This is a genomic window from Rhodoferax sp., from assembly GCF_034519335.1.
In the GTDB taxonomy this organism is placed as follows: Bacteria; Pseudomonadota; Gammaproteobacteria; order Burkholderiales; family Burkholderiaceae_C; genus Allorhodoferax.
On sequence record NZ_JAXHOL010000035.1, the window covers coordinates 1 to 56132 of the forward strand.

General features: G+C 62.3%; 54 protein-coding genes, 2 pseudogenes and 1 riboswitch (1 of these 57 running past the window's edge). Of the genes and pseudogenes, 17 read left to right on the plus strand and 39 right to left on the minus strand.

The window, feature by feature from the left end:
- The first annotated feature begins 154 nt into the window (after nucleotides 1-154).
- A complete protein-coding gene (locus U5O12_RS15370; protein ID WP_322579484.1) occupies nucleotides 155-1276 on the plus strand; it encodes an NADH:flavin oxidoreductase/NADH oxidase in 1122 nt (373 codons plus the stop codon).
- 13 nt (nucleotides 1277-1289) lie between these two features.
- Nucleotides 1290-1673, plus strand: a complete 384-nt coding sequence (speD, locus tag U5O12_RS15375; protein WP_322579485.1) for an adenosylmethionine decarboxylase — start codon at nucleotides 1290-1292, stop codon at nucleotides 1671-1673.
- Between the two features lie 66 nt (nucleotides 1674-1739).
- On the opposite strand, the gene U5O12_RS15380 is transcribed toward speD, so the two are convergent.
- The 11 genes and pseudogenes from U5O12_RS15380 to U5O12_RS15430 form a co-directional block, all read right to left on the minus strand.
- Complete coding sequence (locus U5O12_RS15380; RefSeq protein WP_322579486.1) at nucleotides 1740-2369, minus strand: PEP-CTERM sorting domain-containing protein; 630 nt, start codon at nucleotides 2367-2369, stop codon at nucleotides 1740-1742.
- A 56-nt stretch (nucleotides 2370-2425) separates the two neighbouring features.
- Entirely contained in the window at nucleotides 2426-4807 is a 2382-nt protein-coding gene (locus U5O12_RS15385) for a PBP1A family penicillin-binding protein (RefSeq protein WP_322579487.1), read from the minus strand.
- Nucleotides 4808-4895: 88 nt separating this feature from the next.
- Nucleotides 4896-6524, minus strand: coding sequence for an NAD(P)-binding protein (locus U5O12_RS15390; protein WP_416221506.1), 1629 nt, complete (start codon nucleotides 6522-6524; stop codon nucleotides 4896-4898).
- A complete protein-coding gene (locus U5O12_RS15395; RefSeq protein ID WP_322579488.1) occupies nucleotides 6521-7072 on the minus strand; it encodes a DUF4166 domain-containing protein in 552 nt (183 codons plus the stop codon). The genes U5O12_RS15390 and U5O12_RS15395 overlap by 4 nt, the downstream gene beginning before the upstream one ends.
- A complete protein-coding gene (locus U5O12_RS15400; RefSeq protein WP_322579489.1) occupies nucleotides 7069-7542 on the minus strand; it encodes a thiol-disulfide oxidoreductase DCC family protein in 474 nt (157 codons plus the stop codon). Before U5O12_RS15400 ends, U5O12_RS15395 begins: the two co-directional genes overlap by 4 nt.
- A pseudogene (locus tag U5O12_RS15405) lies at nucleotides 7539-9102 on the minus strand (polyamine aminopropyltransferase). Before U5O12_RS15405 ends, U5O12_RS15400 begins: the two are co-directional and overlap by 4 nt.
- Nucleotides 9103-9222: 120 nt before the next feature.
- Nucleotides 9223-9441, minus strand: a complete 219-nt coding sequence (locus tag U5O12_RS15410; RefSeq protein WP_322579490.1) for a DUF350 domain-containing protein — start codon at nucleotides 9439-9441, stop codon at nucleotides 9223-9225.
- 39 nt (nucleotides 9442-9480) lie between these two features.
- Complete coding sequence (locus U5O12_RS15415) at nucleotides 9481-9675, minus strand: LysM peptidoglycan-binding domain-containing protein (protein WP_322579491.1); 195 nt, start codon at nucleotides 9673-9675, stop codon at nucleotides 9481-9483.
- A 1110-nt stretch (nucleotides 9676-10785) separates the two neighbouring features.
- Nucleotides 10786-10986 carry a hypothetical protein gene (locus U5O12_RS15420; protein ID WP_322579492.1) on the minus strand — a complete coding sequence of 67 codons (201 nt, stop codon included), beginning with the start codon at nucleotides 10984-10986 and terminating at the stop codon, nucleotides 10786-10788.
- 39 nt (nucleotides 10987-11025) lie between these two features.
- Nucleotides 11026-12555, minus strand: a complete 1530-nt coding sequence (locus tag U5O12_RS15425; protein WP_322579493.1) for a DUF4178 domain-containing protein — start codon at nucleotides 12553-12555, stop codon at nucleotides 11026-11028.
- A 100-nt stretch (nucleotides 12556-12655) separates the two neighbouring features.
- Nucleotides 12656-13696 (minus strand): SPFH domain-containing protein, encoded by a 1041-nt coding sequence (locus U5O12_RS15430; RefSeq protein ID WP_322579494.1) that lies wholly within the window; start codon nucleotides 13694-13696, stop codon nucleotides 12656-12658.
- 70 nt (nucleotides 13697-13766) lie between these two features.
- Between U5O12_RS15430 and U5O12_RS15435 the strand changes: the two genes are divergently transcribed.
- From U5O12_RS15435 to U5O12_RS15445, 3 genes are read left to right on the plus strand one after another with little or no spacing between them, the layout of a single operon-like run.
- Complete coding sequence (locus U5O12_RS15435) at nucleotides 13767-14570, plus strand: nucleotidyltransferase family protein (protein WP_322579495.1); 804 nt, start codon at nucleotides 13767-13769, stop codon at nucleotides 14568-14570.
- A complete protein-coding gene (locus U5O12_RS15440) occupies nucleotides 14567-15961 on the plus strand; it encodes an aminopeptidase P N-terminal domain-containing protein (RefSeq protein WP_322579496.1) in 1395 nt (464 codons plus the stop codon). Before U5O12_RS15435 ends, U5O12_RS15440 begins: the two co-directional genes overlap by 4 nt.
- Before the next feature lies 1 nt (nucleotide 15962).
- Complete coding sequence (locus U5O12_RS15445; RefSeq protein ID WP_322579497.1) at nucleotides 15963-16343, plus strand: hypothetical protein; 381 nt, start codon at nucleotides 15963-15965, stop codon at nucleotides 16341-16343.
- 3 nt (nucleotides 16344-16346) lie between these two features.
- Here U5O12_RS15445 and ypfH read toward each other — a convergent pair whose 3' ends face one another.
- Both ypfH and U5O12_RS15455 read right to left on the minus strand, forming a co-directional pair.
- Entirely contained in the window at nucleotides 16347-17033 is a 687-nt protein-coding gene (ypfH, locus tag U5O12_RS15450; RefSeq protein WP_322579498.1) for an esterase, read from the minus strand.
- Entirely contained in the window at nucleotides 17026-18231 is a 1206-nt protein-coding gene (locus tag U5O12_RS15455) for a multidrug effflux MFS transporter (RefSeq protein WP_322579499.1), read from the minus strand. The genes ypfH and U5O12_RS15455 overlap by 8 nt, the downstream gene beginning before the upstream one ends.
- A 133-nt stretch (nucleotides 18232-18364) precedes the next feature.
- On the opposite strand from U5O12_RS15455, the gene U5O12_RS15460 reads away from it, so the two are divergent.
- The 6 genes from U5O12_RS15460 to U5O12_RS15485 all read left to right on the plus strand — a co-directional run bounded on the left by U5O12_RS15460 (nucleotide 18365) and on the right by U5O12_RS15485 (nucleotide 25423).
- The gene (locus U5O12_RS15460; protein WP_322579500.1) at nucleotides 18365-19564 is read left to right on the plus strand and encodes an NAD(P)/FAD-dependent oxidoreductase; all 1200 of its coding nucleotides are present in this window, start codon (nucleotides 18365-18367) and stop codon (nucleotides 19562-19564) included.
- A gap of 136 nt (nucleotides 19565-19700) precedes the next feature.
- Nucleotides 19701-22061 (plus strand): NADP-dependent malic enzyme, encoded by a 2361-nt coding sequence (locus U5O12_RS15465; protein WP_322579501.1) that lies wholly within the window; start codon nucleotides 19701-19703, stop codon nucleotides 22059-22061.
- A 208-nt stretch (nucleotides 22062-22269) separates the two neighbouring features.
- Nucleotides 22270-22605 carry a ribonuclease domain-containing protein gene (locus tag U5O12_RS15470; RefSeq protein ID WP_416221507.1) on the plus strand — a complete coding sequence of 112 codons (336 nt, stop codon included), beginning with the start codon at nucleotides 22270-22272 and terminating at the stop codon, nucleotides 22603-22605.
- A gap of 34 nt (nucleotides 22606-22639) precedes the next feature.
- The gene (locus U5O12_RS15475; protein ID WP_094481228.1) at nucleotides 22640-23041 is read left to right on the plus strand and encodes a barstar family protein; all 402 of its coding nucleotides are present in this window, start codon (nucleotides 22640-22642) and stop codon (nucleotides 23039-23041) included.
- The gene (locus tag U5O12_RS15480; RefSeq protein ID WP_322579502.1) at nucleotides 23020-23238 is read left to right on the plus strand and encodes a hypothetical protein; all 219 of its coding nucleotides are present in this window, start codon (nucleotides 23020-23022) and stop codon (nucleotides 23236-23238) included. Before U5O12_RS15475 ends, U5O12_RS15480 begins: the two co-directional genes overlap by 22 nt.
- Before the next feature lie 112 nt (nucleotides 23239-23350).
- Complete coding sequence (locus tag U5O12_RS15485) at nucleotides 23351-25423, plus strand: PAS domain S-box protein (protein WP_322579503.1); 2073 nt, start codon at nucleotides 23351-23353, stop codon at nucleotides 25421-25423.
- A gap of 14 nt (nucleotides 25424-25437) precedes the next feature.
- Here U5O12_RS15485 and rsmA read toward each other — a convergent pair whose 3' ends face one another.
- Genes rsmA through U5O12_RS15500 form a run of 3 tightly spaced genes read right to left on the minus strand, consistent with a single transcriptional unit; the run spans nucleotide 25438 to nucleotide 29965 of the window.
- The gene (rsmA, locus tag U5O12_RS15490) at nucleotides 25438-26247 is read right to left on the minus strand and encodes a 16S rRNA (adenine(1518)-N(6)/adenine(1519)-N(6))-dimethyltransferase RsmA (protein WP_322579504.1); all 810 of its coding nucleotides are present in this window, start codon (nucleotides 26245-26247) and stop codon (nucleotides 25438-25440) included.
- Entirely contained in the window at nucleotides 26244-27551 is a 1308-nt protein-coding gene (locus U5O12_RS15495) for a peptidylprolyl isomerase (RefSeq protein ID WP_322579505.1), read from the minus strand. The genes rsmA and U5O12_RS15495 overlap by 4 nt, the downstream gene beginning before the upstream one ends.
- Before the next feature lie 5 nt (nucleotides 27552-27556).
- Complete coding sequence (locus U5O12_RS15500) at nucleotides 27557-29965, minus strand: LPS-assembly protein LptD (RefSeq protein ID WP_322579506.1); 2409 nt, start codon at nucleotides 29963-29965, stop codon at nucleotides 27557-27559.
- A gap of 105 nt (nucleotides 29966-30070) precedes the next feature.
- Here U5O12_RS15500 and U5O12_RS15505 point away from each other — a divergent pair, with 105 nt between their 5' ends.
- The 3 genes from U5O12_RS15505 to U5O12_RS15515 all read left to right on the plus strand — a co-directional run bounded on the left by U5O12_RS15505 (nucleotide 30071) and on the right by U5O12_RS15515 (nucleotide 33295).
- Nucleotides 30071-31291: an aminoglycoside phosphotransferase family protein gene (locus U5O12_RS15505; RefSeq protein ID WP_322579507.1), complete on the plus strand. Its 1221-nt coding sequence runs from the start codon at nucleotides 30071-30073 to the stop codon at nucleotides 31289-31291.
- Between the two features lie 83 nt (nucleotides 31292-31374).
- Nucleotides 31375-32100, plus strand: coding sequence for a 16S rRNA (uracil(1498)-N(3))-methyltransferase (locus U5O12_RS15510; RefSeq protein WP_322579508.1), 726 nt, complete (start codon nucleotides 31375-31377; stop codon nucleotides 32098-32100).
- Between the two features lie 25 nt (nucleotides 32101-32125).
- Entirely contained in the window at nucleotides 32126-33295 is a 1170-nt protein-coding gene (locus tag U5O12_RS15515) for an MFS transporter (RefSeq protein WP_322579509.1), read from the plus strand.
- Nucleotides 33296-33298: 3 nt separating this feature from the next.
- Here the strand turns inward: U5O12_RS15515 and U5O12_RS15520 are convergent, their stop codons facing one another.
- The 16 genes and pseudogenes from U5O12_RS15520 to U5O12_RS15585 form a co-directional block, all read right to left on the minus strand.
- On the minus strand, nucleotides 33299-33892 hold the full coding sequence (locus U5O12_RS15520; RefSeq protein ID WP_322579510.1) for a chalcone isomerase family protein: 594 nt from the start codon (nucleotides 33890-33892) through the stop codon (nucleotides 33299-33301).
- Complete coding sequence (locus U5O12_RS15525; RefSeq protein ID WP_322579511.1) at nucleotides 33889-35964, minus strand: putative bifunctional diguanylate cyclase/phosphodiesterase; 2076 nt, start codon at nucleotides 35962-35964, stop codon at nucleotides 33889-33891. The genes U5O12_RS15520 and U5O12_RS15525 overlap by 4 nt, the downstream gene beginning before the upstream one ends.
- A gap of 41 nt (nucleotides 35965-36005) precedes the next feature.
- Nucleotides 36006-36848 carry an alpha/beta hydrolase gene (locus U5O12_RS15530; protein ID WP_322579512.1) on the minus strand — a complete coding sequence of 281 codons (843 nt, stop codon included), beginning with the start codon at nucleotides 36846-36848 and terminating at the stop codon, nucleotides 36006-36008.
- Between the two features lie 16 nt (nucleotides 36849-36864).
- Nucleotides 36865-38325: a M20/M25/M40 family metallo-hydrolase gene (locus U5O12_RS15535; protein WP_322579513.1), complete on the minus strand. Its 1461-nt coding sequence runs from the start codon at nucleotides 38323-38325 to the stop codon at nucleotides 36865-36867.
- A 76-nt stretch (nucleotides 38326-38401) separates the two neighbouring features.
- Complete coding sequence (gene otnI, locus U5O12_RS15540; protein WP_322579514.1) at nucleotides 38402-39229, minus strand: 2-oxo-tetronate isomerase; 828 nt, start codon at nucleotides 39227-39229, stop codon at nucleotides 38402-38404.
- A 20-nt stretch (nucleotides 39230-39249) separates the two neighbouring features.
- Nucleotides 39250-39831, minus strand: a complete 582-nt coding sequence (gene metW / locus U5O12_RS15545) for a methionine biosynthesis protein MetW (protein ID WP_322579515.1) — start codon at nucleotides 39829-39831, stop codon at nucleotides 39250-39252.
- Nucleotides 39828-40976: a homoserine O-succinyltransferase MetX gene (gene metX, locus U5O12_RS15550; protein WP_322579676.1), complete on the minus strand. Its 1149-nt coding sequence runs from the start codon at nucleotides 40974-40976 to the stop codon at nucleotides 39828-39830. Before metX ends, metW begins: the two co-directional genes overlap by 4 nt.
- Nucleotides 40977-41122: 146 nt before the next feature.
- Nucleotides 41123-42955 (minus strand): type I restriction enzyme endonuclease domain-containing protein, encoded by a 1833-nt coding sequence (locus U5O12_RS15555; RefSeq protein ID WP_322579516.1) that lies wholly within the window; start codon nucleotides 42953-42955, stop codon nucleotides 41123-41125.
- Between the two features lie 13 nt (nucleotides 42956-42968).
- Entirely contained in the window at nucleotides 42969-43274 is a 306-nt protein-coding gene (locus U5O12_RS15560; RefSeq protein ID WP_322579517.1) for a DEAD/DEAH box helicase family protein, read from the minus strand.
- Nucleotides 43275-43302: 28 nt separating this feature from the next.
- Entirely contained in the window at nucleotides 43303-43485 is a 183-nt protein-coding gene (locus U5O12_RS15565) for a hypothetical protein (protein ID WP_322579518.1), read from the minus strand.
- Between the two features lie 261 nt (nucleotides 43486-43746).
- Nucleotides 43747-44091 carry a hypothetical protein gene (locus U5O12_RS15570; protein WP_322579519.1) on the minus strand — a complete coding sequence of 115 codons (345 nt, stop codon included), beginning with the start codon at nucleotides 44089-44091 and terminating at the stop codon, nucleotides 43747-43749.
- Between the two features lie 596 nt (nucleotides 44092-44687).
- Nucleotides 44688-44756 carry a Fic family protein gene (locus tag U5O12_RS21240; RefSeq protein WP_416221508.1) on the minus strand — a complete coding sequence of 23 codons (69 nt, stop codon included), beginning with the start codon at nucleotides 44754-44756 and terminating at the stop codon, nucleotides 44688-44690.
- Nucleotides 44757-46849: 2093 nt separating this feature from the next.
- Nucleotides 46850-47059, minus strand: coding sequence for a hypothetical protein (locus U5O12_RS15575; protein ID WP_322579520.1), 210 nt, complete (start codon nucleotides 47057-47059; stop codon nucleotides 46850-46852).
- Complete coding sequence (locus tag U5O12_RS21245; RefSeq protein WP_416221509.1) at nucleotides 47023-47286, minus strand: N-6 DNA methylase; 264 nt, start codon at nucleotides 47284-47286, stop codon at nucleotides 47023-47025. The genes U5O12_RS15575 and U5O12_RS21245 overlap by 37 nt, the downstream gene beginning before the upstream one ends.
- A gap of 62 nt (nucleotides 47287-47348) precedes the next feature.
- Nucleotides 47349-48311 (minus strand): annotated as a pseudogene (locus U5O12_RS15580) (type I restriction-modification system subunit M); the annotation flags it as partial.
- Nucleotides 48312-48353: 42 nt separating this feature from the next.
- On the minus strand, nucleotides 48354-48914 hold the full coding sequence (locus tag U5O12_RS15585) for a TMEM165/GDT1 family protein (RefSeq protein ID WP_322579522.1): 561 nt from the start codon (nucleotides 48912-48914) through the stop codon (nucleotides 48354-48356).
- A 4-nt stretch (nucleotides 48915-48918) separates the two neighbouring features.
- Nucleotides 48919-49111: riboswitch (yybP-ykoY riboswitch) on the minus strand.
- 127 nt (nucleotides 49112-49238) lie between these two features.
- Here U5O12_RS15585 and U5O12_RS15590 point away from each other — a divergent pair.
- Nucleotides 49239-50441: an ammonium transporter gene (locus U5O12_RS15590; protein ID WP_322579523.1), complete on the plus strand. Its 1203-nt coding sequence runs from the start codon at nucleotides 49239-49241 to the stop codon at nucleotides 50439-50441.
- Between the two features lie 50 nt (nucleotides 50442-50491).
- Here U5O12_RS15590 and U5O12_RS15595 read toward each other — a convergent pair whose 3' ends face one another.
- The 7 genes from U5O12_RS15595 to U5O12_RS15625 are packed head-to-tail and all read right to left on the minus strand — an operon-like array spanning nucleotide 50492 to nucleotide 55142.
- The gene (locus tag U5O12_RS15595; RefSeq protein ID WP_322579524.1) at nucleotides 50492-52114 is read right to left on the minus strand and encodes a putative bifunctional diguanylate cyclase/phosphodiesterase; all 1623 of its coding nucleotides are present in this window, start codon (nucleotides 52112-52114) and stop codon (nucleotides 50492-50494) included.
- Nucleotides 52086-52640, minus strand: a complete 555-nt coding sequence (locus U5O12_RS15600) for a hypothetical protein (RefSeq protein WP_322579525.1) — start codon at nucleotides 52638-52640, stop codon at nucleotides 52086-52088. Before U5O12_RS15600 ends, U5O12_RS15595 begins: the two co-directional genes overlap by 29 nt.
- Nucleotides 52641-52649: 9 nt before the next feature.
- Complete coding sequence (locus tag U5O12_RS15605; RefSeq protein ID WP_322579526.1) at nucleotides 52650-52868, minus strand: hypothetical protein; 219 nt, start codon at nucleotides 52866-52868, stop codon at nucleotides 52650-52652.
- A gap of 7 nt (nucleotides 52869-52875) precedes the next feature.
- Entirely contained in the window at nucleotides 52876-53130 is a 255-nt protein-coding gene (locus tag U5O12_RS15610; protein WP_322579527.1) for a DoxX family membrane protein, read from the minus strand.
- 37 nt (nucleotides 53131-53167) lie between these two features.
- A complete protein-coding gene (locus U5O12_RS15615) occupies nucleotides 53168-53938 on the minus strand; it encodes a putative DNA-binding domain-containing protein (protein WP_322579528.1) in 771 nt (256 codons plus the stop codon).
- Complete coding sequence (locus U5O12_RS15620; RefSeq protein ID WP_322579529.1) at nucleotides 53935-54861, minus strand: DUF692 domain-containing protein; 927 nt, start codon at nucleotides 54859-54861, stop codon at nucleotides 53935-53937. Before U5O12_RS15620 ends, U5O12_RS15615 begins: the two co-directional genes overlap by 4 nt.
- Before the next feature lie 11 nt (nucleotides 54862-54872).
- The gene (locus tag U5O12_RS15625) at nucleotides 54873-55142 is read right to left on the minus strand and encodes a DUF2282 domain-containing protein (protein WP_322579530.1); all 270 of its coding nucleotides are present in this window, start codon (nucleotides 55140-55142) and stop codon (nucleotides 54873-54875) included.
- 208 nt (nucleotides 55143-55350) lie between these two features.
- Here U5O12_RS15625 and U5O12_RS15630 point away from each other — a divergent pair, with 208 nt between their 5' ends.
- On the plus strand, nucleotides 55351-55914 hold the full coding sequence (locus U5O12_RS15630; RefSeq protein ID WP_322579531.1) for a sigma-70 family RNA polymerase sigma factor: 564 nt from the start codon (nucleotides 55351-55353) through the stop codon (nucleotides 55912-55914).
- Between the two features lie 2 nt (nucleotides 55915-55916).
- Nucleotides 55917-56132: the 5' portion of a zf-HC2 domain-containing protein gene (locus U5O12_RS15635; protein ID WP_322579532.1), read on the plus strand. It continues 18 nt past the right edge of the window; the window shows 216 of its 234 coding nt (coding positions 1-216); its start codon is at nucleotides 55917-55919; the stop codon falls past the right edge of the window.

Here is a 56132-nt window from a genome sequence, read left to right on the forward strand (position 1 = left end):
TGGTATGGGGGGTGGGGGCCATTGAGGGCAACTCCGGGGTAAGGTTGGAAAACGGTGGAAAGGGTGGGACTCCCCTGATTTTACCGGGCCGCGCCAACAGGACCTTTCATACCGGCGGTGCCCGGCGCCCATTCCATGGGCTATGCTTTTGTGCATGAGTCAACTCTTTACCCCTCTCACGCTGCCATCGCCCCGCGGTGGTCTCACCCTGCCCAACCGTATCGTTGTTGCGCCCATGTGCCAGTACCAGGCTATCAACGGGGAAGCCACCGACTGGCACCTGATGCACTGGGCCAATCTGCTCAACAGCGGCGCGGGGCTGTTCACCATTGAAGCCACCGGCGTGCTACCCGAGGGCCGCATCACCCCGGCCTGCCTGGGCTTGTGGGATGACCGCACCGAAGCCGCCCTGGCGGACAAGCTGAGCCGCGCACGCAAGCTGGCCCCCAAGGTGCCGGTATGCATCCAGCTGGCGCACGCGGGGCGCAAGGCCTCCAGCCACATTCCGTGGGAAGGCGGTCAACTGATGGCCAAAGAAGCGGGTGGCTGGGAAACCTTTGGCCCGTCGGCACTGCCGCAGCTACCCAGCGAAGCGCCGCCCACCGCGCTGGACGCGCAGGGCCTGGAGCGTATCAAGCAGGGTTTTGTGGAAGCGGCAAAGCGGGCCGACCGCCTGGGCATTGAGGCCATCGAAATCCATAGCGCCCACGGCTATTTGCTGCACGAGTTTTTGTCGCCGATTGCCAACCAGCGCGACGATGCCTATGGCGGTAATTTCGAGAACCGCATCCGTTTCCCGCTGGAAGTATTTGCCGCGGTGCGCGCGGTGTTTGATGGTGTGCTGGGCCTGCGCCTCTCCGCCAGCGATTGGGTGGACGGTGCCTGGGATGTGGAGCAGAGTGCCGAATTTGCCAAGCGCCTCAAGGCCCTGGGATGCGACTTCATCCACGTCTCTAGCGGCGGTGTGTCGCCCCAGCAAAAGATTGCGCTGGGCCCCAACTACCAAGTGGCTTTTGCGCAGCGCATCCGCGAGGTGAGCGGGCTGCTGACGATTGCCGTGGGCCTGATCACCGACCCGCACCAGGCCGAGGCTATTTTGCAAAACGGCGAGGCCGATCTGGTCGGACTGGCGCGCGCCTTTTTGTACCAGCCGCGCTGGGGCTGGCAGGCCGCTGCGGCGCTAGGTGGAGAGGTGCAGGCCAATCCGGTGTACTGGCGCAGTCTGCCGCGCGAAGCCCAGGCCATCTTTGGCAAAGTGGCGGTTGGCGGACGCTAGGCCTGCAGCCACCATGCAGGGACTCCATCTGACCGCTGATTTGCACGGCTGCCGCTGTGCCATGGAGTGGCTCACCGAGGCCGACCCGCTGGCCGAGTATTGCGTGCGCGCGGTGCACGCGGCCGGGTTGCAGGCCGTGGCCCGCGTGGTGCACAGCTTCCCCGCCACCGAGCAAGGTCCGGGCGGCGTGACGGCTACGGTGCTGCTGGCCGAATCCCATCTGTGTGTACACACCTGGCCCGAGCAGCGGGCCGTGACGCTGGATGTGTATGTGTGCAATTTGGGTGGCGACCACTCCGCCAAGGCACACGCCTTGCTGGCCGCACTGTTGGAGCTGTTTGACGCCACACAGGTGCAGCAGCACCAGCTGCTGCGCGGCACGCCACCACAGGGCTGAGCGGCGCCATGGCCAAAAACAAAAGGGAGCCAAAGGCTCCCTTTTTGTTGAACGGCAAAAGACCGATCAGGCGCGGCGCTGCATGCGGCGGCGACCGATCATCCCCACCAGACCCAAACCGGCCAACAACATGGCGTAGGTTTCGGGTTCGGGTACCGCAGCTACCGTGGATTGCAGAAACTCAACGCGCAGGCCCGTGGGATTGCCGGAGGACTGGCGGTCATTGGTGACCACAAACTCCAGGGTGTTCAGGCCGCTGTTGAAACCGGAGCTGGCTGCAAAGCTGGCGAAACTGGCAAAACTGTTGGCGCTGCCAATGGTGGTGCCATTGAGTTTGACGATGGCAGAGTTGTCTGCTGCAAAACGGGCGCTGAAGCTGGCGGTGTTGGCGTTGTAACCGCTCAGGTCAAACGACAGGGTCCAGGAGTAGGTGCCATTGACCAGAGGGTCCAGGGACGCGCCTTGGTTGGCAGTCGGTGTGATCCATTTGGAGGTGGCGCTGTTGGCAATCCAAGGGCCAACCGGCCAGAAATTGTCATAACTCACGTAGCCATAGCTGTCGTTATTGAGTTTGTAGTGGGTGTCTTGTGCGCCACTGGCAAAGCTGCCGGTGTTGACCAGGCCACTGATGGCAGCAGCATGGGCAGAGAAGAACGAACTGGCTGCCAGAACGGCGGCAATCGCGAATTTTTTCATGGGGGTCCCTTGTTTACACGCCAGAGGCGGGCCGAGCCGCGATTTTAGGCAGCCCTCTACCACTGGCTGTGGTCCGAATGGACTAATGCCCGCCACGACTCGTGACAAAAGTCACATATTGCCCCCAAGGCGGGCGATCCGGGCGCGGGAACTGGCGCCACCGGCTCGGGCGCCCAGCTTGGGTGCACTGCCAAGGCCGGGCTGATGGCCTCGCCATCGACGCCCAGGCTGGGGATGAATCCGCCCCAGCCCCATTCGGTATAACGCCATTCGGTGCCTGCACGCACCACGCCTTCGGGCTGCGTTACCTCTTGCACCGGTACCCCTTTGAGGGCAGTGGCCATGAAGTCAATCCAGGCAGGCAGGGCCAGCGCCGACCCCGACGCGCGGTTGCCCAAACTGCGGGGTGCGTCATAACCCACCCACACCACGGCCACCAAGCCGGGCTGGTAGCCGGCAAACCAGGCGTCCACCACATCATTGGTGGTGCCCGTCTTTCCATACAGGTCGGGGCGCTTGAGCGTGGCCTGCGCGCGCGCAGCGGTACCACTGCGCGTGACCTCTTGCAGCAGGGTAGACACCATGAAGGCGTTGCGCGCAGGAATGGCGCGCTGGGTCTCGTCCAGTACCGCCGGCGGTGGTGCCTCAAAAACCACCTCGCCATTGGCGCGGGCAATTCGCTGGACCACGATGGGGCTCACCCGGTAGCCACCATTGGCCAACACCGCATAAGCCCCGGCGAGCTGCAACGGGTTAGTGGCACCGGTGCCCAGTGCCTGGGTCAGGTTGTCAGGTTGGCGCTCTGCATCAAAGCCAAAGCGGCTGGCCCAGTCTCGTGCGCCTTGGGGCGAAAGCAGTTGCACCAAGCGGATAGACACCAAATTTTTGGAGCGGGCCAAGGCGTTGCGCAGCGTGATGGGCCCGTCGGTACTGCCATCGTCGTTTTCGGGTGACCAGTCGCCCACGTTGTCCAGCGGTGCGTCGTTCACCAGGCTCTCGGGTTGCATGCCGTTCTCGATGGCGCCGGAGTAAATGAAGGGTTTGTAGCTGGAACCCGGCTGGCGCCAGCCCTGGGTCACGTGGTTGAACTGGTTGCGGTGAAAGTCAAAGCCGCCGACCAAGGCGCGCACCTGGCCATTGGCCGGGTCCAGCGCCACCAGCGCGCCCTCGGTTTCGGGCCACTGCACCAAGCTCCAGGCCTTGCCTTGCTGCACCACCCGCACCACCGCACCCCGGCGCACGCGCAGCTTGGCAGCGGCTGACTCCACCAGTCCGCTCTGCGCCGGGCGCAGGCCGGTGCCTTCGATGGTGTGCACGTCGCCGGAGCCCAGCACCACGGTCACTGCCTTGGGGCTGGCGCGGGTCACGATGGCCAGGCGCAGGTCCTCATCGTCGTCGTAATCGGCCAGGGTCTGGGCCACCGCAGGGTCTTCGTCCTTCAGGTCTGAAGGCAAGGCCTCCATGCCCTCGGGGCCCCGCCAGACCTGGCGCAGCGAATGCTCCACCAGGGTGCGGCGCAAAGCCTTGTAAGCAGCCTGCTGCTCGGTGGCACGCAAGGTGGTGGTGACGTTGAGACCCGTGGTGTAGCTCAACTCACCGTACTGGGCGTAAACCTGCTGGCGCACCATCTCGGCCACGTACTCGGCGTGTACATCTACCTCGTTGCGCTTGCGCACCACCAGCTTTTCGAGCAAGGCCGCAGCGTACTGGCCGCCGTCAATCACGCCCTGTGTGCGCATGCGCCCCAAGGCCACCAGCTGGCGGGCGCGGGCACGGTCCAGGTTCTGGATGGGGTTGGCAAAGTAGGGGTTTTGCGGCAGCCCCGCCAACATGGCGCACTCCGCCGCAGTAAGGGCAGAAAGCGTTTTGCCAAAGTACGTCTGCGCTGCCGCCTCAAACCCGTATGCCCGCGCGCCCAGGTAGATTTGGTTCATGTAGAGCTCCAGGATTTGGTCCTTGCTGAGCTGGGCTTCGATGCGGTAGGCCAGCATGGCTTCCTTGAGCTTGCGCTCCAGGGTGCGCGAGCGGCTCAAAAAGAAAGTGCGGGCGACCTGCTGCGTGATGGTGGATGCGCCTTGCATGCGTCCGCCGGTCAGGTTGGCCACAAGGGCCCGCGCCACGCCAACCGGGTCCACCCCGCCGTGGCTGTAGAAGCGCGAATCCTCCACCGCCAACAAACTGTCTTTCATGAGCTGCGGAATCTGGTCAATGCGTTGGTACACCCGCCGCTCACTGCCAAAGCCGCCAATCTCGACGCCGTCGGCAGTGAACACCCGCAAAGGCTGCTTGGGCTGGTAGTTGGACAGCGAGGAAATATCGGGCAGCTGCGTGTAAAAAAACGCCGTTGCCAACAACAGGCCCAGCACGGCCAGTGCGCTCAGGGCCAAGCCAATCTTGAGCGCTTGCTTGGGCCAGGGGCCCCAGTGTGTGGATTGCATATGCATGGGTAGGGTGAGGGCGCATTATGGGCAGGCTGGGCGCAAAGGCGGTGGGCGCTGCCCTGTGACAAGTGTGTCCAGCTGTTGCTCAGGCACCGGCCCAGTGCCCCAAGGTGAACGCCTCTTCGAAGATGGAGTAGCCCGCCCAGTCGCTGTGGGCAAAGCGCAGGCGGCCATGAGCGAGGCTGAGTTGCTCTTTTTTTGATAGCTGCTCGCGCATATTCTGCAAGGGCCAGAGGCCAATTTGGCCACTATTTGAGGGTACAGGAATCGCCATGGCGTGGCCGTAGCGGGTCAGCTCCAGGCGTGTAGCCTTGGCCGGCAGGTCGGGGTGGGCGGCGGCCAGTTCGGCCAGCAGCGTGTCGCGCCAGTGCGTCCACGGCTGCGCCAGCAGTTGCCGGCGCCCAGCGGCCGGGCCACCCGGCACATCGCCCAGCGCGCGGTAGTGGGTGAGCACCGTGGCACCGGGCACCGGTTGCAGGCTTTGGTGCATGGCGTCCACATAGCCCAGGCCTTGGGTGCCGCCCGTTTCCCCGTAGATCACGTTGTCCCAGCTAGGGGCGGCACCGGGTCGGTCGCGCAGCGGCTCGCGGAGTTGGAGATTGGCCACCAGCCAGGGCGCGTAGACCACGCGCTCGGCGGCTTGGCGCAGAAACTCGGGCGCGCCTTCCACCACGCGCGCCGCAATAAAAATCGGCAGCGCCACGATGGCCTGCTGCGCCTGCCAGCGCTCTACCTGCTGCGTGGCAGTGTTGAAGGCGTCCACCTCCACACCGTAGCGGCCCTGCGCCACGCGCAGCACCACGCAGCCGGTGCGCAGGCGATCACCCAGCGGCGCGGCCAAACGGCGCGTGAGCCAGGCATTGCCCTCGGGCCAGGTGAGCAGGCCTTCACGCTCCACCGACTCGGTGCCCGGCGCATGGAAGCCATGGCGGCTGGCGAAGTAGTGAACGCCGGCCCAGGCCGACACGGTGGCAATACCCGCGCCGTAGTCGTCGCGGCAGCAATAGTCCAGGTACCAGCGCAGGTGGGGGTCGGTCAGGCCATGTTGCTCCAGATACGCTATGAAAGTCATAGCTGCCAGCGCACGTTGTACCTGGGCTAGAGGCCTGTTTCGTATTGGAATGGTCCACTTCGCCGATTGGCGCGCCTGCTCCACCAGCGCGGCAAAGCGGCGGTACTGCGCCAGCGTGGACTCACCCACGCCCTGCACCGGCAGCAGGCCGTCTTGCCAGGTGCCGTTAAAAAACAACCGCTCTTGGGGGCTATGGCAGAGGTGGCGCTCGTCGTACTGCCAGCGCCCGGCCACACGCTGGCGCAGGCCCAGTTCTTCCAGCAGGTCTTGCACCTCGGGTGCATCGTCGCTGGGCAGCGGCAGGTAGTGCGCGCCGAGCGGGCAGGCCATGCCGCCCACCGTGCCACCGCGTGCGTTCCCGCCCGCACTGTCTTCCAGCTCCAGCAGCGCAAAGTCGTCCTGCCCGCGCAGGCGCAAGGCCTGCGCAGCCGCCAGCCCAGCCACGCCGCCGCCCGCAATCACGGTGTGGGTGCGGCGGGTTACGGCAGGCGTGAGCCAGGCCGTGCTGTCACGCAGCTGGTGGCCGCGCTCCACTTGGATGCCGGTGAAGCCGCCGGTGATGTGGGCCGCAGACTCGCTGGCGGCACTGCATGCCCACAGTGGCAAGGGGGCCGCTGCGGCAAGAAAGCTGCGGCGCTTCACGGCTCGTTCGGCGCCAGCCAGCCGCGGTAATGCACGATGCGCCCGGTGAAGGGGTGCGTGATCTCCACATCGAAGTGAAACCGCCCTTCCAACTCAAACTCCCGGCTGTCACCCGTAGGCAAGCACCAAGGGGGCAAGGGCAATCGCCAAAGTGCACCACGGCGCACCGCCCAGTGCAGCGCACCGTTCACCACCGTCAGGGCAATCTGCACGCGCAGTGGGCCAAACTGTTCGACCAGCATGCCGGGTTGTGCACCCCGCTCTTGCAGGAGACGGCTGGCAAACTTCTGCCTACCGAAGATGCGCTGCCAACGCTCCCCCTGCTGCTGCGCCTCCATGTGCACTTGTACCGGCACCGCGTCCCCCGCTGCAGGGAACCCCATGCACCCGCACACCAGCCGGGCCAGCCAGCCCGAGCCACGCTGCACAGAGGCTTGACCCGCCAAACGCAAGCGTGCACCGGGCTGGTGGCAGCGCTGCAGGGCCGGAGACAGCTGCCCAAAGGCACTGCCCAGTACCCGCTCAAACAAGCTGGTCGTCGGGCTCACAGACCGTCTCCCGCCACAAAGCGGTCAGCGTCTTCGGGTGCCGGAAAGTAGCAAACCTCACGCCGGCCAAACCAGCGCAAACGGTTGCGAGCCACCACGCTGTACAGCACGTCCAACCACGGCAGGGGCAGCACACGCAACACCCCGACCAGGCGCCACGGCCAGCCCAGACCGCTGACCATGCGCAGGGTGCCATCGGACTTGATGTACACGCGCCCCGACGCGATCAGCAGATTGCTCTGGTAGTCGCTGCCGCCCAGGCCATAGTGGGCATACAAGGCCTGGCCCAGCGGGGACTGCGCTGCAAGCAAACGGTAGACCTTGTTGCGGTCGTGCTTGAGCACAAAGTTGGCCCACGCGGAACACAGCACACAGTGCCCGTCAAAAACGATGAGGGGTTTGTCATCGGCAAAACGCGGGACCGTCGGGTCATCGCGGTAGCTGTAGGGAACAGGGGATACACGGGTCATTTGGCCACCCTTCCCCATTCCTCTTCATACGTCGTCACCAGCACTTGGTTCGACAAGCGGTTCACCTCGGTGGGGACACGCCCCATGTCTTGCGGAAAGTCGAACAGCAGCGGCAGGCTGGGTACGTTGAGAAAACGCAGGCCCGCAGGCAGTGCGGTGGGCATGCGCCAAGGGCGGCGGCTGGCCAGTACGAAGCCCCATTCGCCAAAACTGGGCACATGGGCGTGGTAGGGCGTGGCGCTCAGGCCCACCGACTCGATGGTGGTGACCACGGTCCAGAAACTCTTGCGCGCAATCAGCGGCGAGGTGGTTTGCACCACCGCGTAGCCGCTGGCGGCCAGGTGTTTGTCCAGCAGGGCATAAAACGCGTTGGTGAACAGCTTGCCGACCGAGAAGTTGGTGGGGTCGGGAAAGTCCACCACTATGACGTCAAACACTTCGTCTGTACCTTGCAGCCAGGTGAAGGCATCGGTGTTGATGACCCGGACCTTGGGCGAGCGCAACGCTTCGCCGTTGAGCGCGGCCAGTTCGGGCGTCTGGGTGAACAGCGTGGTCATGGCCGGGTCCAGCTCCACCAGCGTGACCTGCTCCACACCGGGGTACTTGAGGACTTCGCGTACCGCCATTCCATCACCACCGCCCAGCACGGCCACCTTTTTGGGGGATGCGCCCGTGGCCGAGAAACGCCGCCATGGCCGGGTGCACCAGGGCTTCGTGGTAGCGGTATTCGTCGCGTTGGGCAAACTGCAAATTGCCGTTCAGGAACAGGCGGTAGCCCATGTGGCCCTCACCCGGTGCGTGGGTCACCACGATGCGCTGGTAGGGCGAGGTGTACGCGATGATGGCCTTGTCCTGGTAGAGCTTGTCCTCGGCCCAAGTGGTGATATGGTCGGCCGCGACCATGCCTGCGCCCAACAGGGCCAACACCACTGCACAGGCCCAGGCGTGCGCCGCAAACCGCCGCAGCTCATAACGAAACAGCCACAGCGCCCACAAGGCTACCGCCGCATTCAACAGGCCGAACAGCAGCCCGGTGCGCACCAAGCCCAGCTTGGGTACCAGCAGCAGCGGGAATGCCACCGACACGGCGAGTGCGCCCAGGTAGTCAAAGGTCAGCACCTGCGAGACCAAATCTTTGAGCGCCACGTTGCGCTTGAGGATGCGCATGACCAATGGAATCTCCAGCCCCACCAGAATGCCCACCAGTAGCACCATGGCATACAGCACAAAACGGAATGAGCCCGGAGCCAAGGCGTGCGCTACAAAAAGAATAGCTGGCAGCGCACCACCGGCAAGGGCCACCATCAGTTCTATGCGTAAAAAGTGAGCGGTGAGCTGGCGCTCGAAAAAGCGCGACAGGTACGAGCCAATGCCCATGGCAAACAGGTAGGCCCCGATGACGGTGCTGAATTGCAGCACCGAATCACCCAGCAGGTAAGAGGCCAGCGCACCGGCGGCCAGCTCGTACACCAGCCCGCAGGCCGCCACCACAAACACCGAGGCGAGCAGCGCCACCTCCACCGGGCGCGGCCCGGCAGCCTGGGAAGACTCAGGTTTCACCGCAGGGCCGCCCAACTTGAATAGTCGCGAGTGAGGGCATGTTTTGCCGCCGGGCCGCCCCAAGGCAAAACGCGCCCCCACGGGGGGCCGCGACCCGCGCAGCGGTGGAGCGTGGGGGCATCAATGGATGGCAGCCGCCACGATGATGCAGATGCCCAGAGACATGGCGGCCACCACCAGGGCCAGTGCCTTGTTCTGTTTTTCCACAATCTCCAGCCACAGGTTGTAGGGCGTGATCTTGTCGATGATGAGGAAGCTGATCCAGAAGATCAGCACACCAATCACCGCATACAACACCGAGCCCAACACCACATCCGGCTTCAACCATTCCATGGTCATCTCCTTGAAAATTACGCCGTGCGTTGCAGGCGCGAAACATCAGTTTTTGGGCACCACCAGTTTTTGCCCAACCTGAATGAGGTTGGGGTTGGGAAGGTTGTTGCGTGTCTCGATTTCAGTGTAGCGCTGGCTGTTGCCCAGCTGTGCAGCCGCTATTTTTGACAGGGTGTCGCCCACCTTGACCGCGTAAACGATCTCATTGCGGTCAGCCCCTTTGACCGGGCAAATTGGCACTAGAAGTACGATGAGGTAGATACTGGGGCTGGCGCGCGAAGGAAAGGTTAAAGTGGGTCCGCGTCGCGATTGTTTCGGGGGCGGGGAGGGAGAGGCAAACGAAGGTGGTGCGCGGACACGCAAGGGGTAGTCTGATCCCCCTGCGCCGATGAAAGCTGGTAAATGCGGCGGGAAGCTCGAGTCCCAAAGGGGGGACGGGGGGGCGGGGTCGAAGGGATGGGCAAGGGGAGACGGAGGGGTGAAGATGGGGAGGAAACCCCGGAGGGAGGGGAGCAATAGGGGTTGGGGGGTGAAGCGGGGGGGTGGGCACATGGGTAAGTAGCGGCCAAGGGGAAAAGCAAAGAGCGGGGGCGGAGGGGGGGGGGGGCGCGGGGGGGGGGGGGGGGGGGGGGGGGGGGGGGGGGGGGGGGGGGGGGGGAGGGCCGGGGGAGGACGGGGGAAAGGGGGGAGTGGGTTCGGGGGGCGTGGGGGGGGGCGGGGGGGGCGGGGGGCGGGGGGCGGGTGGCCGCCGGGGGTGTGGGGGGGGGGGGGGGTGGGGGCGGGGGGGGGGGGGGGGGGGTGGGGGGGTGGGGATGGGTTTTGCGCGTGTGTAGGGTGGGGGGGTGGGGGGGGGGGGGGGGGGGGGGGGGGGGGGCGGGGGGGCGCGGGGGGTGGGGTGGGCTGGGTGGGGGGTGTGATGTGGGGTATAAAGAGGTTGCGCTGGTACTGTCGGGGCGGGGGGCCCGGCCGCACCCGGCACGCGAAGGTGGGTAAATGTGTAAAAGGTAATGAGTAGGGCACGCGGCAGGTGCCGCGCGCCGGCCCCCGTGCGGTCCCGGGGTTCAAGGGGTGGGGTGGGTGTTCCGGGCGGGGGGGTGGGGTGGGGTGGGCTGCTTGGGGGTGGGGTGGGTGGCTGTGTTGCGCTGGCGGGATGGGGTCGCGGGTGCTGGCGGTTCTTGGCTCCGCCGGCGCAATGTGCGCAGGGTTTTCCGGCGTGGTGGCTGCTGGTCTTGCTGGTTGTGTGTGGCGGGGTTCTGATAAGAGCGGGAAGGTGCGGTGGATGAATGATTGTTAAGAACGCGTCGCCCCAATCCCATGCGCGGGTGGCGTGATGTATCGCGGGGTAATGGCCTATAGCAGTGTGGCGTGGTTCGTCACGTGGCCTTGCGGTGGCGGGAGGGGCTGGGGCGGCGGGCCGGCGTTCTCACCAGTTAAAGGCGCCACCGCTGCGGGTGCAGAAGTGCCCGCAGGAGCCTCCTGCTCGAACAATGCGTTCTTGATTTTTGCCAACAGACCTTGGCCGTCGTCCTTGGGATTCTCGTTGTCTGACATGTTGCCCCTCTCCTTCTGTAAGTAAACAAAACCTGGCGTCTATTTGTGCCCGCCACCCGACGAAAACCCGCCGTACGAGCCGCCCGAAGAACGGTAGCTGCTGCTGGAGCAGTTTTCAACGTTCGGGTCGCAGTCGTTTGAGCAGCGTGTCATCGCCAAGAAAAACAGCACCACCACAATGAACACCCAAAACTCCTGGCGCAGCAAGGGGTTGGTACCCGACACCAGCGGCCCCACGTCGGCACGCTTGAGCAATTCTTGTTTGTTTTTCAGCTTGAAGGCCATGGCCACCGTCGCACTGTCGATGGTGTTGCCCACCGACCAGGTCAGCTCGTTGGGCGTTTGCTCCAGCGACAGCAGGCTCTTGCCGCTGCTGTAATCGCGGTTCTCCGTCACCTGGTCGCGCCGCACCTGCCAGTAAAACTCGCCCACCACGTAATTGGTGCGCGCGGTGTAGCTTTCTTTGAGCTGGTAGTGCGTGCCCAGGTATTTGGCACTTTGCCGGTTGCTGCTGACTACGGGCGCCCCGGTGGCGGGCTTCACCACGCTCCAGCCCTCAGTGGAGTCGACCAGAAAGATGAAGCCGCGCTTGGCGTTGTACAGCAGGTACTCTTCCCAGCCAAAGTGTTCGTCGGGGTCGCTGGGGTCGGTGCCCATGCGGTGCTGAAAGCCCACCACCTGCCACGACGCGCCTTGCAACGTGCCCGTGGTGCCCAGTGGAATCAGTGGCTGCACCGGCTCGTCCTGGATCGCGTGCTTGAGCTCGCCGCCAATGCCCTGCGACAAATCAATGATGCTGTTGCACGAGCCACAACTCATGCTTTGGCTACCAGCCAGCTTCACGGTCAGCGTGGCGCCGCAGTTGGGGCACGCAAATTGCCGGCCCTTTTCATCCTTCGCCGATGCGTCTTTCAGGCCCGTGAGCTTCAGGTCCTCCAGCAATACGGCCTTGCCCATGCTCACGCTGGGCGGCTGGCTGCTGTAGTCCACACTGAGCACTTCGCCCGCGCCCTTGGCATCCACCGCCTGGCTGCGCAGCTCCACCATCGCAAAGCTGGCGCCCAACTCAGGCAAGCGCGGCAGTTCGCCCTGGGCAGAGATCAGTGCGACCTGCTGGTTGGATGCGACGGTGAACGACTTGCCATTGATGGCGGTGGTGGCCCCCACGCGAAAGCGCTCGGCCGCCGGCATCTCGCGCGGCAGGGCCTGCGCCGTGGTGAAGACATAGGCGCCGTTGTCTTCGCTCAGGTACGCGGTGCTGCCATCGGCCAGCACCGCATGCCACTCAGTCCAAGTGCCTTCGCCGTATTTGTATTGCAGGCGGCCCAGCAGCGTGAAGCCCTGGCCGTTCCAGCTGCCGCTGGCACCCAACTGCAGCAAGCTGTGGTCATCGAACAGCTCGGCCATCTTGCCGATGCGCGAGAGCACCTCGCCATTGCGCACCACCGTGCTTTGGCAGTAGCCGCAAACGGCGTGGGTGCTCTGCGCACTGAGGAAGTTGACCGGCGCACCGCAGCCCGGACACGGGGCGCTGTAGGTGCGTTGAATGGTGGACGTCTCGTTAGCCAAGGAGGTGGGGCGGTAGAGGGTTATGCGGAGGTCAAGGAGGAGCCCGAAGGGCGGGGGACACGTAGCAGAACGCTCGGTCCCCCAGGCTCTTCGCCGAGAACTACACCAGCTTCTTCAACAACTCCGCCTTCTTCGCATCAAACTCTTCCTGCGTCAGGATGCCCTTGCCCTTGAGTTCGCCCAGCTTCTCCAACGTAGCCATCACATCCTCAGGCTTCACCCCGGCGGCCGCTGCCACAGCCGCAGCTGCAGGAGCTGCCTTGCCCTGCAGACCCGCCGCCAAGTTCTGCGCCAGCACCTGGCCCAGCGCCACACCGGCGCCCAAGCCCATGGCGTCCCCCGCAATGCCGCTGCCACCACCCGCACCTTCAGCAAACTTGGGGATGGCCTGCGCCGTCTGGTACTGCATGAACTTGCCCATGTCGTTGCCAACCATGCCCATGCCGATCTTCTGGTCCAGAATCTTCTGCAACTCTTCGGGCAACGAGACGTTTTGGACCGTCATGCCTTCCAGCTTCAGGCCAATCTTCTCGAACTCGGGCGCCAGCTGGCGTGTGAGCGCCTGGGCAAAACTCAGCTGGTTGGCTGCCAAATCCAGAAACGCAATACCGCTGCTAGCCACCGCATTGCTGATGTTCTGCAACACCAGGCCACGCAGCTGGCCGTCAATGTCCGCCGTGGTGTAGTTCTCGCGCGTGCCCGAGATCTCGGTGTGGAAGAGTTTGGGGTCTGCAATGCGGAAGGCGTAGTTGCCAAAGGCGCGCAGGCGCACCGCGCCAAAGTCGGCGTCACGGATGGTGATGGGCTGGGGCGTGCCCCACTTCTGGTCGATCTGCTGGCGCGTGCTGAAGAAGTACACATCGCTCTTGAAGGGGGACTCAAATAACTTGTCCCAGTTCTTCAGGTAGGTCAGCACCGGCAGGGTCTGCGTGGTCAGCGTGTGGGTGCCGGGGCCAAACACATCGGCCACCTTGCCTTCGTTCACAAACACCGCCAGCTGCGACTCGCGCACGACGAGCACGCCACCATTCTGGATTTCCATGCCCGCCATGGGGAAGCGCCAGGCCAGCGTGCCGTCGTCCTCTTCCGTCCATTGAATGACGTCAATAAACTGTTTCTTGATGAAGTCCATCAGTGCCATGGCGCCCTCCTGAATATTGGTGGGGAAGATGATAGCCGCAGGATGTGGCGCTGGGCTATGCTCAGCGCCCATGTCTAAACTCTCACCCGCCATCGTGCTGGCCGCCGGCCGCGGCGAGCGCATGCGCCCGCTGACCGACACCTGCCCCAAACCCCTGCTGGAAGTACAGGGCAAACCCTTGATGCAGCACCACCTGGAAGCCCTGGCCCAAGGCGAGTTTGGCAGCGCGGTGGTGAACACCGCCTGGCTGGGGGAGCAGATCGAAACCAAGTTTGGAAGCATTTTGTGTCTCCAGCCCCCGTTGAATATGCGCGAACAGCTATTAAAAACAGAGCAGTCCTCTGACTCTCTGGCCTTGCACTACTCGCACGAAGGCCGCGACTTTGGTGGTGCGCTGGAAACGGCGGGTGGCATTGCCCGCGCCCTGCCCCAGCTGCAAACGGTGTTCTGGTCCATGGCGGGCGACGTGTATGCGCCAGACTTTGTCTTCACCCAGGCCGCAGTGGACCGCTTTGCCGCCAGCAGCAAGCTGGCCCACCTGTGGCTGGTGCCCAACCCGGCGCACCACCGCAAGGGCGACTTTGGTCTGGAGCAGCCAGACGCCCAAGGCGTGGGCCTGTGCACGGACCCACCGGCGGATAGCACGGCACAGCGCTACACCTACAGCACCTTCGCGCTGTTCCACCACGCGCTGTTTACCGCGCCCTGGTGCGACATTCCGCCCGGCAACCCGCAAGGCATCAAGGCGCCGCTGGCGCCGCTGTTGCGCAAAGCCATGGCACAAGCGCAGGTGAGCGCCGAGATTTACACTGGCCGCTGGACCGACGTCGGCACGCCCGAGCGGCTGGCAGAACTCAACAAACCCACACCATGACCTCACCCCTCCACGCTGACTACGCAGCCCGCCGCGCCACGCTGGCCGCCCGCATTGGCCAACACGGCGTGGCCGTGCTGCCCACCGCGCCCGAGCAGCAGCGCAACCGCGATGCGGACTTTCTGTTCCGCCACGACAGCTACTTCTACTACCTCAGCGGCTTCACCGAACCCAAGGCCTGGCTGGTCATCACCGGCGACGGCAAGACCACGCTGTTCTGCCAGCCCAAGGACCTGGAGCGCGAAATCTGGGATGGCTTCCGCCTGGGGCCCGACGCCGCCCCTGCCGCGCTGGGCGTGGACGCTGCCTACTCGGTGGACGAGCTGGACCAGCGCATGCCCGCGCTGCTGGATGGCGCCGACGCCGTCTGGTACCCCTTTGCCACGCACAAGGGGCTGGAAACGCGTGTGGACGGCTGGCTCAGCAGCCTGCGCGCCCGCGTGCGCTTTGGCGCACTAACGCCCGAGCAAACGCGCGACCTCTGCGGCCCGCTGGATGAGATGCGCCTCATCAAGGACGCCTACGAGCAGGACACCATGCGCCGCGCCGCGCAGATCAGCGCAGGCGCACATATCCGCGCGATGCAGCTGTCGGCCCGCATGCTGCGCGAAGGCAAAGACGTGCGCGAGTACCACCTGGACGCCGAGCTGCTGCACGAATTCCGCCACCACGGCTCGCAGTACCCGGCCTATGGCTCCATCGTGGCCGCTGGCGCCAACGCCTGCGTGCTGCACTACCGTGCCGACGCGGGTGCGGTGCGCAATGGCGAGCTGGTGCTGATTGACGCGGGCTGCGAGCTGGACGGCTACGCCAGCGACATCACCCGCACATTCCCGGCCAACGGCAAGTTCAGCGGCCCGCAGCGCGCGCTCTACGACCTGGTGCTGGCCAGCCAAGTGGCGGCAGTGAACGCGACCAAAGCCGGCGCCCGCTTTACCGACCCGCACGAGGCCACGGTGAAGGTACTGGCGCAGGGCATGCTGGACCTGGGCCTGCTGGACAAAAACAAGGTAGGCAGCCTGGACGACGTGATCGAGAACCGGAGCTACTTCCAGTTCTACATGCACCGCACCGGCCACTGGCTGGGCATGGACGTGCACGACTGCGGCAGCTACACCGAACCCGCCGAACTGGGCCAGGGCAGTGTGCGCAAGGATGCGCTCAGCGGCGACACCATCGTCAATCGCCCCGCACGCATTCTGCGCAGCGGCATGGTACTGACGATTGAGCCCGGCATCTATGTGCGCCCCGCACCCGGCGTGCCCGAACAGTTCCATAACATCGGTATCCGTATCGAGGACGATGCCATCGTCACCGACACGGGCTGCGAACTCATCAGCCGGGGCGTGCCGGTGGAGCCGGATGCGATTGAAGCGCTGATGCGCGGTTGACATGGCCACCGTCCGCCCCAACAGCAAAGACAGCACGCGCCCCCAGCGGGCGGCGCTGGCTTTGCGTCTGGAGCGGGGGCCGCTGACCGTGTCGCTGCGGCGCAATGCGGTCAAGGCCTTTGTCATTGCCAAGAGCCCGCATGTGGTGATTGGGGTGGTGCGCTGGGGGCAGGAGTATGGCTTGCTCGCCATCTCGCCGGCTGGCGACTACCTGCGTGTGAATGGCTCGTACGAAGAGCTGCTGGACACCCAGGAGGTACGGGCTGCCATCATCAAGGTGTTCATGAGCGGGGCGCTGCCACCCGGCCGCTCCCGCGGCGATGGACCACCCGTGTGGGGTATGGAATTTTTGGATGGCGCACTGCGCCAGGCCCCACGCTAAGGCTTATTCCGCCGGGGCCTCTCCGGCTTCGGCAGCGCGCTGCACGTCTTCCCAATGGCGCTTGGGCAAATGGCCCAGCAGGCGTTCCATCACCGTGTCCACCACCCCTTCGTTAATTTCGTGCCCCAGGAAGGGGATCACGTCGGCTGTCACGTCCGCGCCCAGACTGATAAGGTGCTCGGCACCCGTTACCGTGTAGCCGTAGTGGATGACGGCATCGTTTTTGCCATGCAGCATGTGGATAGTGGTGTGCGGGTGGGGTGCTTGGGGCAGGGCTGCAAAGCGGCCGGACAGGGCCACCACACGACCGGCCAAAAGCTCCGGGCGCTGCGTCGCCTCCAGCGACATGATGGCGCCTTGCGAAAACCCAATCAGTGCCGTGGCCTCGGGCCCCACGCCACTTTGGCGCTGCCAGTCATGCACCATGGCCACAAAGGCGGGCATGGCCTCTGCCACGCGAGCGGGGCGGTCTTCTTCGGTAATGCCGCGCACCGAAAACCACTGGTACCCCTGCCCCAGGTCCGATGCATGCGGCGCTCGGACGCTAACGATCAGCGCACCGGGAAACTCGTGTGCCAGACGCTGGCCCAAGGGCACCAGCCCCTGCGGGGTGGCGCCTACGCCGTGCAACAGCAGCATGAGTTGCTTGGGTGCCCCCTCAGGGCGCTGCACCACGATGCTTTCAGACATAGGCTTTCTCCTCCATACGCTGGGCATGGCCCAAGGTCAGCCGCGCCAGCACCAGGGCGACGATGGCGGAACCGGCAATACCCGCCACCATGGGCCGCGCACTGCCGTCCACAAACAAACCGGTGAGTGCCATGACAACGGCACCGGTCACAAACTGCAGCGTGCCCATCAGGGCCGAGGCTGTGCCGGCAATGCTGCCATGCTCCTCCAGCGCCAGCACGGCGGTAGTGGGCACCACCAGCCCCAGAAAGCCATAGCCCACAAACAGCACGCCAATCATGACGTCCAGGCGGTCCACACCTGCCAGATTGATAGCCAGCAGCAACGTCATCATGGCCGCATAGCCCACCACCGCAAACTTGACCAAGCGCACCAGGCCAAAGCGCGCGCTGAGCTTGCCGGTGAACTGCGAAATGCCAATGAACGACGCGGCATTGGCCGCAAACGCCAGGCTGTACTGGCGCGGTGTGAGGCCGTAGTGGTCAATCAGCACAAAGGACGAATTGGCCAAGTAGGCGAAGAAGCTGGAGATACCAAAAGCACCGATGAAGACCAAACCAAGGAAATGCCGGTCGCGCAGCAACACGCCATATGCGGCAATGGCGCTGCCCACGCTGCTGTTCACACGGTCTTTGGCGGGGCGGGTTTCGGGCAAGCTGGTGGCCAGCAACACGATGCCCAGTAACGCCGCCACCATGACGGCCCAAAAAACGCTGCGCCAGCCCACGAATTCGATCAGCACACTGCCCGCCAGCGGTGCGAGGATTGGCGATACGCTGAACACCAGCATCAGCAGCGACATCAAACGGGCCGCATCGTGGCCGGTGTGTAGATCGCGCACCACTGCACGGGGTACCACCATGCCTGCGCAAGCACCCAAGCCCTGGATAAAACGCAAGACGACCAGGGTTTCAATGTCGGGTGCAAGGGCGCAGCCCACGCTGGCGATGGCAAACAACACCAGCCCGAAGTACAGCGGCGCCTTGCGTCCGACCATATCGGACACTGGACCGTAAATGATCTGGCCAATGCCCAAGGCAATAAAAAAGGCCATGAGACTGGCTTGCACTGCCCCCATGGAGGCCCCCAGGTTCTGCCCAATCGAAGGCAGTGCGGGGAGGTACATGTCGATAGCAAAGGGGCCGATGGCCGACAACAGACCGAGCACCAGAGCGGTGCCAAAGAAGGAAGATTTCATTGGGCGAAGGATACCCTTCACCCTCCAACCTGTGGGGAGATAGGGATACTTTGACGCTCGCACAAAGGCTGCAGTTGGCCGCTACTTGGCTTGGGCTCTAATACGTCACCGACGTCTTTCATTGCATATCCCCATGACCGATACATCCCCTTCGACCGCCCCCCTTCTCATCATTGGTGCAGGCCTGGCAGGCTGGACTACCGTGCGCGAATTTCGCAAGCTGGACACCACCACCCCCGTCATGCTGGTCACTTCGGACAGCGGTGACTTTTATGCCAAGCCCACGCTGTCCAACGCCTACGCGCAGAAGCGCACACCGGCCCAGTTGGTGAGCACGCCTGCCGCCAAGATGGCGGAGACACTGAACGTCACGCTGCTGGCGCACCACCAAGTGCAGTCGCTGGACACCGCAGCACGAACGGCCGTGGTCAGCAACAATGGACAAACCCACACCTTGCCGTACAGCCAGCTGGTGCTGGCCTCTGGTGCCCAACCTATCCGCATTCCTGTGATCGGTACAGCGGCAGGCCTGGTGAAGTCCATCAACAACCTGGACGATTTTGGCGTGTTTCACCAAGCGCTGGGGCTCGACCCGAGCGCGACAGAGCTTGAGGCCCCAAAAACGGTGGTCATCATGGGTGCAGGCCTGATTGGCTGCGAATTTGCCAACGACCTGGTGCAGGCCGGTGTCACCGTGCATGTGGTGGACCCGTCCCCGCGCCCGCTGGCGCAGCTTTTGCCAGCTGACGCGGGTGAACAATTGCGTGCAGCGCTGCAGGCGCTGGGAGTAGTTTGGCACTTTGGCACCACGGTCACTGCATTGGACGGGGCCGAGGGCAATTTGAGCGTGCAACTGGCAGATGGCAGCGCTATCGCCGCGCACATAGTGCTCAGCGGTGTCGGCCTGCGCGCCGACACCGCACTTGCCTCCGCTGCCGGTCTGGTGTGCGACCGTGGCATCGTGGTGAACGACAAACTACAGACCTCGGTACCTAATGTGTATGCGCTAGGTGACTGTGCGCAATACGCGTCGGCGGGGGAACGCACCTTGCCCTATGTGATGCCCATCATGAACGCCGCCAAGGCGTTGGCCGCGACGCTGGCCGGCACCCCCACGCCGGTGGTATTTCCTCTCATGCCCGTAAGCATCAAAACACCCGCATTGCCCATTGTGGTGGCAGCACCGCACCCCGCATTGCCGGGCACTTGGAAAGCAGGTGACGGTGAGGGTGTTTGGCAGTTCATGGATGCCGAGGGCGTGCAACGTGGTTTTGTGTTGACGGGCAAAAGTACAGCGCGTCGCATGGAACAAAGCAAGGTCACACAAGCCTGAATAACCCCATTCTTTATCTGCATAAAGTTTCACACCCCTGCGATAGGGGATTAGGTAGCCAGGTCTACAATCCACCACCCATGACCGGACTGAGGGGCATGCACCTGTGTCAAAACCCTCGTCCAGAGGACCTTTAATGCCCCAGCAACCTGCACCTCTCGTTCCACACCCACCGGTGTCCAACTCGGCCGAAAAAAAGGCCCAGCTTCGCCAGGCGGCGCTGGAATACCACGAGTTCCCCACCCCCGGCAAAGTGGCCATCTGCGCGACCAAGCAGCTGATCAACCAGCACGATCTGGCGCTGGCCTATTCCCCGGGTGTGGCTGCGCCTTGCGAGGAGATCGTCAAGGATCCCAACAACGCCTTCAAGTACACCAGCCGCGGCAATTTGGTGGCCGTCATCACCAACGGCACTGCGGTGCTGGGGCTGGGTGACATCGGCCCGCTGGCATCCAAGCCAGTGATGGAAGGCAAGGGCGTATTGTTCAAGAAGTTCGCCGGCATCGATGTGTTCGACATCGAGATCGATGAGAAGAACGACCTCGACAAACTCGTCGACATCATCGCCTCGCTGGAGCCCACCTTTGGCGGTATCAACCTCGAAGACATCAAGGCGCCCGACTGCTTCTACGTGGAGCGCAAGTTGCGCGAGCGCATGAAGATCCCGGTGTTCCACGATGACCAGCACGGCACCGCCATCTGCGTGGGCGCAGCTATCTTGAACGGCCTAAAGATTGCTGGTAAAGACCCCAAGAAGGTCAAGCTGGTGACTTCGGGTGCTGGTGCCGCTGCACTGGCCTGCTTGGGTTTGCTGGTCAAACTGGGCATTCCGCGCGAAAACATTTTTGTGACTGATCTGGCAGGCGTGGTCTATGAAGGCCGCACCGAATTGATGGACGAGGACAAGATCCAGTTCGCCCAAAAGACTGATGCCCGCACATTGCGGGAAGTGATCGCTGGCGCAGACATCTTCTTGGGCCTCTCCGCTGGAGGCGTGCTCAAGCAGGACATGGTCAAATCCATGGCTGACAAGCCGCTGATCTTCGCTTTGGCGAACCCGACACCGGAAATCCTGCCCGAAGAGGTGAAGGCCGTGCGCAGCGACGCCATCATGGCGACAGGCCGCACCGACTACCCGAACCAGGTCAACAACGTCCTGTGCTTCCCCTACATCTTCCGCGGCGCGCTGGATGCAGGTGCATCCACCATCACGCTGGAAATGGAAATCGCCGCGGTGCACGCCATCGCCGAGCTGGCTCAAGCAGAGCAAAGCGAAGTGGTAGCCGCCGCCTATGTGGGTGAGCAACTGGCCTTCGGGCCCGAGTACCTGATTCCGAAGCCGTTTGACCCACGCCTGATGATGAAGATCGCCCCAGCCGTTGCGCAAGCGGCGGCGGACAGTGGCGTGGCCCTGCGCCCCATCACCGACATGGATGCCTACCGCGAGCGGCTGCAGAGTTTTGTGTATGCCTCTGGCACCACGATGAAACCTATCTTCAACGCCGCCAAAAAGGCCTTGCGCAAGCGCGTGGCCTACGCGGAGGGCGAAGACGAGCGCGTCCTGCGTGCCGCGCAGATCGTGGTGGACGAACGTTTGGCGCTGCCCACCCTGATCGGTCGGCCTGCGGTGATTGCCGAGCGCGTGGAGAAGTTTGGCCTGCGCCTGAAAGAAGGCGTGGACTACAACGTAGTCAATGTCGAACAGGACCACCGCTACCGCGACTTCTGGCAAACCTACCACCAGATGACGGAGCGCAAAGGCGTGACCGTACAGATGGCCAAGATTGAAATGCGCCGGCGCTTGACCCTGATTGGATCCATGCTGCTGCACAAGGGCGATGTGGACGGCCTGATCTGTGGCACCTGGGGAACTACTGCCACTCACCTGCAGTACATCGACCAGGTCATTGGCAAGCGCCACGGCGGCAGCCCCAGCACTCCGCAGGATGTGCGAATTTACGCCTGCATGAACGGACTGATGTTGCCCAACCGCCAAGTGTTTTTGGTAGATACCCACGTCAACTACGACCCGACGGCCGAGCAGTTGTGCGAAATCACGGTGATGGCTGCAGAGGAAATGATGCGCTTCGGCTTCAAGCCCAAAGCGGCCCTGCTGAGCCACTCCAACTTTGGCAGCAGCAACGAGCCGAGCGCCCTCAAAATGCGCCGGACCCTGGAGTTGCTGCGGGAGCAAGCGCCCTGGCTGGAAGTGGACGGTGAAATGCACGGCGATGTAGCACTGGACGGCGCCGCGCGCAAGGCCTTGATGCCCAACAGCACCTTGCACGGAGACGCCAACTTGCTGGTGCTGCCCAACATCGATGCTGCCAATATTGCCTACAACCTGCTCAAGACAGCGGCTGGCGGCAACATCGCCATTGGCCCGGTGCTGCTTGGTGCGGCCAAGCCAGTCCACGTACTGACGGCCAGCACGACGGTTCGCCGTATCGTGAACATGACTGCCCTGACTGTGGCGGATGCGAACGCACACCGCTAAAAGGCAGCCCCTCAGTCAGCGCCCACTCTGAACGCCTAAAACCCCGCAGGCCTTGCTTATTTCTTGAGCAAGGCCTTGCTTTTTTGTGCCGGATACGCGACACTACGCGCTTGCTTTTTCGGGTTTACCCGCAGTAGACACACAAGGATTCAGGGTGCGCAAGGGTGTTGTCAAGTTAGTACTTACTGGCTTGTTTTTGAGCGCGGCGCTGGTTGTCGGCTCCCTCTCTGCCAAAGTTGCGCGGCCTTTGCCGCCCGGTACCGAAGTTGCACTGGGTAGTCTGCCAGTCCAAGCCCAAACCACCTACGCGCTGGTTCGGCAAGGTGGCCCCTTTCCCTACGCCAAAGATGGCGTCGTCTTCGGTAACCGGGAGCGTTTGCTGCCCCTGAACACCCGTGGTTACTACCGCGAGTACACCGTGAAAACCCCGGGCGTTCAAACCCGCGGTGCACGCCGGTTGGTATGCGGAGGCCCGCCGACGGTGCCAGATGCCTGTTACTACACGGCCGATCACTATGCGAGTTTTCGCAAGATCGTGCCCTGAATTGAATTTTGTACTTTGAGAAAGAGAATCGGGGATGGATATGCCACTTCGAACTGTTAGAACGAATATCGTTCAATCGATTCGCGCCTTCCGGGTGTCGGATCTGCAGGAGGCCGCACAAGGCTTGGGACACCACTTTCTGTACGCGAACCTGGCCAATGCACAGACCAAACAGGATGTGCTGGACATGATCGGACAACAGTTCATGCTGCCAACCACGGTCAGCAAGAACTTTGACGCGCTCTACGACAGCATGACCGACCCGGTGCACAAATCAGGCCCACAGCCTGGCTTCATTGCCGTGCTCGAACACATTCCTGCGAACGTGAAGTTCGACAAAGAGGCTCGCGAGCAGTTGCTGGATATTTTCCGGGACACCGCCGACTACTGGGGAGACCGGAAGATTCCCTTCCGATGCTTCTATTCTTTTCTGTAGCCCGTTCTGCACACACCAGCCAAGCAGAACGGGCGAACGAGGCAAGCAGCGAAGCTGCATCCACCGAAGTGGTGGGCGTGGATTTGGGTACGGAAACCGGAGAGAAAATGCCAACCGACAAGTTGTTGGACGTGTCCCCTTTGGCACTGCGCATGAGTAGCCCCTTCAACGCAGGGTACTGGCTGGCAGCAGCCTGAATCTCCTGATGCCATTGGGAGCTAGGGTTCCCCAGAAAAAGCCTGTCTCGATGACAGGCTTTTTGCTTTGGGGCCCTGTACTATTGCCCCAAACAATCAAATCATCGTTGGCATGGGGATTCTGGCAAGGCTTCTCCCCACGGCGCTCAAGCGCCGGCTCCTGAACGCGCTCACAGATGGGGAAGACAAATTCTCCCGGGTCTTCAACACCAGTGCGGAATGGATTGTCATCACCCGGCTGGATGACAGCACCATCGCCGAGGCCAACTCAGGCTTTGAGGCCATCAGCGGCTACCTGCGCGAGGAAGTACTGGGCAAGCGCATGCTGGACTTCAATGTGTGGGCCCATCCGGAACAGCGGGTCACCCTGGTTGAAGAAATGATGCGCGCGGGGTCGGCCCGCAATCACCTGGTGACATTGCGCAGGCGCGATGGCGCGCTCCGGGACTGCATGGTCAACTGTGCACTCATTGCACTGGACGGCCCCGAACATTCACACGCCGTCTGGATTGCCCGTGACGTGACCGAACACGCCATCGTGCATGAGCAGTTCAAGGCTGCGTTCCGGCTGATTCCAGACTTCATGTCAATCTCACGTGTGAGCGATGGTTGTTATGTGGAAGTGAATGCGGCCTTTGAACGCATCACCGGCATAGCGCGCACCGAGGCATTGGGCAAAACCTCCACCGAACTGCATATTTGGGCCGAGCCCGAAAAACGCCCCAGCCTGATCAGGCTGCTGGATACCCACGGTGCGGTGAACGACTTTCCCATGGCATTGAACGCCAGGGGGCAGATGCGTGAGGCATTGCTGAATGCAGTCGTCTTTGCGTCGCACGGCGAACGCTACATCATCGCCCTGCTGCGCGACGTCACCGATGAGCGCAAGGCTGCCAGGGCGTTGCAGGAAAGCGAGGCACGCTTTGTGCGCTTGTTTGACCAGTCGCCGCTTCCCATGTGTTATTCCAGCAATGAAAACCAGTACCAGACCACGCAGTGGAACCTGGCCTGGTTCGAGGCCTTCGGCTTTGACCCGGTAGAAGACCAAGGGAAATCGGGGCTGGAACTCCATGTGTGGGTGAATCCTGAAGACCGTGCGCACCTGCTCCACATGACAGCGGAAGGCACCGCGTTCACCGACGTGGAGGTGCAAATGCGCCGCCGCACCGGGGAACTGTGCTGGATTTCGTTGTCGACCCGTTTGTTCGATGAAATGCGACGCACCATGGTGCTGTTCACCTACTTTGACATCACGGATCGCAAGCGTGCCCAAGAAGGCATGCTGGAACTCAATGCGCAATTGGAGGCTCGGGTGGCCCGCCGCACTGCGGAGCTGCAAGGCGCCAATGGGGAACTCTCACAAGCATTGTCCACCTTGCAGATCGCGCAAAACCAGCTCGTACAAAGCGAAAAGCTGGCAGCCCTGGGTTCGCTGGTGGCCGGTGTGGCGCACGAACTGAACACACCCATTGGCAATGGCCTGACAGTCGCCAGCACACTGGAACACCGTATTGAAAGTTTCCAGGCACTGGTGAACCAGGGACTGCGCAAATCGGACCTGCAGACCTTGCTGACGGATATGCAGCTGGCGTCCGAAATTTTGGTACGTAACCTGGGGCGGGCTGCTGCTCTGGTCGCCAGCTTCAAGCAAGTGGCGGTGGACCAAACCAGCTCCCACAGGCGCACATTTGACCTGGGCGCAGTGGTTGCAGAAATTCTGGTCACCCTGAACCCGGCGCTGCGCAAAACTGCCTGTTCCGTACACACCCGCATCGACGATGGGCTGGCCATGAGCAGTTACCCAGGCCCCCTCGGTCAGGTACTGACCAACCTCATCAATAACGCCGTGCTCCACGGCTTTGAGCCCGGAGAAGAAGGCAAGATTGAAGTTCAGGCGTGGTCCAAAGACGCCAATGAAGTCGTGATTGAGGTGCGCGACAGCGGACGTGGGATTGCACCCGAGAACCTGCACCGGGTGTTCGACCCCTTTTTCACCACCCGGCTAGGACAAGGGGGGTCTGGATTGGGTCTGCACATCGTGCACAACCTCGTGCACAGCGTACTGGGCGGCCGTATTGCGGTACACAGCCGCCCGGGCGCGGGTGCGACCTTCAGCATCACACTGCCTATGACAGCGCCAGAGCGTGTGGACGCCACCAACCACGTGCACATCAGCGAGGGCTGAAGCCCGCACGCCCTTCAGACGGCAGGACGCAGCTGTTGAACCAGGTTCAGGTAGTCCTGAACGGGTACCTCTTGGGCGCGGCGCTGCGTATCAAAGGTGCCAGAAAAGTTTTTGTCTTCGAGCCAGCGGCCCAAGGTATGGCGGAGAAGTTTGCGCCGTTGGCTGAAGGCCACTTGCACCATCTCGGAAAACAAAGCCTGGTCGATCGCCGGTGGTTCCGCCAGCGGCACCATGCGCACCACTGCACTGTCCACGCGCGGAGGCGGCTCGAAACTTTCGGGCGGCACAAACAGCACATCTTCCATGGCATAACGCCATTGCAACATCACGCTCAAGCGGCTGAAGTCCGAGGTGTCGGGTTGCGCCACCATGCGGTCAATCACTTCTTTTTGCAACATGAAGTGCTGGTCTTCGATACAGCCCACATGGTCCAGCAAGTGGAACAGGATGGGGGTGGAAATGTTGTACGGCAAATTGCCCACGACGCGCAATTTGGGGCGCACCACAGCGCCGGCATTTGCTATATTTTTAATAGCTATTGACGCACTATCTATGAGGCTAAAGTCAACATTCAGCACATCAGACTCGATAACGGTCAACTGACTATGGCTACGCAGACGTTTGGCCAGGTCACGGTCCAGCTCAATCACGGTCAGGTGGCCCAGGCGTTCTACTAGGGGTTGTGTCAGCGCCGCCAGGCCCGGTCCGATTTCGACCATGGGGTCACCCGGCTTGGGATCGATGGCGCGCACGATGGCATCGATGATTCCACCATCGGAGAGAAAGTGCTGACCAAATCGTTTGCGCGCGATGTGCTGGGTCATTGCGGTGGCTCGCGCATTTCGACGTAAGCCCGGCCGCGCACGTCTTGGGCCCAGTTCCGGTAGGCCTCGTCGTAGCGGCTACGGCGCAATTGGTTGCGCACCGACTCGCGCACCTGCTGCGGGCTCAGCTCCACACGACGACGCTCCAGGAGTTGGATCAAGTGAACCCCAAACCGCGACACCACGGGCTGGCTGATTTCACGTTCCTTGAGTCCATTCATGGCTTCTTCAAAATCTGGCACAAACATACCGGGGTTCGCCCAACCCAGATCACCGCCTTGCTCGGCGGACGTATCTTGGGAGAGGCTGCGCGCTGCCGTGGCAAAGTCCGTCTTGCCACCCATGATGCGCTGGCGCGCATCGACCAGTTTGGCGATCGCCTGGGCCTGCGAGAGTTGGGGGCTGCTGCGCAGCAGGATGTGCCGCGCATGGCTCTGGACCACGGTTTGCACCAGGCGCGGAGGGGGCCGTTTCTCGATAACTTTGAGGATGTGAAAACCGGCGCCAGAGCGCGCGATCTCGGACACCTCGCCCACCTTGAGCGCCTGTGTGGCTTCCACAAAAAGCGGGGGATACCGGTCGGCACGGCGCAAGCCCAGTTGCCCCCCATTGTTGCGGTCGGCTGCCGAGGCTTCTTTCACCAAACGGTCAAAGTCTTCACCCGCACGGATGCGGTCGAGCAATCCCTTGGCCTGCACAAAAATGGCGGCAGCCTGCTCGGCAGTCGCTTTTTCAGGCACCGCGACCAAAATCTGGGCCAGATTGATGTCAAAGGTCAATGGATCGGTGTTAGCCGCCAACTGGGCTTGCATGGCACGCTCCACGTCGACATCTGACACCTTGATGGTGGACTCCACCTCACGTTCGTGCAGGCGGTTCAGCATGAGCTGGTCGCGCAGTCCGTTGCGGAAGGTCGCAATGCTCACGCCGTCTTTGGCAAGGCGCTGGTGCAGGCCGGCCACATCCACCTCATTCTGTGTCGCCACGGCTTGCTCCGCACGGTCAATTGCCGGGGTATCAATCCGAATGCCGGTTTCCCGGGCCAGCTGCAACTGGGCGCGGTCGCTGATCATGCGCTCCAACACCAAGCGGCGCAGTTCGGCAGCAGGTGGCATGGCCTGGCCTTGTTGTGTGATTTGCTGAGCGACACGCTTGACTTCGCGCTCCAACTCCTGGTGCGTAATGGGCTCGGAATTCACCAATGCCACGATGTAGTCCAGCGACTGGCTGGTTTGCGCGTGCAGCGATGGCAGTGCCAAACCGCACACACAGGCAAGGGCTGTGGCCCACATGCGTAATTTCATGGTTCTCAATCGTAGTTACTGAAGCGGCTGTTGGAGCCGCTGGCGTCACGCAAGTTCTGGTAACGCGAGATATTGGATTTCAGGCTTTGCAGTGGACTCACGCCCAGGCGGGTGAAGCCCACAAACTCCAACTCAAACTTGATGCTCTCGGTGGCCGAGGAGGTACTGGTCTGCACCCGGCCAATCACTACCCGTGCCAGCCAGCAGCCCGCATCGTACTCGACGCCCACTAGGGTGTCGACCAGGCGGCGTTCGTTCATGCTGTAGTTCATGCGCCCCACGGCGTAATAGCGCCCCTCGCCCTGTCCGCGCCCTGCGCCCAGGTCCTGGCCGCGGTCACCCCAAAGGTCGTTCAGGGGCCACTGCCAGCTGACGTCCACTTGCTCACTCACGTCGCGCTGGAAGCGGTAGGCCGCATTGAGCACACGGTAGCTGCTGGGACTGTAACGAGCGCCGATCGTGGAGCGCACGGACTGGTCGGTACGGGCGTTGTATTGCACGGTGGAGTCCAATGCCCAGCGTTCATTCACATTGACGCCGGCACCCAAGAGCACGTCACTGAAACCTGAGCGTGCAGGTGCAGTGGTAGGCGTCAAAGTAACCAGCTGGTCTTCAAAGCGGAAGCGTTGCGCGATGCCAAAGCGGGCCAGCTGCGCACCCGTGTCTGCATCCAGGAAGCGGGTGGTCAGGCCCAGCGTGAGCAGGTTGTTGTCCGAGATTTTGTCGTGGCCCACGTAGGCGTTCTCGGTGAAGATGGTGGCAAAGTTGAAATCGTTCGCTCCCGTGTCGTAATTGGGCAGCATGCTCTGGTTGCGATAGGGCGTACGCACATAAAACGCGCGCGGCTCCAGCGTCTGCACCATACCGCGCCCCCAGTAGCTGGTATCCCGTTCAAACACCAAACCTGCATCCAGGCTGAAGGTAGGCACCGTGCTGTCGGCCGAACGGTTGCCATTGGAGATCGGATTGTCAAACTGGTAAGCAGTGGTGTGCAGTTGCAGCTTGGGCACCACAAAACCGGCCGAGCCCAGCCAGGGGTAACTGACCTGAGCCAGTCCATAGACGCGCTGTGCATTCGGTTGCAGCGTGAGTGTGCGGTCTGCCTCAAATTGGGTGAAATCACCCTGCAAGGACCAATCAAAACCATGGTCATTGGTTTGCGTGTAACTCGCCACCAGCTGGGGCACCCGGTCGTACGGCGGGACGATGGGCGAAGTGGCGTCCTGCAGGGTTTGCCACTTGAGCACACTGGCTGTCACGCTGTAAGGGCCCTGCGACCAGCTCACGGATCCGTTGCTGGGCAAAAGGCGCTGCGTCAAGGTCCCATTGGAAGAGCCCGTAAAGTCGCGCCAATAGTTGTCGTCGCTCACCCTGTTCACGTTCAGCAGGTAACTCACCTGACCCACTTCGGGCCAGCCGGTATCCAAGGTGCCGGTCTGGTTGATCGACGCCCCCCAGCGGTCGGCGCTGCGCAGCTTGTCGCTGGGCATGTAGTTGGCGCGCAGCACTCCCGAATAGGTGGGCTCCAGGTAACGAAACTCCCCACCCAGATCAACGCCACGCGCCGTCATCAGCGTGGGCGTGATGGTGGCATCGCGTTGGGGTGCAATGTTCCAGTAATACGGAACACTGAGTTGCGAGCCGTTGACGCTGTCGGCACCAATCGTGGGGGGCAACACGCCAGATTTGCGCTTGTCGCTCAGCGGGAAACTGATGGCCGGTACCGGCAGGATGGGCACGTCCTTGAAACTCAGGTAGGCCCCGTGGGCAATGCCCACATCCTCGCCACTGTCGAATTCAATGTTTGCGGCCTTGAGCACCCAGTCAGGCATCCACCCGGGACCGGGTTTGCGCCGACAGGTGGTATAGGTGGCGTTGTGGACCACGGTGGTGTTGGCATCCACAAAATCGGCGCGGCTGGCCTCGCCATGGGCATCGCCCTGCAAAAACTGGTAGCGCGGCTCGATGAAAAAGCCCTCAAAGGTCTCCACCTGGAGTTCCAGCAATGGGCCTTCAAACACATTGCCGCCACGGTTGATGCGCACATTGCCGTTGGCCTTGGCGCGGTCATTGGCGCCGTTGTACTCCAGCCGGTCCGCCTTGATGACGGTGCCGGGTTTACGCAATTCGGCCTGACCTTCGACCGCCGTCTCCAGATCGGGGCGGCCCGAAATGCGCTCGCCCATCAAAAACGTCGGTGCTTCGTTGCGCTGGGCTGGCGACAAGGACTCGACCAGCCTGGGGCTGCTTTGCAGGCGGGCGGGCTCTGCCTCGGGGCTCTCTGCCGTGGTCGCCGCCTGCTGGGCCTGCGCCGCCATCTGCACGCACGCCAAGGCCACCAGGGCAACCAGGCGCGTTAGCGGGGGCAGACAGGGAAGCGGCCTGCAGTGAAGGTCGCTGGATGAAAAACGCATGGGGCGAAGCGCAAGGTCGGTCGGCAAATGGGTTCTCGAAGAAGCAGCCCATCACGGGATAGCGCCCACAGGCGCCACCAGGGGGCTTTGTAGAATGGATTATCCATGAGCCCAAGCACTGCCCTCCCCCCGAACGCCCCCGCCGCGCCCACAACCGACATCCACTGGGCCGATCCGGTGCGCCAAGACCAGTTTGGCGCCTGGTTTAACCAGGTACAAGTAGCCCACCAGCTGGACGCCAGCACCTTGGGCTTGGCCTCGGCCGATGCCAGTTTTCGCCGTTACTTCCGGGTACAAGGCTCCAATGGCACGCTGGTCATCATGGACGCGCCGCCCGACAAGGAAAACTGCCAGCCTTTTGTGGACATTGCCAAACTCTTGGCGCAGGCGGGTTTGCGGGCCCCGGACATCTTGGACTGGGACCAGCCCCACGGCTTCATGCTGCTGAGCGATCTGGGCACCCAGACCATGATGCAGTTCATGGCCGCCCGCGGCGATCTGAGTCCCACCTTCAGCGTCACGGGCCAGGCGCTCAGCGCACCACCGCTGGACCTGTACCTGGGCGCGGTGGACACGCTGGTGCAGTGGCAACTCGCGTCCAAACCCGATGTGCTCCCTCCCTACGACCACGCGCTGCTCCTGCGCGAACTGGAGCTGTTCCCCCAGTGGTACATCTCCGCACACCGCCAAGTGGCCCTGGAAGCCAGCCAGCGCAAGGTGCTGGACGACACATTTGCCTTGCTGATTGACAACAATCTATCGTGGCCCAGTGTGTACGTGCACCGCGACTTCATGCCGCGCAACCTGATGGTGCCAAATGAAGCCCCCATGCTCGGCACTGGCGTGTCCTCGCTGCCCCCCGAGGGGGCCCCCGCGGCTCGGGGCGGCCCAGCGCCGCTCACGCTGGGACCACGCTATTTCGGCGTGCTCGATTTCCAGGACGCCGTCTACGGCCCCATCACCTACGACATTGCCAGCCTCATGCGCGATGCCTTCCTGAGCTGGGACGAAAGCTTCTGCCTGGACGTGACCATCCGCTACTGGGAAAAGGCCCGCAAGGCTGGCCTGCCCGTGGGGGACGATTTTGGCGAGTTCTACCGCGGCGTGGAATGGATGGGCCTGCAGCGCCACCTGAAAATTGCCGGCATCTTTGCCCGCCTGACCCTGCGCGACGGCAAACCCAAGTACCTGGCCGACACGCCACGTTTTATCGACTACATCCGCAGCACCTGCGGCCGCTACATGCAGCTCAAACCGCTGCTGCGCCTGGTGGAGAACATCGAGGGCATCGAGACACCCCAGGTCTTTGCTTTCGGTCGCTCATGACGCCATTTTTAAACCAAATCGACCCCTAGCCCTCGTGGATATTGCGCAAGCAGCTCCTGATTTAATAGCAAAATATAGCTGCCATGCCACGCTTCTACTGCCCCACACCCCTGCTGACTGACGCCTTGCTGGAGTTGCCCGCGGGTGCGGCGCGCCATGTGCAAGTGCTGCGCCTGCAACCCGGTGACGCCATCACGCTGTTCAACGGCGAAGACAACCACGAGTTCGACGCCACCGTCACCCGCATGGGCCGCAGCGATGTGCAGGTGCAAGTTGGCGCGCCGCATGCCACCACGCGGGAGCCCGTGCGCCGCGTGCACCTGGCCGTGGGTATGCCCGCCAACGACCGCATGGACTGGCTGGTCGAAAAAGCCACCGAGCTCGGCGTAGCCAGCATCCAGCCCCTGATGACAGAGCGCAGCGTGCTGCGCCTCTCTGGCGAGCGCGCCGAGAAGAAGGTGGCGCACTGGCAAAGTGTGGCCATCTCGGCTTGCGAGCAGTGTGGCGGCAACCGGGTTCCCACGGTGCACCCGGTACTGACTCTGCCCCAGTGGCTCAAAAGCCTGCCCGATGTGGCTGCCGAGTCCCAGCGCTGGTTGCTGTCACTGCGTGCCGGTAGCGTGGCGCTACACGCCATGCCCTTCGCCCAGGAGGCCGTCTTTCTGTCTGGCCCTGAAGGGGGCTTGGGCGGCACCGAAGAAGAGCTGGCCTTGGCCCAAGGCTTTGCACCCGTGTCCTTGGGCCCGCGGGTGCTACGCGCGGAAACCGCAGCACTGGCCGCACTCACCACCTTGGCGCTGCAACCTTGACCCAACACCCCAACAGGCGCGCGCCATGAACCGCAACCTCTGGCTATTGGCCCTGTGCCAAGGACTGTTCCTGACCAACAACGTCACCTTCATCGCCATCAACGGGCTGGTGGGTTTGGCGCTGGCGCCCTACGGCTGGATGGCCACGCTGCCCGTGATGGGTTATGTGGTGGGTGGAGCATTGGCCACGCCGCTGGTGGCCCGCACGCAATCGCGTTTTGGGCGGCGCATCTCATTCCAAATCGGGCTGGCGGTGGCCGTGGTGTCTGCACTCCTGGGCGCCTGGGCAGTAGCAGAGAAACAATTCTGGTGGCTGGTCTCCGCCACCGTGGTGGCAGGCTACTACAGCGCCAATGGTCAGCTCTACCGCTTTGCCGCCGCGGAACTGGCGCTGCCCGCTTTCCGCGAAAAAGCCGTGTCGCTGGTGCTAGCAGGTGGATTGATAGGTGCCGTGGCTGGCCCCAACTTGGCGGCGCGCACCCGCACCTTGCTGGAGGTACCGTTTGCCGGCGCGTATGTGGTGCTCGCAGGTGTGGCCTTGTTGGCCATGGTGCTCATGGCGTTGGTGCAGTTTCCGCCACACCAGGCACCTACCGCCCACACCGTACGGGGCCGCCCGCTGTGGGACATTGCGCGACAGCCAGCATTTATGGTGGCCGCTGTCAGCGCCGCTCTGGGATACGGCGTCATGAATCTGCTCATGGCAGCCACCCCGCTGGCCATGCAGCAGTGCGGACTGGGTTTTGACGATGCAGCCTTCGTGCTGGAGTGGCATGTGATCGGCATGTTTGCGCCGGGCTTTTTCACCGGCCACCTGATCAAACGCTTTGGCACCCTCACCATCATGGGTGTGGGTGTACTGTTGAACCTGTTGTGCATTGGGGTGGCACTCTCCGGCGTGGAACTGCACCAGTTCACCATTGCGCTGTTTTTGCTGGGGGTTGGCTGGAATTTCCTGTTCACTGGCAGCACCACGCTATCCCTGGCGGCCTACCGGCCCGAGGAAAAAGACCGCGCCCAGGCGGCCATCAACTTTGCGGTGTTTGCCGTGATGGCGCTGAGCTCATTGGCGTCTGGCGCTCTGGTGGTCACTAGCGGCTGGACCTGGCTCAACCTGGGCTCATTGCCTTTGGTGCTCCTCACGGGAGTGGCCTTGGTTTGGCTGGCGCTACACCAGCGCCGCCACAAAGCCTGAGACTTATTGGCCCAGCAGGGCGTCTTTGAGCTTGAAATCGGCGGGCGCCGGGCCCACCCAAATTTTCAACACCATATTGAAGAATTCGGCATCCCCCACCGGAGCACCCTGGGGCTGGCCCTGGATGAAGAAGGTGGTGCCCTTGCCAGGCACGTACTCCATGGCAAAGGTGTCACCCGACACCAGCTTGGGCTTGCCCGAAAAAATTTCGATCAGGCGGGTGCTGGATGCGGCGTGCTTTTGCACCATGTCTGGCGATGAATTGCTGTTCAGGCCCTTGATGAAGGCCAACCCCAAGTCGGTGCCGGGCATGTCACGCAAAGCCACGAAGTTCAGGCGTTTGGGGCCGGGCAGGGCCAACAAGGCTTCGGGGGTATTGACCTTGCTGGGGGTGTAGAGCGCCAAGTCATAGACCTTGAAGATGGCCTTGTAGCGCGTCCCCATGCCATTCACCGAGAGGGTGGTGCCTTGCACCACTTGGGTAGGGGCAAAGGTGCTGCTCACCGTGGTGGCGGCTTGCACTTGCACGGCAGCGCAGGCGCAAAACAAAGCCCCGACCAGCAGGGTTTGGCGAAGTGGGAAAGGAATAGGTTTCATCGTTCTGTCTCGTTGTTATGGCGGTCTGCCATCCACGCCTCCAGAGCCTCCACCGCCAAGGGTCGCGCGATGTAATAGCCCTGCAGGGTGTGGCAACCACTCTCCCGTAAAAATGCCTGTTGCTCGACCGTCTCGACCCCCTCAGCCACCACATTGAGCCCCAAGGCATCAGCCAATCCGACCACACCGCGCACAATGGCGCGCGAATCGCTGTCCACATCGGCGTCGTTCACAAAGGAGCGATCGATCTTGAGCTGGTTGGGGCGCAAGCGTTTGAGATAGGCTAGCGAAGAGTAACCGGTACCGAAATCATCGATGGCAATACCAACACCAAGCTGACGCAAGCGCTCGATGATGCGCTGACTGGTTTCTGTCTCCGCCATCAGCACACTTTCAGTGATTTCGATTTCCAGCTCGCTGGGGGCGATGCCACTGGCGTCCAGAGCAGCTTGCAAGCTGTCGAGCAAGCGGTGGTCACGAAACTCCAGCGCCGAAACATTCACCGCCATATTGCCCACCTGAATGCCACGGGCCTTCCAGTCGGCCAGCTGGCGACAGGCCTCACGCAGGGTCCAGACGCCCATCTCGGCAATCTTGCCCGACTCCTCGGCCAAACCGATGAACTGCCCTGGCAACAACAGTCCTCGGGTCGGGTGCTGCCAGCGCACCAGCGCTTCAACAGCCACCAAACGCCCGGTCTTGGCATCGACTTGCGGCTGGTAATGCAGCACCAGTTCGCCATGGGCGATGGCGTGCGCCAGCTGTTGCTCCAGCTCCAGGCTGGCCTGCAGGCGGAAGTTAAGCTCGGAGTGGAAGAAACTGTACCGGGCGCGGCCCAAAGTCTTGGCTTGGTAGACCGCAATGTCGGCGTGTTTGACCAAGGTCTCAAAGTCCTGCGCGTCTTCGGGAAAGAGCGCAATGCCGATACTGGCAGACACCCGCACAGTGGTATTGGCCAACTGCACCGGCTCTTCGACCACACGCAAGATACGCTCAGCCATCTCGCCCAGCGACTCCCAGTGGTCGATATCGCGCACCATCACCAAAAACTCGTCACCGCTCTGGCGGCACACCACGTCCACCTCGCGCAGGGTGTCGCGCAAGCGGCGGGCCACCTCAATCAGCAGCTCGTCGCCTGCTGCATGGCCCATGGAGTCGTTGACAGCCTTGAAGCGATCCAGATCGATAAAGAAGATCCCGAACTGCTGCTGGCTGCGGTGGGCCTGCAGCATTTCGCGCTGGACCAAGTCAATAAACAAGGCGCGGTTGGGCAAGCCGGTGAGCTGGTCGTAAAACGCCATCTGCTGGAGCTGGGCGTTTTTGGTGCCCAATTGGCCAAACAGGGTGCGCAGCTCTTCCTGCACACGGCCCAGGTGGCGCCCCAACAGGCCCAACTCGTCTTGGCGGCGCCAGACAAAGCGAGCCCGGTCCACCGCACTGTCCTGTCCATGGTCCAGCAGGGCCGAAGCCTGCTCCTTGAGCCGTTCAATGGGGCGCAATACACGCGACACCAGCACCGGCATCAACACCGCCAGAATAGCCAGCACCTGCAGCGCCACCAGTGACAGCATCTGGCTTCGCCGGGCCTGCAGCAGACCCTGGCCGTAAGTCGCGTCAAACCACACCACCAGCGTGCCCAACACTTCGCCCGATCGCACTACCGTCTGGGTGCGGCGCGTGAGGCTGCCTGCCTCGGTTTCGTTCGCCAAGACCTTGCCGTAGTCAGGCCGTACCCGCTCCAGCTCCGGGGTGTTGGCCAAGCCGTCCTCGATACGCACGGCCACCACTTGGGGACTTTCCAGCAAACGGACCGCTGCTGCGTCTAGCGCCACGCGGTCCACCACCCACATGGGTTCTGCAATCGACACACTGCCAATTTTCATGAGCGCGGTTTCGCTCTGCGCCAGCAAGGCTTTCTGCGATTTTTCCGCCAGCTCCTGCTCCAGAGTCAGCAGCAAGAGGGCCGGCAAGGTCACGCCCACCACCACCACCACCATCATGGTGTAACGCAATGGCAAGCCTGCACGCCAACGGGCACGCAAACTTGAGAAGCTCAGGGGAAAGCGGTTCATAGGGACGTGTGGCATTCAGATAAGCACAGGCAGTGCCAAGCTTAAAACCGCTGATCCAGCCACTGGCGCAAGGCGGCGAACACTGGCGTGGCGTCCAACTCATTGAATATCTCGTGGTACAGACCTTCGAAACAGTGCGTGGTGACCACCCCGGCCGGTGCTGCTGCGGCAAAGTCGCGACTACCCTGTGGCTGGACCAGCTTGTCCTCACCGGCATACATCAACAATGTAGGCACCTTCCATTGGGGCGCTAGCGCCACCGTGGCGGGGCCGGCTGTGGCTATAAAACGCGCCAAGCGCGCGGAAATCCGGTCGTGCACCAAGCGGTCCGACTGGTAGGCAGCGACCACCGCAGGGTCGTGCGAGATGTAGCTGGCGTTCAGACCATTGCCTACGCGCAGATTGGGAAAGAGTTTGGGTAACACGGCCACCAGCAGCTTCTGAAACGCACTGAGCCCCGGGTTCAGCGCGGGCGAAGACATCACCAACGCGTCCACTTTGCGCATCCCCAATGACACAAACCTTCCGGCCACCAGCCCTCCCATGCTGTGACCCAGCACAATCAGCGGTGTGCCTTTGTCCATGCGGGCGCGCGTGCTGTCCACAATGTCTGCCAAGTCGTCCAACAAACGGGTGTCCGTCGGCAAGCTGCCCGGCACACCACCAGACTCACCATGGCCACACTGGTCGTAGCCACGTACCGCAAAACCCCAGGCATTGAGTTGGCGAGCGACATGGTCGTAACGACCCGCGTGTTCGCCCAAACCGTGAACAAGAATGACAACGCCGCGCAGGCGTACGCCTGCTTCCAGAGGCCAATCTTGGATAACCACGTTGTCGCCATCACTGGCCACAAAAGTGGTGAGGGTGGTATCAGCGCACATGGGAAGAGTCCATGGTTCAGGGGAAACGGGAAATCACCTGCGCCACAGCTGCGGTGAGCTTCTTGGCATAGGGAACATGTAAAAACTCGTTGGGGCCGTGGGCATTGCTTTTGGGGCCGAGTACGCCACAGACCATCATTTGTGCCTTGGGGAACCCCTTGGACAGCATATTCATCAGCGGAATCGTGCCGCCTTGCCCGATATGGCCGCAAGGAGCACCGAAATGGGCTTGTGACGCTTCATTGAGCGCGGCCTCAAACCAAGGTGCCGTATCGGGTGCGTTCCATCCTGTAGCGCTGGACATGCCTTCAAACGTGACCTTGGCCTGGTACGGCGCGTTGTCTTCCAGCAGAGTCTTGAGCTCCTGCACCGCAGTCGCAGCCTCCACCAGTGGCGGCAGGCGCAGGCTGAGCTTGAAGGCGGTATAGGGGCGCAACACATTGCCCGCATTCTTAAGCTCCGGGAATCCGTCGGCTCCGGTCACACTGAGTGTGGGTTGCCATGTGCGCTTGAGCAGCGCCTCCAGCGGATCGGTGGTAGTGGGCAGGGCAAAGGTGGTGGCACCCCCACAGTCGTAATGCGCCCAGGGGAACCGCTTGAACAGCTCCTCACCCAAAATCGCCGCGGTAGCCTGCGCTTGCTGCAAACGCTCCCCTGGCACTTGGCAGTGGAAGCTTGCAGGCAACAGTCGGCCAGTGGCACTGTCTTCCAGGCGGTCCAGCACCTGGCGCATGATGCGAAAGCTTGATGGCACCAGGCCACTGGCATCACCCGAGTGGATGCCTTCGGTGAGTATTTCAACCTTGAGCACGCCACTGGCCATGCCGCGCAGGCTGTTGGTCAGCCAAAGCTGGTCGTAGTTGCCAGCACCCGAGTCCAGGCACACCACCAGCCCCACATCGCCCAGGCGGGGCTTGAGGGCATCAATGTAGGGCAACAGGTCGTAAGAACCGCTCTCTTCGCAGGTTTCAATCAAGCCGACGACACGTGGATGGGAAACGTTTTGGCTCTTGAGAGCTTGCAGCGCGGCGATAGCGGCATAGGCGGCGTAGCCATCGTCGGCGCCACCGCGGCCATACAACTTTCCGTCTTCGTATTTGGGGGTCCACGGGCCCAAGTCGTTGCGCCAACCAGAAAACTCGGGTTGTTTGTCGAGGTGGCCGTACATCAGCACAGTCTGGGTGGAACTGCTGCCACTGGCAGCCACTTCAAAAAACAGCACCGGCGTACGGCCTTCCAAGCGCACCACCTCCAACGTGAGACCGGGTACTCCCTGGGCCTCTATCCATTGCGCGGTATTGCGTACTACGGTGTCGAGGTAGCCGCCACTGGCCCAGTCGGCGTCAAACATGGGCGACTTGGCGGGAATGCGAATGTAGTCTTCCAGGCGGTGAACAATGTCACGGTCCCAGGCTTGGCTGACCTGCTCCAGCGCTTGTGGCGCGTTTAACGCGGCGGGTGGTACGCGGGCGTTCATGTCGAACTCCTGAAAGGGCAAAAACGTAAAGCGCCATCATGCCATGGGCGCGGCCCGTTCTGGCTGTCGCAAACCCTCAGCGCGATATCGTCTCACGCCAGACCAGCCCTGCCGTCGTGCCGCCCGCCAAAGCCCCCAAGCGGGGTCGGTACTCGCAACCCACCCACCCCCCGTACCCCAAGCTGTCCAGCAATGCGAGCAGGTAGGGGTAGTGCAGCTCGCCACCGTCAGGCTCCTGGCGCTCAGGCACGCTCGCAATCTGAATATGGCCTACGGCACCTCCAGGCACATAACGGCGCAGCTTGCTGGCCACATCGCCCTCGGTAATCTGGCAGTGGTAGAGGTCCATCTGCACTTGCAAGTTGGATGCAGCGACCTCTGTCACCACCGCATGCGCCTGCGCCTGGTGGCGCAGAAAGTAGCCCGGCATGTCTCGCGGGTTGATGGGTTCGATCAATACCGTGACACCATTTGACGCAGCCTGCTGGGCAGCCCAGCGCAGGTTGTGCACATAACAGGCGTGCAAGTCGGCATCATCAGCACCCTCTGGCACCAGCCCCGCCATCACATGGATGCGGGGACACTGCAGCGCTTGGGCATAACGCAAGGCTTCTGCAATACCGGCACGAAACTCTGCCTCACGCCCCGGAAGGCAGGCAGTACCGCGCTCGCCGCGGTCCCAGGCGCTGGTCATGGAGGTATGGTCTATCCCACCCGGGGGTGCGTTTAGCAGCACTTGTTGCAATCCGGCCTGGTGCAACGCCTGCGCAACATCACCCACCGCCCACGCATAAGGGAACAGAAATTCCACGCCGCTGAACCCGTCTTGGGCTGCCGCAGCAAAGCGTTCGAGAAACGGAAGCTCGTTGTACAAAAAACTGAGGTTGGCTGCAAAGCGGGGCATGGGCGTGCGGTGCCTCGGGCTTAACGCGCCAGTTTGTAGACCGAGGTCCCGGCACGCAAGTTGGGGGCAAAACGGACTGCGCGCCCATCCTGCAGGCCAAAACTGTCGAGCACACGCAGCCCATTGCGCTGAGCCAATACGGCCAGGTCGGCATGGGTGCCCACGCGGATGTTGGGCGTGTCGTACCACTGGTAAGGCAAGCGCTTGGTCACTGGCATACGGCCCTGCAGGATGCTCAGGCGGTTGGGCCAGTGGGCAAAGTTGGGAAAGGCTACGATGCCCACCCGTCCTACGCGGGCCGTCTCGCGCAGCATGGTTTCTGCATTGCGCAAGTGCTGCAGCGTGTCGATCTGCAAGACCACATCAAAGCTGGCGTCTTCAAACACGGTAAGCCCCTGGTCGAGGTTGAGCTGCAGCACATTCACGCCACGCTTTACACAAGCCAGCACATTGGCATCGTCCAACTCCACACCGTAGCCGCTGCAGCCGCGCTCGCGCTGCAGATAGTCCAGCATGGCGCCCTCACCGCAACCAAGGTCCAGCACGCGCGAACCTTGAGGTACGAGGCTGGCAATCGCGTGCAGGGTATTCATGTCCGTCATGCGGTCACCTTCAAACCTTCAGAAATGCTATCGAAATAAGAGCGCATCACGCTCATGTAACGGGCGTCATCGAGCAAAAAGGCATCGTGGCCGTGGGGTGCGTCAATTTCGGCGTAACTGACCTCACGCTTGTTGTCCAACAAAGCTTTCACCACCTCGCGGCTGCGTTGGGGGCTGAAGCGCCAGTCGGTCGTGAAGCTCACCAGCAGGAACTTTGCGCGCGTGCGGGCCAGCGCCTGGCTCAAGTCGCCGCCATAGGCTTTGGCCGGGTCGAAGTAGTCCAGAGCACGGGTGATCAGCAGGTAGGTGTTGGCATCGAAGTACTCGGCAAACTTGTCGCCCTGGTAACGCAGGTAACTCTCGATCTGGAACTCCACCTCCTGCGTGCTGTACTTGTAGCCGGTGGCACTGGCCAGCACGGCGTCCTTGAGTTCACGGCCAAACTTTTCGTTCATCACGTCATCACTGAGGTAGGTGATGTGGCCAATCATGCGGGCAATGCGCAGGCCGCGCTTGGGGATCACGCCGTGCTCGTAGAAGTGGCCCCCGTGAAAGTCAGGGTCAGTCACGATGGCGCGACGGGCGACTTCGTTGAAGGCAATGTTTTCGGCATTCAGGTTGGGCGCGCTCGCCACCACCACAGCGTGGCGCATGCGCTCGGGGTACTGCAGGGTCCAGCTCAGGGCCTGCATGCCGCCCAAGCTGCCGCCCAAGACCGCAGCCAAGGTCTCGATACCGAGCGCGTCCAACAGGCGCGCCTGCGCATTGACCCAGTCTTCCACGGTGACCACCGGAAAGTCGGCACCATAGACCTTGCCCGTGGCAGGGTGGGTGTGCATGGGGCCGGTGGAGCCAAAGCAAGAGCCCAAATTGTTGACGCCGATGACAAAGAACTTGTCCGTATCCACCGACTTGCCGGGGCCAATCATGTTGTCCCACCAGCCTTCGGACTTCTCCTGGCCTTCGTATACCCCCGCCACATGGTGCGAGGCGTTCAGGGCGTGGCACACCAGCACCGCGTTGGATTTGTCGGCATTGAGCGTGCCGTAGGTCTCGTAACTCAGGGAATAGCCGTGGATCGACGCCCCGCTTTGCAAGGGCAAAGGGGCATCAAAGCGCATGGTCTGGGGCGTGGCAATCAGCATAAAAACAAAACCCGGCAACGCTAAACGCGGGCCGGGTTGCAATGCCAAAAGGCGGGTCCGTGTTTAGCTGTATTTATTAAGCGCCCGCAAGCTGGAGCAAATTGGCGCTGTGAGGCCGGAGTATAGCAATGCGAAGAAATTTGGGGCTAAACGGCCCACTTTTTGCCCTGAGCCGCGTAGTCCAGCACCAAGTGAAAAACGTTATCGCAGGTGGTTTGAAACTGGGCACGGTCATAGCCCTCTTCCGGCAGTTCACGGTTCAACACATCGGCAACCGCTGAACGTACCAAGCGCCTCGTTTGGTCTGTTTTGTACCAGTCTTGCACCAACACCTTTGGCTGCTCTTCTCGGAGTCGATGCAATAGGGCCTTGGCAGCAAGCTTTACCTTTTGCGTCTCTACTTGGGTCATGGCATCTTTGCGCAACAGGTCGAAGATTTCCAGCTCATCCTCGGTCAGCCCCTCGCGCACATGCCGCTCTGCCTCAGACGCCAAATCTTGGCTGTATTGCACCAAGTCTTCAAAGTACTGCTCGGTGGATGAGCCGCCCGCGTTGTACTTGTCGATGATGGCCTGAAACCGCTGCGCAAACGGGCTGCGGGTACTGTTTTGGGCCAGCATCAGCTCCAGCTTGTGCGCAATGAAGCCACGCAAATCCGCAATCTCAATGTTCTTGTAGACCGCTGCCCCAAAGTCTTCACGCAATTTTTCAAAGTCAATGCGACTCAGGTCCCAGGTTCGCCCACGTTTGATGATTTGGTACTGCGCCTCAAACTCCTTGGCCTTGAAGCCCTCCGCGTTGTTGACCACCACGCTTTCATCCAGCAAGTCCGCTACGCGCTGCGCCACCTTGTCGATGTCTTGCTGCTCCACCAGCGCTTCCGTCACGCCACGCAAATAGGCCAGCGCGGCAACCACGCGCGCCTTGTTGCGGCCCAGCACCTCGGGCTTGCAAGCCTCGTACAAGGCCGACACCGTGTTCTCAAAGACATAAAAGCTGCGGCGTGACTCATCGTTGCGCAACAGCACGTCCGCAAACCCATTGAACATGCCCACCTTGGAAAAGACGTCCTCTGTAGCCAACACGTCACGCAGCCCAATACCAATGGCCGTGCAATAGGCAAGCGCTTGCTCTACTGCGTCGTCCAGCAAGGTGAACAGCGCATCTTTGTCTCTTACCGGCGGCTCGTCCAGCCCCTCTTCGCCTTGCGCGTAGTCTTTCAGCGCCTTCTTCATGTTGCGAAACACGTTGTAGTAATCAACGATTTCGCCATTCTTCTTCTCCACCCCGCCAATGGCATAGGGCGACACCCGGTTGGCCCGTGCAATGGTTTGCATCAGGGTGTGGTCTTTCATCGGCTTGTCGAGGTACAGCGTGGAAACCGTGGGCGCATCAAAACCAGTCAGCCACATGGCGCACACAAACACCAGCTGCAGCGGGTCGCCTTCGTCTTTGAAGTTGTATTCAATATCGTGGCCCTGCGCGTCCAAGCGGGCCATGCGGTCCCGGTGGGGCTTGATGTTGAGCTTGCGGTTAGCAAACTTTTCTTCCTCGCCCGCTTCCTCGCTCACCACCACCGCCATCTCCACGCGGCGCATCCATTCCACCGTCTTTTTGAGGCGCTGCTTTTCCACCTCGTTGGCGGTTTGGGCAATGCGGCCCAGCAGTGCTTTGATTTCCGCCTTCCAGTGGTGCTGCACCTTGTCATACATCTTGACGGCGGTGAACTTGTCTACCGCCACCACCATGGCCTTGCCCAGGTAGCCCCGGCGGGGAAAGTGGAAAACAATGTCCCTGGCAATCGTCTCCAGCCGGTCATCGCGGGTGATGACCTGCATCTCGGTGGCAAAGCGCTTTTCCAGCTTCTCTTGCTGCGCGTCGTCCAGGTTTTCCTCTTCCACAATCTGGCAAAACTCTTCGCTCAAGTCCTCGTTTTGCACCAGCATTTCGGGCACGCGCTTTTGGTAGAACAGCGGCACGGTGGCGCCGTCTTCATGGACTGTTGAAAGGTGTATTCCGACACATAGTCGCCAAACCACTCGTTGGTTTGCGGTCGCGCCCCAAAAGCGGCGTGCCAGTAAAGGCCAGGTAGCTCGCGTTGGGCAGCCCGGCCCGCATGTTTTCAGCCAGGCTCTTGTATTGCGTGCGGTGCGCTTCGTCCACGATCACCACAATGTCATCGCGCGGCGACAGCACCGGGTACTTGGCCCCTTGGCATAGCGAAACTTGAATAGCGTGAACCCAGCCGCTTGTTTTGGCCCAAAAACTGCGAATTTGTGTTGGTGGGCTGTGCCGCATCTGGCTTTGACCGTGCCCGTATAAGAAGTTACGGTAAATCGACCATCCAGTCGTCCCGGTCCGTCACCACCAAAAGGGAGTTACCCGTGAGCTTGCGGAAAATCTGCGCACATAAAACACCATCGAAAGCTTTGCCCGAGCCCTGCGTGTGCCAAAACACCCCAGTTGCCGCGTGGCGGGGTGGCGTCGCTAAACTGCGCAGGATGGTCACAAATGAACTGGTGGTTTGCGAAGTCTTGTTCGTTGGGTGGAAGAGCACAAAGTCTCACGTAGCAGCAAGCGGCTGCGCTGAAAAGCCTTCCCCAGCCGCAGGCTGGTGCGCTTCGGAAGCTGCGCGGTCTCCTCTCTTTTTCGTCTCCCCGAGCCAGCCAAAGAAGTGTTCCCCTGCCCGGTCAGCTGCCCGCGGGTTCCCCGCGTTGGAGCACGCACAGCGCATTGGAATGAAAGTGCGGAATGTCGTGTTTGTAGTTGGTCAGGTTGTCGGTGTAGGCCGTTTTAGCTTCACGTTGGAATTTTTCAACTCCACAAACACAGCGGATGCCGTTATAAGAGCAATCGGGCTGCGGTAGTCCGCCAAGGAGTGGAGCTGGTGCACTTGTCCACAACTGCGATACCGCCAAGAACTTGTTTGTTGGGCACCATCCGGCCCAAAGTCGATCAGCCGCAGACGCACGCGCTGCTTTTGGCCTTGGGCATCGTCATATTCCACAGGTATGCCATCACGCAGCAAACCATCCCCTGGGTTGGCCGCCACCAGGCTATGGCCTGGCGCCGGTCGCAGCTGGGCCAATGCAGCGTCCACCGTGGCCACTGGCACATCGGGGTTAAGCGCAGTGCCGCCTCACGCAGCCGCTGGGGTAGTAGTACATCGCGCTTGTCGAGCGGCCCGAGCCGTCGTTCAGGTCAGCAGGGTAACGGGCACCCAGCACAAAAGCCACAATGCTGCGGAAGGTGTGTTGGTTTCGGTGATGAAGTTGGGCATGGCGTTAGATCATAAAGTGCCGCTGCCGCTCCGCTCGCCGCCTCCGGCCAAAGCGTGGAAACAAGAAAGAAAGCTGTGCGGAAGCCAAGCGCTGCTGGGGGTGACGAGCAACGGTTCAGCGCCCAGGTGTGGCGCGCGTCGTGCCAGCATGGCCTTAAAGTCCCGCGTGCTTTCGCATAAAAATAGGTGGGGGCGCGAGCGACTCCGCCCAGCCCGTAGCCAAACACAAAGAGGCGAGGCAAGTGTTTGAAAGTAGCATGCTGGCCATGAACTCCCTGTCCGGCCCCGCAGCAATAGCCCCCAGCGTCAGGGCTGTGGCTAGGTTGCCTCGCCCATCAGTCCCCCGGCGAGCTTCGGCATCGGCAGCAGGCGTAATAGCGTCCGTGCTAGGGCAACCCGAAGGGCGCCACAGCGGGTGTAACCCAAGGCGCTCAAAACGTATGGGTATGCAGACGCATGACGCGCCCATTGCCATCGACAAACGGGTGAACCCAACCCAGCCGCTGGTGCGCAAGGCCAGAGCCACCAGCGCAGCCTCACCCCGGCGCACACCCCGTAGAAGCTGGCCCAGCGCGCAAAAACGCCGGCACGCTAGCAAAAGCGGGCGGCACGTGCTCACCCACCCGCACATCGCGAGACGCACTGCCCGGCACAATGGGTTCGCCCTGTCGGTAAAAATCCTTGGGGCACCTGCCAAACAACTCCTCGTGTATGGAGCGCTTGTGGAATAAGCGCACGGGCCACGTCGCCACCCGTATCTCCCCCGCATAGCGCTGCTCAAGGGCCACCTCCGCCTCAATGTGCGCCACGGCCAAGCGCTGTTTGGCAGCCAACTGGCGTTTTGGAGAAGTTTGCGCAGCGCCTGGTCATCTCGTGGGGCGGGTGTGCTGCCCTCATACGGTTGGTGTAGACGAATTATGCTGCGCAGCGCTGCGTAGCTCAGGCGGCACACGCGTGCCCGCCAACAACGTGGCAGCACGAGACAGGTATGCGCCCGGGCCAAAAGCGGCTCCAGACGCGCAGGCTGGCAGCAGCGGCTCAAATGGTGGGGCTCGGTATACATCCCCTATTTTGAAGTTAGGCGTATATCGATTTATAAATGTTTTTTATATTTTGCAAGAATTTGCCAAGTTTATTGCGAACCTTTTTGCAATGTGTAGCAAGCTCGCCAGCCGATTGGGCCAGCAGAAATTTAATGCCAAATTGCCACCTAGCGCTCATGGAATATGCGCAAGCAGCTATCAAAACATGGTAGGCGCCTGCGTCCGCCATGCCCGGCGGAAAGCGGATGTCAGCGCGTCACGGAAGTTGCCGGAGATAGGGGGGGAGCAGGGAGTCGCGGGTGGATTTGAGAACCGCAGCGCTCTTAGAAAGAGGGCGACACTGCGAAGGCGAAGGAAGCGGCACCGCGATGGAATTCGTTAAGTGATTGGGTTAAGGGCGGAGCATTGAGTTAAGTCATTTAAGTGTAGAAGTAGGAGGGTGTTAGTCTTTAATAGCGAGTGTAGGGCCCGCTTGGCAGACGTACAACACCCTTAGCTGAGGCGGGTGTAGAAGGCGGTGAACGTGTGTAGCCTTAAGGGTGGACGGTCAAGGGTAAGGGCCGGGTTATGGTTGAGGAAGTATACGGGCAGAGTTGAAACGCCGTTGTCCCGGGCCGCCCCAGCGTTTAGCGGGAAGCGCAGGCGGCGACAGGGTAGAGTTTGGCAGCGCAGCAGGGTGGCGGGTGGTTGTTGGCGTAGGTGTGAGGGGAGAGGTGGGGCGTTTTTGTGGGTTGAAGGAGGGGGATTTGAGTCTGGAGAGTGAGGGAGTTTACAAGAGTGGTGGATGTGTTTGAAAAAGGGAAGAGCGTAGAAAGGTGGGTTTTTTAGTTAGGGCCCGTGAGAGAGGGGGAGGTCTGGTTGTTGCCCACTACCCAGCGCCCCCGGGCGCTGGCAGCTAAAGGGGAACAGTAAATAGGGCTTGTAGTTGTGTGGAGGCACGTTGTGGTCCGTCCGTGAGTGGGCGGACGTAGGTTTGTTGGTGAGGATCATGAAGGTGGTGCGGTTGGCGTGTTGTAAGTTCGCATATTCAGTGAAGAGAGCGTCGCCCCCGCAGCAAGCCCCGGCAATCTCCCCACCCCGCGCCCGGGTGGTGCTGGCGTTTCAGAGGCCGCTGATGACTCTTCGGTCTTGCCGTCTTCCTCGATCACCACGCCCAGTAGGGCCGGGGTTGAGGGACCAGTCTTGCTCTTCCCCTCTTTGGGGTGGGGTGAAGGCGGTAGTGGGGGGAAGCGCGCTTGAGCAAGCGATGTGGCCGCAGCGGTTTCGGGGAGGGCGTAGGCGGGAGGGCTTGGTGGTGGGTCGGTGTGGGTGCCGGGTGGGTGGTGTGTCAGTGGGCAAGGTGTAGCGCGGGGGGTGAGGGGGTAAGAAGGGGGCGGAAGGGGCGTGGAGCTTGTGTGGGCGGTGTTGTGGGCGTTGGCGTTTGGCTTCCGCGGCTCCGCCCGGACGGCTGCGGTGCTGTCCAGATAGGTGGCGTAGCGGTCTTCCAGCTTGGCCAGGCTTTTCCTGTTCTTGAGGTCCGTCGGTTTGGCGGGCTGCTACGTCTTCAGCGCTTAAAGAGCTGGGCGCAAGGGCGTCCACATGGTTTGGTGGGCGCTCAGGCTGGTACACCTTGGGCAAAGTAGTGGTCTACCAGGGCCAGAAGTGGCGCGCTGGCCTTTGTGCAGCTGGCTGATGATGGCGATGTTGGCCACCTGCTCGTCGCTGAATTCGCGGTGGGCGCGGTCTAGCTGGGTGAAGATGTTGCGCGCGTCGATAAACAAGATGCGCTCGTCCGCCTGCCTTTGTCAAAGAACCACAGCGTGGCGGGCAGCGTCACGGTGTAGAACATGTTGCTGGGCATGGTGAGCATGCCGTAGATGAGGTTGGCCTCGATGAGCGCTTTGCGGATGTCGGCCTCAGAGTGCCGGGCATCGCTGGCGCTGTTGGCCATGACCAGGGCGGCGCGGCCCTGGGGCTTGAGCGAGGTGGCAAACAGGTTGATCCACAGGTAGTTGGCGTTGGGTACGGTCTTTTGCCCTCGTCCGCCTTTTTGAGCTTGGTTTTGTTGCGCGGAATGCCGTAGGTGTTGAAGCGCGGGTCGCCCTCGACCGCAGCGACCGACACGTCGTCCACGTTAAAGGGCGGGTTGGCCATGACGTAGTCAAACTGGCCCAGGCTGCCGTGGGGGTCTTCGGTGTAGGTGTTGGCCTGGATGACGGTGCCGCGCAGGCCGTTGACGGCCAGGTTCATTTTGGCGAGCTTGACGGTCTCTAGCGTTTTTTCTTGGCCATAGACGTAGATGCTGTCTTCGGCTTTGCCCGAGGCGCTGGCGCCTTTACCCATTGCGGCGGCGTCGGCACGGTGGGCGGCAATGAACTCGGCGCTTTGCACAAACATGCCGCCGGAGCCACAAGCCGGGTCATACACCTTGCCGCCATGAGGCTCGATGATTTCGACCATGAGCTTGACGACCGAGCGCGGCGTAAAAAACTCGCCGCCGCCTTGGCCTTCGCTCAAGGCGAAGTTGGACAAAAAGTATTCATAAATCTTGCCGAACAGGTCGCCACCGGCGTCGGCCGGTATGTCGGCAAAGATTTTGAGCAGGCGCTGGGCCAGGCCTTTGTTTCGGTCGCTACGCGAGAGGCGAAAGTATTCGTCTTGCGGCAGCACCTTTTCTAGCTCGGGCTTGTACTCCTCAATAGCCTGCATGGCTTTTTTGAGGGCGTTGGCAATGTCTTCTTTTTCCGGCAGGGCCAGCAGGTGGTTGTAGCGGGCGTGGTCGGGCAGGTAGAAGCCGCAGCGCTCGATGGCAATGTCAGAGAGCTTTTTCTCGATGCGACTGCCTTTGAGCTTTTGGTATTCGGCCAATATGGCCGCCTCATGCTGGCGGTATTTGTTGTCGGCAAACTTCAGGAAGATCAGGCCCAGAACCGGGGTGGAGTATTCGCTGGCCTTGAGGTCGGAATTGGCGCGCAGGCTGTCTGCGGCACGCCAGAGGTCGGCTTCTAGTTTTTTGAACTGGTCTTTATTCATGGGGCGCAATCTTGCCTGAGATTGCGCCCGCTTCTCGGCGTATCAGCCCCAGACAATGGCGGCGATACCCAACCCTGCAAAGATCAACGCCGACACGATGTGCACGACTCGCAGCGGCACGAGCCGCGTCATGCGCTCACCCAGCCAGACCACCGGCGCATTGGCCAGCATCATGCCCAGTGTGGTACCGGCCACCACCCAGAAGTAGGCGTTGTATTTGGCGGCCAGCATGACGGTGGCGATCTGCGTTTTGTCGCCCATTTCGGCCAGAAAGAAGGCGACGACGGTGGTGCCGAATACGCCCCAGCGCGGCTGCGCATCGGCGTCGTCGTCGTCGAGTTTGTCGGGGATCAGCATCCACACCGCCATGGCAATGAAGGAGGCACCCAGAATCCAGCGCAAGGTGGTGGGGCCGATGACGGTGGTGACCCAAGCCCCCAAGGCGCCGGCCATGGCGTGGTTGGCCAGCGTAGCCACCAGGATGCCCCAGACGATAGGCCAGGGTTTGCGAAAGCGCGCGGCCAAGATGAGGGCGAGCAGCTGCGTTTTGTCGCCCATTTCTGCGAGCGCAACGATACCGGTGGAGAGGAGAAAAGCTTCCATGACGAGATCCATGGCCGGGGACCTACCAATGACTGCACGACACCCCCGGCCGAAATCAGAGGCGTGCAGTCAAAGGTCTCGCCAAAACCCGCGTGACGGGCTCTGCTTGCGCCATGTGTGCCGTTGCCGACACCACAAGTCTGTTGACGCAAGCCCCTCTCAATGAAGAAGGGCGGCTACTCCCCAATGACAGCCTGCATTGTAGCCGCCGTCACCAGCGCCAACCAGCCCCAATCTGGCGCACTTTTTGCTTGGTTTTGGTGCATTTTGCAAATTCCACGTGGATTTGCACCAATACGCAGCAATTCAACTCAAGAGGAACGTATGGAAGCACTCAAACAGGGCGCGGATGCCTTGTTCATCCTGCTCGGCGCCATCATGGTCTTGGCCATGCACGCCGGTTTTGCCTTTCTGGAACTGGGCACGGTACGCCGCAAAAACCAGGTCAATGCGCTGGTGAAGATCCTGGTGGACTTCTCGGTGTCCACCGTCGTCTACTTTGCGGTCGGATACGCCGTGGCCTATGGCACCACGTTTTTTGTGGGCGCCGAACAGCTGGCCGCCAAAAACGGCTACGACTTGGTGAAGTTTTTCTTCCTGCTGACCTTTGCCGCCGCCATCCCCGCCATCATCTCGGGCGGCATTGCCGAGCGCGCGAAATTCTGGCCCCAGCTGATTGCCACGGCGGTCATCGTGGGTTTTGTGTATCCCTTCTTTGAGGGCATTGTGTGGAACCAGCACTTGGGCGTGCAGGCCTGGATCAAGGGCCTGACCGGGGCCGAATTCCATGACTTTGCGGGCAGTGTGGTGGTGCACGCCGTGGGCGGCTGGATTGCGCTGGGCGCGGTGCTGCTGCTGGGCGCACGCAGCAACCGCTACCGCAAGGACGGCGCCATCTCGGCACACCCTCCAAGCAGCATTCCCTTTCTGGCGTTGGGCGCCTGGATTCTGACGGTGGGCTGGTTTGGCTTCAACGTGATGAGTGCGCAGACGCTGGACAAGATCAGCGGCTTGGTGGCGGTGAACTCGCTGATGGCCATGGTGGGCGGCACGCTGGCTGCGCTGGCGGTGGGCAAAAACGACCCCGGCTTTGTGCACAACGGCCCGCTGGCCGGTCTGGTGGCGGTGTGCGCGGGCTCGGACCTGATGCACCCGCTGGGCGCGCTGGTGGTGGGCGGCGTGGCCGGCGCCATCTTTGTGGTGATGTTCACGCTCACCCAAAACAAATGGAAGATTGATGACGTGCTGGGCGTGTGGCCGCTGCACGGCCTGTGCGGCACCTGGGGCGGCATTGCGGCCGGCATCTTTGGCAGCCAGGCCCTGGGCGGGCTGGGAGGCGTGAGCTTGGGCGCGCAGGTACTGGGCACGCTGATGGGCGTGGCCTGGGCCACCGCCAGCGGGTTTGTGGTCTACGGCGTGCTCAAGGCGACCATGGGGCTGCGCATGAGCCAAGAAGAAGAATTCGACGGCGCTGACCTCTCCATCCACAAAATCAGCGCGTCACCAGAGCGTGAGGCCAACTGGTAGTCACTATAAAAAGTATAGCTGCTTGCGCAATATTGGCAAGGTCTAGGGCCCTATTTGACACCTAACTCACGGTCTAACCAGGCTTGCAACGCCGCCCCATGCAAGGGGCGGCTGCGAAGATAGCCCTGCATCACATCGCAGCCCAAACGAACCAAGGTGCTGCGTTCGGCCTCGGTCTCCACGCCTTCGGCGGTCACCAGCAAGTCCATGCCATGGCCCATCTCCGTCATGGCGCGCACCAGCTTCTGCGTCCCCGGTGCGCGGTCAATGCCGTCCACAAAACTGCGGTCGATCTTGAGCTCGCTGACCGGCAGCTTTTGCAGGTAGGCCAAGGAGGAATATCCCGTGCCAAAGTCGTCAATGGACAGGGGCAGCCCCTCGGCGCGCAGGGCATGCAGCAGCTCCACGCTCCTTTGCGCGTCTTCCATCAGGCCGCTTTCGGTGATCTCCAGTCGCAGGCGCGCGGGGTCGACGCCGCTGGCAGCCACCATGTCGCCCACCCGCTGGGCAAACCCGGCGTCCTGCAGGTCACGCGTGCTCACGTTGACCGCGATGCCCAGGGCCGGGTGGGTACGCTCCCACACCTGCAAGGTGGCCAAAGCCTCGCGCAGCATCCAGTCCGTCACCATGGTGATGTAACCGGTCTGCTCGGCAAACGGCACAAATTCGGCCGGTGACACAAAGCCGCGCTGCGGGTGCACCCAGCGCACCAAGGCCTCGGCCCCCACCGCCCGGCCACTGGCCAGCGCAAATTTGGGCTGCAACCACATTTGCAACTGGGACTGGGCCACCGCAGCGCGAAGGTCGGACACCAGGCTCAGGTGGTCCAGGCGGGCCGCCTCTTGGGCGGCGCTGTACCAGGTGTGGTCCAGTGCGGCGCGTTTGGCACTGTGCAGTGCCACCTCGGCATTGCGCAGCAGTACATTGGCGGCCACGGTGTCCTGCGTTTCGGCACCGGCCAGGCCACAACAAATCGCCACATCCACACTGTGGCCGCTGCAGGCCACCGAAGGCGCCATGGCCGCACTGAGTGCCAGGCGCAGCTGCTCCACCTCACGGCGGCCGGCGGCCCGCACGGCCATGGCAAAACTGCCTCCTGCCAGGCGAGCCACCACCCCATGCGGCCCCACCCAGCCCTGGGCCATGGCGGCCTGCAGCACCGCCTGGCTGCGCACCGCCAGCTCCTTGATCAGCGTGTCGCCCGTGGCAAACCCCAGGGTTTCGTTGATGGCTTTGAGCCGGGCCAAATCGATCAGCAGCAGCGCGTTGTAGCCCTCGGGCACCGGGTGCTGGGGGTGCAGCAACGCCGTGCGGTTGGGCAGGCCGGTCAAGCTGTCTTGGTAGGCCAGCCGCACGATTTGCTGCTCGCGCTGCGCGACGGCATCGGCCATGGTGTTGAGCGCCTGGCCCACGCGGTCCACCTCTTGGGTGCCGGTATCGGGCATGCGGTGGCGGTAGTCGCCCTGGGCAATCTGCAAGGCGGCGGTCTCCAGCCGGGCCAGGGGCGCCACCACACTGCGGGTGGTGCGCCAGGCCACCAGCGCGGCCAGCGCAACCCCCAACAGGGATGCCGCCCCCACCCACAGGGCCACGCGCTCAAACAGCGCTTGGGCCGCCGCCAGTTGCTCTTCGACCCGCTGGCGCTCACGCTGCAACAGCCGCGCCCGACTCACGCAGCATCGCGTTCAAGGCCGGGTTTACCTGGTCGTTGAGGGCCCGCGCGGCGGCGGGCAGGTTGTCGGCTTCAATCTCGTCCACCGTGGCAATAAACGCCTCGGCATACTTGGCGCGGGACTGCACCAGGCGGCGCAAGGTGGCCTCCTGTTCGGCATCGCGCAAACCTTCGGACAATGATTCGATGATGCCGTCCAGCATGCGGTTGCGCGCATCCACATCGGCGTACTCTTTGACGCGGTCTTCGCGCGGGGCGTGCACCAGGCGCACCAGGGCGCTGCCCACGCCTTCGGTCTGCAAGGTCAGGGCCTGCACCCGCAGCAGGCGCTGCATGTCGCCGGTGGCAAATCGCTGGGTGAGGTCGGCCATCAAGCGCAGCTGCCAGCCCGATTGCGCCAGCGCTACCAGCACCAGGCCCACCAGCACCCCCAGCCCCAAGGCAAGCCGCCACGCAATGCGCTTGGGCCACAGCCCCCGGCGCGCGGCGGGCACAGGCAGCGGCAAGGGGGCGTGGTCGGTGGGCATGGTGCGAGCTTACGCTGCGCGAGTCACCCAACGCCGCAGCACCGGCCCCAGCGACCAGGGGCCGCAGCCATACAACGCCAAGGCGGCCAACAACACGCCCCACGTGGCGTGCTGCTGCAGCGCCGCCGGTGCAATCTCGGCCAGCGCCAGCACCGCTACGCCATTCACCACGCTGAGGCCCAGCGCCGCCAGCCGCCCAGCCAAGCCCAACACCAGCAGTACCGGCAAGACCAACTCACCCTGCGGTGCCCAGCGCCGCAGCCACGGCGGGCGAGAGCAGGGGCACGTGGTATTCGTCGGCAAACAGGGCCAGCGTGATATCCCAGTCGCGCAGCTTGGTCAGGCCTGAGAGAAAAAAGACTTGCGCCACGTACAGGCGGGCCAGCAGCGCAGCCAAGGGCTGCAAGGCGTTGAGGCCACGCTCGACGTGGTCCCAGAGTGTCAACAAGCGGGTGGTCCAGGAAGCTTCAGAAATTTGCAAAGAGGGCATGGCGGTGGGCGTCATCGCAGTGGCGGGAGTGGAAGAATCAGAGGGGGTGGACAGCCAGTAGCAGCCCACTTTGCACAGCGTCGGTGAGCCAGGCCTGGATGTCGAGTTGCGGGGCGGCGTCCAGTGCCCCACCCAAGGAACTGCCCTGCATCAGGGCAGACACCAACAGGACCTCGCCCGGCTGGGCGTTCCGCAGGCGCGGGCGGTAGCCCTGGCGCCAGACCAACGCATCTTCGGCCTGGCCTGCACGCAGCAAGGTGGCGGCTTGGGCCAGCGCCACGCCCCCGTCCCCATGCGCGCGCACCAAGCTGGCCACGGGCCAGCGGCTGCACAGCAGGGCCGTGCCAGGGGCCAGCTGCAGCCGCAGCACGTCCAGGTCGTGGCTGCCCAGCAGGGCCAGGGTGGCGGGCTGCAGCTCGGCATCGCCTGCACTGGCGCAGGTGTGCAGCGCCCACTCCACCCGGGCCACATCGGCCAGGTAAGGATCGTCCGCCAGCTGGGGGCTGGCAGCCACAAAGTCGGCCAAAGTGTCACCCCACTGCGCCATGTCGCCACGCTGCGGAGGGCTGGCATGCCACAGCGCCCGCGCCAGGGCGGCAAAACTTTCTGCACCCAGCATCTGCGCCAGCACCGGGTAGGCCGCCAACAATGCACGCTCGGCCAAGGCGCGACCATTGGATTGATAGGCTTTTAGGCCTCTAGCGCCCATGGAATCTGCGCAAATAGCTATGTTTTTTATAGCATTTTCAGCATCCAGGGAGAACAGGCCCGCCAACAGCTGCTGCTGTTGCTGTGCCAGGGTGCTCATGCCACGGCCTCTGCAGTGCCTTGCACAGCCTGTGCCGCTTGGCGCGCGGTAGCCGCCTCCTCCAGCAGCACGTCCAGCGCCGGCACATCGGTGTCCCACTCCACCAGCGTAGGGACTGGGCCAAAGCGTGCCAGCGCATGTTGGTGCAGCGCCCACACCGCAGGGCTGACCCGACTGCCATGGTCGTCAATCACGATCTCACCATGCGCATCCTGCACATGGCAGTGGCCCGCCACATGCAGTTCGCCCACCACATCGGGCGCCAGGGCGTCCAGCCAATCGCGGCAGGCCTGCACGGGGTCGCCCGCCTGGCCCGCCAGCTGGGCGTTGCGCGCATTCACATAAATGTTGTTCACATCGACCAACAAACCGCAGCCAGTGCGCCGGGCCAAAGTGGACAAAAAATCGGTCTCGGACCAGTCCTGCGCTACCGCAGAGTCCCAGCGCACATAGGCCGAGAGGTTTTCAACCAGGAAGCGGCGCTGCAGCCGGTCTTGCACCTGTTGCACATGGCAGCACAACACATCCAGGGCCTCGTCCGAAAAAGGGATGGGCAAGAGGTCCGCACCATGCACGGTCTGCGCACCCAGCGTGCCACGCGCAAAGCAGGCGTGGTCACTGACCCGCACCGGGTCCACGCGGGCCACCAGGCGCGCCAGCTGGTCCAGATGCCAGGGGTCCAAGCCCACCGCCGAGCCCAGGGACAAGCCCACTCCATGCAGGCTGATGGGGTACTGCGCCCGGGCTTGCATCAGCACCGCCAGCGCGGCCCCACCGGCGCCAAAAAAATTCTCCGAGTGGACTTCCAGAAAATCCAGCGCAGGCTGCCGCTCCAGCAGTTCCGCGTAATGGGAGTGCCGCCACCCGATGCCCACCCCAGCGCAGGGCGCGGGCCGGGATGACAGATAGGGGGTGGCGGTCATGCAACAAACGATCAGCTTTTCATTTTCTTGGCTTCATCCATGGACAGACCCTTCATGTCCTTGCATGTGCCTTTGGCCACGTATTTCCACTCGCCCTTGTCCATGTCCACTTTGGACTGGCCCGCACAGGAGTGGGTGCCCGAGAGGTTGGCGCAGTCGTTCTGTCCCGCTTTGGCAATACCAAAGCACTTTTCTTTCTCTTGCGCTGCCACAGGGGCAGAGGCCAGGGCCAAGGTCATCAGGCTGGCGGCGGTAGCGGCGATCAGGGCACGTTGGTTCATGGGAAAACTCCTAAATTGGAAAAGGAAACAACCAGCAGGGCTTGGCACGGGATTGCGCCAGAACGCTGGTTGAGGTTTAGTCCCGCGGGCGAGCAGTTTCTTACAGTACGGCATGGCGGTTTTTGCAGTCCGAGGGTTTTCCCTTGCCAGCGCAGATGCGCCAACGCGGCAAAACCGTACACTGCGCCCACACCACCCCCAGACCACTATGCCCAGTTTTGAACAGCAGGTCGCCGACCTCCGTGACTACCTCCTCAAATTTGCACGCCTGCAATTGCGCAATGAGGCCTGGGCCGAGGATGCCGTCTCAGAGACCGTGCTGGCAGCCATCGCCAAACCCCAGGCGTTCGACAGCCGCTCCCAACTCAAAACCTGGCTGGTGGGTATCCTCAAGCACAAAATCATTGACGCCCTGCGCCACCACCGCCGCGAAGCCACCACCCTGGATGCCAGCCCCGACAACCAGGTAGACCCGCTGGACCTGATGGCATTCCAGCCCGACGGCCATTTCAGCCAAATGCCATCGGAGTGGGGAAACCCAGAACAAGATGCCAGCCGCCGCCAATTTTTCGAAATCCTAGAAGCCTGCACCAACAAACTCCCAGCGGTTCAGGGCCGCCTTTTTCTGATGCGCGAGTGGCTGGAGCTCTCTAGCGAGGAAATATGTAAGGAGCTGCAGCTCACGCCGACCAACCTGTACGTGCAACTGCACCGCGCCCGCCTGCGTTTGCGCGAGTGTCTGGAGTTGCACTGGTTTGCAAAGGCTGTTTAACCATGATGCCATTCCGAAGAAGCTGCCGAGAAGCTGCTGCCCTGCTGGTCGCCCGGGAAGACCGCGCCCTGGCCATGGGCGACCGTATCGCACTGCGCCTGCACTTGCTGGCCTGTGCGGCCTGCCCACGCTTTGAACGCCAATTGCTCACCATGCGCAACAGCCTCCAACAGTGGCGCGGGTACACCGAGACCGAGCCAAATACGGAACACGGCGCT

What these genes read in the sequence shown, in the direction of transcription:
- U5O12_RS15435 (WP_322579495.1), top strand. Translation starts at nt 13,767, where the DNA reads ATGTCTAAACTCTCACCCGCCATCGTGCTGGCCGCCGGCCGCGGCGAG.
- U5O12_RS15625 (WP_322579530.1), bottom strand. Translation starts at nt 55,142, where the DNA reads ATGAACCAACGTGCCCTGATCGCCGCTACCGCCGCCAGCCTGATGACC.
- rsmA (WP_322579504.1), bottom strand. Translation starts at nt 26,247, where the DNA reads ATGACCCAGCACATCGCGCGCAAACGATTTGGTCAGCACTTTCTCTCC.
- ypfH (WP_322579498.1), bottom strand. Translation starts at nt 17,033, where the DNA reads ATGTCTGAAAGCATCGTGGTGCAGCGCCCTGAGGGGGCACCCAAGCAA.
- U5O12_RS15520 (WP_322579510.1), bottom strand. Translation starts at nt 33,892, where the DNA reads ATGAAACCTATTCCTTTCCCACTTCGCCAAACCCTGCTGGTCGGGGCT.
- U5O12_RS15380 (WP_322579486.1), bottom strand. Translation starts at nt 2,369, where the DNA reads ATGAAAAAATTCGCGATTGCCGCCGTTCTGGCAGCCAGTTCGTTCTTC.
- otnI (WP_322579514.1), bottom strand. Translation starts at nt 39,229, where the DNA reads ATGCCCCGCTTTGCAGCCAACCTCAGTTTTTTGTACAACGAGCTTCCG.
- U5O12_RS15505 (WP_322579507.1), top strand. Translation starts at nt 30,071, where the DNA reads ATGAGCCCAAGCACTGCCCTCCCCCCGAACGCCCCCGCCGCGCCCACA.
- U5O12_RS15615 (WP_322579528.1), bottom strand. Translation starts at nt 53,938, where the DNA reads ATGAGCACCCTGGCACAGCAACAGCAGCAGCTGTTGGCGGGCCTGTTC.
- U5O12_RS15430 (WP_322579494.1), bottom strand. Translation starts at nt 13,696, where the DNA reads ATGGCACTGATGGACTTCATCAAGAAACAGTTTATTGACGTCATTCAA.
- U5O12_RS15535 (WP_322579513.1), bottom strand. Translation starts at nt 38,325, where the DNA reads ATGAACGCCCGCGTACCACCCGCCGCGTTAAACGCGCCACAAGCGCTG.
- U5O12_RS15420 (WP_322579492.1), bottom strand. Translation starts at nt 10,986, where the DNA reads ATGTCAGACAACGAGAATCCCAAGGACGACGGCCAAGGTCTGTTGGCA.
- U5O12_RS15510 (WP_322579508.1), top strand. Translation starts at nt 31,375, where the DNA reads ATGCCACGCTTCTACTGCCCCACACCCCTGCTGACTGACGCCTTGCTG.
- U5O12_RS15485 (WP_322579503.1), top strand. Translation starts at nt 23,351, where the DNA reads ATGGGGATTCTGGCAAGGCTTCTCCCCACGGCGCTCAAGCGCCGGCTC.
- U5O12_RS15530 (WP_322579512.1), bottom strand. Translation starts at nt 36,848, where the DNA reads ATGTGCGCTGATACCACCCTCACCACTTTTGTGGCCAGTGATGGCGAC.
- U5O12_RS15440 (WP_322579496.1), top strand. Translation starts at nt 14,567, where the DNA reads ATGACCTCACCCCTCCACGCTGACTACGCAGCCCGCCGCGCCACGCTG.
- U5O12_RS15400 (WP_322579489.1), bottom strand. Translation starts at nt 7,542, where the DNA reads ATGACCCGTGTATCCCCTGTTCCCTACAGCTACCGCGATGACCCGACG.
- U5O12_RS15610 (WP_322579527.1), bottom strand. Translation starts at nt 53,130, where the DNA reads ATGCCCTCTTTGCAAATTTCTGAAGCTTCCTGGACCACCCGCTTGTTG.
- U5O12_RS15600 (WP_322579525.1), bottom strand. Translation starts at nt 52,640, where the DNA reads ATGCCCACCGACCACGCCCCCTTGCCGCTGCCTGTGCCCGCCGCGCGC.
- U5O12_RS15585 (WP_322579522.1), bottom strand. Translation starts at nt 48,914, where the DNA reads ATGGAAGCTTTTCTCCTCTCCACCGGTATCGTTGCGCTCGCAGAAATG.
- U5O12_RS15385 (WP_322579487.1), bottom strand. Translation starts at nt 4,807, where the DNA reads ATGCAATCCACACACTGGGGCCCCTGGCCCAAGCAAGCGCTCAAGATT.
- U5O12_RS15460 (WP_322579500.1), top strand. Translation starts at nt 18,365, where the DNA reads ATGACCGATACATCCCCTTCGACCGCCCCCCTTCTCATCATTGGTGCA.
- metX (WP_322579676.1), bottom strand. Translation starts at nt 40,976, where the DNA reads ATGCTGATTGCCACGCCCCAGACCATGCGCTTTGATGCCCCTTTGCCC.
- U5O12_RS15590 (WP_322579523.1), top strand. Translation starts at nt 49,239, where the DNA reads ATGGAAGCACTCAAACAGGGCGCGGATGCCTTGTTCATCCTGCTCGGC.
- U5O12_RS15525 (WP_322579511.1), bottom strand. Translation starts at nt 35,964, where the DNA reads ATGAACCGCTTTCCCCTGAGCTTCTCAAGTTTGCGTGCCCGTTGGCGT.
- U5O12_RS15465 (WP_322579501.1), top strand. Translation starts at nt 19,701, where the DNA reads ATGCCCCAGCAACCTGCACCTCTCGTTCCACACCCACCGGTGTCCAAC.
- U5O12_RS15620 (WP_322579529.1), bottom strand. Translation starts at nt 54,861, where the DNA reads ATGACCGCCACCCCCTATCTGTCATCCCGGCCCGCGCCCTGCGCTGGG.
- U5O12_RS15495 (WP_322579505.1), bottom strand. Translation starts at nt 27,551, where the DNA reads ATGAAATTACGCATGTGGGCCACAGCCCTTGCCTGTGTGTGCGGTTTG.
- U5O12_RS15560 (WP_322579517.1), bottom strand. Translation starts at nt 43,274, where the DNA reads ATGCGGCACAGCCCACCAACACAAATTCGCAGTTTTTGGGCCAAAACA.
- U5O12_RS15500 (WP_322579506.1), bottom strand. Translation starts at nt 29,965, where the DNA reads ATGCGTTTTTCATCCAGCGACCTTCACTGCAGGCCGCTTCCCTGTCTG.
- metW (WP_322579515.1), bottom strand. Translation starts at nt 39,831, where the DNA reads ATGACGGACATGAATACCCTGCACGCGATTGCCAGCCTCGTACCTCAA.
- U5O12_RS15630 (WP_322579531.1), top strand. Translation starts at nt 55,351, where the DNA reads ATGCCCAGTTTTGAACAGCAGGTCGCCGACCTCCGTGACTACCTCCTC.
- speD (WP_322579485.1), top strand. Translation starts at nt 1,290, where the DNA reads ATGCAGGGACTCCATCTGACCGCTGATTTGCACGGCTGCCGCTGTGCC.
- U5O12_RS15475 (WP_094481228.1), top strand. Translation starts at nt 22,640, where the DNA reads ATGGATATGCCACTTCGAACTGTTAGAACGAATATCGTTCAATCGATT.
- U5O12_RS15480 (WP_322579502.1), top strand. Translation starts at nt 23,020, where the DNA reads ATGCTTCTATTCTTTTCTGTAGCCCGTTCTGCACACACCAGCCAAGCA.
- U5O12_RS15410 (WP_322579490.1), bottom strand. Translation starts at nt 9,441, where the DNA reads ATGACCATGGAATGGTTGAAGCCGGATGTGGTGTTGGGCTCGGTGTTG.
- U5O12_RS15455 (WP_322579499.1), bottom strand. Translation starts at nt 18,231, where the DNA reads ATGAAATCTTCCTTCTTTGGCACCGCTCTGGTGCTCGGTCTGTTGTCG.
- U5O12_RS15515 (WP_322579509.1), top strand. Translation starts at nt 32,126, where the DNA reads ATGAACCGCAACCTCTGGCTATTGGCCCTGTGCCAAGGACTGTTCCTG.
- U5O12_RS15370 (WP_322579484.1), top strand. Translation starts at nt 155, where the DNA reads ATGAGTCAACTCTTTACCCCTCTCACGCTGCCATCGCCCCGCGGTGGT.
- U5O12_RS15445 (WP_322579497.1), top strand. Translation starts at nt 15,963, where the DNA reads ATGGCCACCGTCCGCCCCAACAGCAAAGACAGCACGCGCCCCCAGCGG.